Source organism: Stenotrophomonas sp. YJH_SMC_25, from assembly GCF_059369595.1.
On sequence record NZ_JCAFSV010000010.1, the window covers coordinates 1 to 55,456 of the forward strand.

Here is a 55,456-nt window from a genome sequence, read left to right on the forward strand (position 1 = left end):
CCGACGTCATGGGGTTGCCGGCCAGCGGCCGGCACTACCGTGTGGGGAATTGCCGAAGCCGGTGGTTGGTAGTGCCGGCCGCTGGCCGGCAGATACGGAAACGTTCCGACGTCATGGGGGTGCCGGCCAGCGGCCGGCACTACCCGTGTGGGGAATTGCCGAAGCCGGTGGTTGGTAGTGCCGGCCGCTGGCCGGCAGATACGGAATCGTTCCGACGTCGTGGGGTTGCCGGCCAGCGGCCGGCACTACCGGGTGGGGATTACCCAAGCCGGTGGTTGGTAGTGCCGGCCGCTGGCCGGCAGATACGGAAACGTTCCGACGTCGTGGAGTTGCCGGCCAGCGGCCGGCACTACCGGTGCGCGGTGTCGGCGCGCGGCGGTGGGCGAGGGGGCCTGAATCAGGGACAATAGCGTCCCCACCGCCCCACGCCCGCTCCCGATGACCGATTCCGCCCCCCAGCTTCCTGCCCGCATCCTTGATGGCCGCCGTATCGCCGAGGACCTGCTCGACAGCCTGAAGGTGCGCGTCGACGCTCGCGTGGCCGCCGGTGGTAGCCGCCCGGGCCTGGCCGTGGTGCTGGTCGGTGGCGACCCGGCCTCGACGGTGTACGTGCGCAACAAGCGTCGTGCCGCCGAGAAGGTCGGCATCGAGGCGCACGACTACGACCTGCCGGCCGGTACCACCGAGGCCGAGCTGCTCGACCTGATCGACCAGCTCAACGCGGATCCGAAGATCAACGGCATCCTGATCCAGCTGCCCCTGCCGGGCATCCCCGATGCGCGCCGGCTGATCCAGCGCATCGACCCGCGCAAGGACGTGGACGGTTTCCACCCGGAAAACGTCGGCCACCTGGCCCTGCGCGAGTTCGGCCTGCGCCCGTGCACCCCGCGCGGCATCACCACGCTGCTGGGCCACACCGACCAGCCGGTGCGCGGCCGCAACGCCACCATCGTGGGCGTGAGCAACCACGTCGGCCGCCCGATGGGCCTGGAACTTCTGATTGCCGGCTGCACCGTCACCAGCTGCCACAAGTTCACCCCGAAGGACGTGCTGGAACAGGCCGTGCGCAACGCCGACATCCTGGTGGTGGCCGTGGGCCGCCCGGGCATCGTGCCGGGCGAGTGGGTGAAGCCGGGCGCGGTGGTGATCGACGTGGGCATCAACCGCTTGGATGACGGTCGCCTGGTGGGCGATGTCGGGTTTGAGGCGGCTGCCCAGCGGGCGAGCTGGATCACCCCGGTGCCGGGTGGCGTGGGCCCGATGACTGTGGCCACGCTGATGCAGAACACCCTGGAAGCCGCGGAAGCGCTGAGCTGACCTGCGATTGGGGAGATCTGCTGTTGGTGGGTGCCGACCGTTGGTCGGCACAATGCTGGGGCAGGGTGATGCCCCGCTCCTGGTGCGTGCCAACCTTGGTTGGCACAAACAGGCAGAGGCTTTGGCCCCATCTGGGGGCTTGGTGCCGGATGGATCTTGCCAACCAAGGTTGGCACCTACCCAAGGCAATCCAAGGTGGCTTGGGCCCCCGGCATGACCCGCTCCTGGTGGGTGCCAACCTTGGTTGGCACAAACAGGCAGAGGCCTTGGCCCCATCTGGGGTCCAGGTGCCGGACGGGTTGTGCCAACCAAGGTTGGCACCCACCCAAGCCGCCCTGAACCGATCACCGCCCGCGCGACACTGCGTCGCATCTACCCCCTGCCACGCGGCGCGAAAAAGGGGTAAAATGTCGCGCTTCCCCACATCTCGGGTATGCCGATGCTGCGCATCCAGGCTGAAGCACTCACTTACGACGACGTCTCGCTCGTCCCCGCCCATTCGACCATCCTGCCCAAGGACGTCAACCTCGAAACGCGGTTGACCCGAGACCTGAAGCTGAAGCTTCCGATCCTGTCCGCCGCCATGGATACCGTCACCGAAGCCCGCCTGGCCATCGCCATGGCCCAGCTCGGCGGCATGGGCATCATCCACAAGAATCTCAGCCTGGAACAGCAGGCCGCGGAAGTGGCCAAGGTCAAGAAGTTCGAGGCCGGTGTCATCCGCGACCCGATCACCGTCGGCCCGGAAACCACCATCCGCGACGTGCTGGCCCTGACCCAGGCGCACAACATCTCCGGCGTGCCGGTGGTGGGCAGCGACGGCCTGCTGGCCGGTATCGTGACCCACCGCGATATGCGCTTTGAAACCGAGCTGGACGATCCGGTCCGCCACATCATGACCAAGAAGGATCGCCTGATCACGGTCAAGGAAGGCGCCGCGTCTGACGAAGTGCTGCAGCTGCTGCACCGCAACCGCATCGAAAAGGTGCTGGTGGTCAATGATTCGTTCGAACTGCGTGGCCTGATCACCGTCAAGGACATCCAGAAGAACACCGACTTCCCGAACGCTGCCAAGGATCTGTCGACCCGCCTGCTGGTTGGCGCAGCCGTCGGCGTGGGTGGCGATACCGATCGCCGCGTGGAAGCGCTGGTCGCCGCCGGCGTGGACGTGATCGTGGTCGATACCGCGCACGGCCACTCGCAGGGCGTGCTGGACCGCGTCAGCTGGGTCAAGAAGAACTTCCCGAACGTGCAGGTCATCGGTGGCAACATCTGCACCGGCGAAGCCGCACTGGCGCTGCTGGACAGCGGCGCGGACGCCGTCAAGGTCGGCATCGGCCCGGGCTCGATCTGCACCACCCGCGTCGTCGCCGGCGTCGGCGTGCCGCAGGTCACCGCGATTGACCTGGTGGCCGAAGCCCTGCAGGACCGCATCCCGCTGATCGCCGACGGTGGCATCCGCTACTCGGGCGACATCGGCAAGGCGCTGGCCGCCGGTGCCTCGACCATCATGGTCGGTGGCCTGCTGGCCGGTACCGAGGAATCGCCGGGCGAGACCGAGCTGTACCAGGGCCGTTCGTACAAGAGCTACCGCGGCATGGGTTCGCTGGCTGCCATGGAGAAGGGGTCGAAGGACCGCTACTTCCAGGACGCCGCCACCGCCGACAAGCTGGTGCCGGAAGGCATCGAAGGCCGCGTGCCGTACCGCGGCCCGGTGGGCGGCATCATCCACCAGCTGATGGGCGGCCTGCGCGCCACCATGGGCTACGTGGGCTGCGCCACCATCGAAGACATGCGCAGCAAGCCCAAGTTCGTGAAGATCAGCGGCGCCGGCCAGCGTGAGAGCCACGTCCACGACGTGACGATCACCAAAGAGCCGCCGAACTACCGCGCCTGACGCGGGCCGAGCAAAGAGGAACGAGGAAGCACTTCCCGTTCCTCTTTCTCTATCTGCCGCCGCATTTTCTCTTTCAGATTTTCGTTTTCCCTACTGCATTGCCGGGGCGCCATGACCAACATCCATAACGACAAGATCCTCATCCTCGATTTCGGCGCGCAGTACACGCAGCTGATCGCCCGCCGCATCCGCGAGCTGGGCGTCTACTGCGAAATCTGGGCGTGGGACCACGACCCGGCCGAGATCGCCGCGTTCGGCGCCAAGGGCATCATCCTGTCCGGTGGCCCGGAATCGACCACGCTGCCGGGTGCGCCGGCCGCGCCGCAGGAAGTGTTCGACAGCGGCCTGCCGATCTTCGGCATCTGCTACGGCATGCAGACCCTGGCGGCCCAGCTGGGCGGTGCCACCGAAGCGGCGGACCAGCGCGAGTTCGGCCACGCCGAAGTGAACGTGATCAATCCGGATGCGCTGTTCACGGGCCTGAGCGACCACGGCGGCGAGCCGAAGCTGAATGTCTGGATGAGCCACGGCGACCACGTCTCCGTTGCGCCGCCGGGCTTCACCATCACCGCCACCACCGACCGCATTCCGGTGGCCGCCATGGCCAACGAAGAAAAGCGCTGGTACGGCGTGCAGTTCCACCCGGAAGTGACCCACACCCTGCAGGGCCAGGCGCTGCTGCGCCGCTTCGTGGTGGATGTGTGCGGCTGCCAGACCCTGTGGACCGCCGCCAACATCATCGACGACCAGATCGCCCGCGTGCGCGAACAGGTGGGCGATGACGAAGTGATCCTGGGCCTGTCCGGTGGCGTCGATTCGTCCGTGGTGGCCGCGCTGCTGCACAAGGCCATCGGCGAGAAGCTGACCTGCGTGTTCGTGGATACCGGCCTGCTGCGCTGGCAGGAAGGCGACCAGGTGATGGCGATGTTTGCCGAGCACATGGGCGTGAAGGTCGTGCGTGTGAATGCCGCCGACCGTTACTTCGCCGCCCTGGAAGGCGTGAGCGACCCGGAAGCCAAGCGCAAGATCATCGGCAACCTGTTCGTTGAGATCTTCGACGAAGAGTCGAACAAGCTGAAGAACGCCAAGTGGCTGGCGCAGGGCACCATCTACCCGGACGTGATCGAGTCGGCCGGCAGCAAGACCGGCAAGGCGCATGTGATCAAGAGTCACCACAACGTGGGCGGCCTGCCGGAGCACATGAAGCTGGGCCTGGTGGAGCCGCTGCGCGAGCTGTTCAAGGACGAAGTGCGCCGCCTGGGCGTCGAGCTGGGCCTGCCGCGCGCCATGGTCTATCGCCACCCGTTCCCGGGCCCGGGCCTGGGCGTGCGTATCCTGGGCGAAGTGAAGCGCGAATACGCCGAACTGCTGGCCAAGGCCGATGCCATCTTCATCGATGAGCTGCGCAAGGCGGACCTGTACGACAAGACCAGCCAGGCGTTTGCCGTGTTCCTGCCGGTGAAGTCGGTGGGCGTGGTGGGCGATGCGCGCGCTTATGAGTGGGTGATTGCGCTGCGTGCGGTGGAGACGATCGACTTCATGACGGCGCATTGGGCGCATCTGCCGTATGAGTTCCTGGGGACGGTGAGCAACCGGATCATCAATGAGTTGCGGGGGGTGTCACGGGTTGTTTACGACATCTCGGGGAAGCCGCCGGCTACTATTGAGTGGGAATGAGTTGAAAGAACGAGGGCGCCGAGAGGCGCCCTTGTTGTTTGGAGCATCTATCATCTTCTGTGCGGGATCAGCGTGGTGCTTGCTGGAATGTATTACTTGGCAAGCTTTTGGCGTTGTAGCCCGAAACTACGAGGGGGGGCTTAGATTAGGGGGAGAATTATCTTCTGACAGGCCGGTCGGTGAGTGGGTGATCGGTATGGCGTAATCATGGCGTGTTGCCTCCGCGTTCCTTCATACCGTTGACGAATTGAAAGGCCTGACGCAACACTGAACAAATGCTGCGCTGTCGGTGGTGTTCCGCGCTGGAGTTATTAGGGAGGAAGAAGGATGAATTCGACTCCACGGCATTCAGGCCGAGGCCAAGCCTTCACAAGGTGCGTAAGGGTGCATGCGCTAGGAGGAACGCTGTGGGCCCTGTTTGGCGTCAGTGCGCTGTTGATGTTTAAAGCCAGCGAGGAACCATTGATCGGTCCATTGCAGGGCACTTGGATCGAGGTCGTCTTGACGTCGTTTCCTGTTGGAAATCAGATTGTTTTCAACATGGCGATTGGCGTTCTCGTCAGTCAGATTATGTATATGCTCGTGGTTTGGTTGCCGGCAAATGCCAAACGAAAGCGAATCCGAAAGAACCTTCAGCACCACTATGCTCTATTCAAAGAGCAGTGTATTTACCAACTGCTGTTCGCGAGCGATGGGGCTGCTGACCCTAAGGTGGTTGAAGATCTTGCGGACATCAAGAAATTTAGGGCCTACTTCGCTGCCATCGGGCCGTCCGGTGGAGAGAAGTGGTACGACGTTATGAATGGTCTGGAGGCAGGGCACGTCAGCTCCATCGTCGTAGAATTGGGAATCTTGGCTGAGGAGCTGAAGTACACGCTCGCCGCGATAGATGTTGGCGAAGACGAAGTCTATGCTTTTCTCAAAAGGCTGAACCGCGCGATTGTAGTTCTTCGAGATGGATCCGAAAACTCGGACGTCGAGTATCTGGCCAACTTCCTTTGGGAATTGTTTGCCGGTTGGTCCGTGGTCACTGGCTACCAGGACGGAGATTTTGTTATGGATCGGATAGATAAATTATGAATTGATCCTTCGCTGCTGTGAATTCACTGGATATCATATAAGGAGGTTGTTTCTTGCGATTGGCGGTTCCGGGGGGGGATACTTCGTCGTAATCGCTGCGGTCGGTTAGCCGGGCTTAGTCGTTATGTGGTTACCCTTGCAAATCCATATGGAGTGGTATTGTGAGTGAATCTTCGGAGATTCCAGAAGAACTAATTGCAATTGCCTGCAGTCGCTGCTTCAAGAATCGTGGCCTGATACTCGATGCCATGCAATATGGCAGAGAGGAGGTGGGATTATGTCCCAATTGCGGACGGGGGGATGGCATCAAACTTGGCAGAGCGCCTCTGGCCTACCTGGCCGAACGCTTCTTCGTCGACGGATCCTTCCACAAGTATGACTTTGGAGGAGCTCCTGCCATTCAGTTGAACGAACACCAGAAAACCAGCATCGATATTGATGCTGTGCTGACGGATGACATAGGAGTTTTCGAGAGGCTGCTGGGAGTGGGGTTCTTCTATTATGGCCCTCGGCTGTGGATGATTGGCGAGGTTGAGCCACTGAAAGCCCTACTAGATGACGGGAAGCGTACAGCCGTCATTGAGCGGATCATGGCCGAGTACCCGACAAGGACGGTCGGGACGGATGAGACGTTCTATCGAGTGCGGAAGAGTCCCGGCTCAGTTATCAATCCCCTCGAATACGACACGCCACCCTCAAACGTCCCGCAGGATGGACGACTAAGTTCCGATGGATTGCCGGTCATGTATGCCTCTCCTTTGATCGACTTGTGCGTGCATGAGTGCCGTTACACCATAGAGGACGACTTGTTCGTCGCCTCCCTTAATCCACGACGTCAACTGCGCCTCCTAGACCTGACGGTAGTTCTGGAGGAGGATGCGACAGAGTTCGAAAGTCTCGACATGGCGGTCCATATGCTCTTTCTTGGCGGCAGGGGGGCCTACGACGCAGCGCGGGCGATTGCGCGTGCAGCCAAGGACGGTGGCTACGATGGTCTGGTGTATCCCTCGTACTTTAGTAGTCACTATCACGGTGAGAGACCATTCCAGACCGTCTATGGAATAACTCGCCGTCGGTTCAGCGGCGCCGAGGCTTATGAGCGGTCATTGAGCGTCCCCAATCTGGCTCTGTTTGGCTATCCAATCGCAGAGGGAATGGTGGAGGTCGATAGTATTAATCGTTTAGTGATCAACCGTGTGGCTTATGAATTCCATCATGGGCCAGCAATCGCCTAGTCTCACATGGAAATTCACGTGCACAATAAACTATTCTGCCTCGAAGTATCCGACGAAGCACTCGGAGACTTTCGACGCTGAGGGGGTGATGGTGCCCTGATGTATGCTGACCGAGGCGCGCAAGGCTGGGCTCGGCTGGCTGTAAACTCTTTCCAGTGTTGCAATCACAGCTTCGTTGCGAAGAGTAGATGCCATGGTGCCGCTATTGCCATGTCGGAAGGGCATCATGGACGGCAATGGATGCTCGGTGAGGTGCAGGGCCTGGGGGCAGCTACGAAGCTTGACGTTGGCTTCTGGCATGGAATGGAATGATCAAGGAGGGATTGTGGATACGACGATCAAAGACGTTCTGGAGGTAGGGGCCGCCATAGCGGGAATTCTTGGATTTGCCGCAGGCGTATTCTTGTACATCGTGAAGATGGTGCGGCGAATGCGAAGCAAGGCGCGAGTGATTTCTCCGGTAGGTCGCGAGCAAGAGAGGCCGGCCCAAGTGCAGCGGGCCTCCAAGGGCGGGGTCGCGATTCAGGCGGGACGCGATATCAAGGTGAGCGGTGAGTTGAATTCAGGCCATGCGAGGGAAAATCATGACCAGTAACGATCAGAGTCAGACGTCGACTGAAAATTCGACTGCCCTTCAGGCGGGAAGGGATATCAATTTTCAGCAGGGAATGACATATCAAGACGTTAGGCAGGTGGCGCACGACCTTTTTGAGGCTAACTTCTATCGACTCTCAGCTGTCGCCCGGGAGGAGGCTACCCGTCGGGCAGAATACATAACAGAGAAATTCATAAGTAGACTTATGAATGAGAATCCGTCTGGCTTCAGTCAAGCTAATGATCCTTCTTTCCAGCATGCTCTCTACACGGTACAAAAGGAGCACGCTAGAGCCGGGGATGAAAATTTGGCTGATTTGCTTGTTGATCTATTGGTTGATCGATCAAAGCAGGAGCAGAGAGATCTCCTTCAGCTGGTTTTGGACGAATCGTTGGCAACTGCCCCCAAGCTGACCGAAGGTCAGTTGGCAAATCTTGCAGTGGTCTTCGTGCTTCGATACACAGAAAGTGTCGGAATTAAGTCTGATAATGCACTGGGGGCATATCTAGATAGATATATACTTCCATTTGTGGAGGCGCTGGCGGTAAGCGATTCCTCGTTCACATATCTGGAATTTGCCGGGTGTGGATCAACATCTTTGCTAATGGAGATTTCCGTGGAGGGCATCCTCCTGAAGGACTACCCTGCATTGTTTGTTGCAGGTCTTTCTCGCGATGAAATTGAAGAGATGGGTTTCTCTGGTGGTGTGGATTCGCGAATCTTCATTCCTTGCCTGAATGATGCAAGTAAGTATCAGGTTGGTGTAATGCGATACGCGGATATCGAGCCCGATCTTTCTCGTCAGGGTATTCCGCTGGATGTTATTGATCGGGTAAAATCAATCTATCAGCGGAATCTAATGACTGAAGAGGAAGTTCGGGCCAAGGTGTTGAGAATTCGTCCGGCGACTGAGGTGCTATTCCAAAAGTGGTCAAATTCAGCAATGAAGTCTCTTTCACTCACTAGTGTTGGGAGTGCCATCGGACATGCAAATGTAAAGCGTTTGGTTGGTAGTTTTGGTGGGCTCGAGAATTGGGTTAACTAGTTGTATTTAAGTTCGACCGAGTGTTGTGCCCGGCATCTGCATTTGAATTGGTGTGCATTTTGAGTTTTTCTCTTGGTTACTAAAGTGCTTGCGTTGCATCTGGCTTGATGTGCGTATGTGAGGTCTGCCGGCGCTTAGAAGTCGAACTTGGAGCAAATTCAGTGTTTGCGCATCGCATTTTGAAGCCTTCGCTTGTTGTTCTATCCGCGAGTGAGTTGATCTTGAAGGACTATTGGCCTCACTCCGGCCTAACCTCATGACATGCCCACTCAACCAACCCCCGGCAAGCCAGAAACAACCCATCAACCACCCCCTCATCCAAATGCCGCTCCGGCTCCGCTGCCACCCGGCAGCGGTCCGCCGCGTGCAGCAGCTCCAGCACCGTCAGCGCTCCCACCATCGCGCGCTCGCTCCTCGCCAGGCTCACGCGGCGGCCGGGTGACACGTCGTTCTCCGGCCAGGGCAGTCCATCGGCGCCCTCGCAGCCGCGCATGCGCTCGAGGATGCCGAGCAGGGAGTTCAGGTCGGGTCGTGAGGTGTCGTCGTTGATGGGTTCAACAACGGTGTACGAGGAGAAGGTGTCGGATTCGTTCATGGCGTCGGCTTCCGTGGCTGTGCTTAACAGCGCCACCGTGAAGAGGTGGCGGACGATGCGTGGCTGCAAACCGGTTGATGCAGCGCTATTGGCCGGTGAGTCCGAAGACTCCCACGCACCGCCCGCCAGAAAGGCCGACGGATTGCCCGCCGGCACCGGTTAAGGACGGTGCCGACGGGCAAGCGTAAACAACTTGCGCGTGCATCAAACGGGTTTGCAGACCCGGGGCCACCCGTTGTCGGTGGCGCGCCATGGTGTTTACGCAGCCGCCTCGAATGCCAATAGAAATTCGCGAAGGAAACGCGGAATCCGAAAGCGAAGAACTATTGTTGCACGCACCTCTCGTGCAGCACACGACGCCAGCAGACGCATTCGCGCAGCCGCTCTGCTGATGGCGAATCAAAGTGGCGCAATCGCCCATGCCACAAGCGAATAGCGCGACAGCCTTCTTTGCAACAGTTCTTAATCCGCACCGAGTGGCAACGGCGCGTGATCAGCCACACACCCCGAAAAGCGGTTCAAACCCGACATCGCCAGCGAACCTCGCGGCCTCAGCCAGCGCCATCCTCAGCATGCCCCGCATTCCCCACCAGCAACTCAATCATCGCCCGTGCCGCTGCCGACTGCCGCCGATGCGGCGCATAGATCACCGAGAACGGCCTGGACCGCCCGCGCAACTGTGGCAGCACTTCCACCAGTTGCCCACGCTGCAACCGCTCGCGCACGATGAACGCATAGCTCTGGCAGATGCCGATGCCCTGTTCGGCCAGCGACACCACGCCCAGCACATCGTCGGAGGTCTCGATGGACGAACGCGGCAGCCAGTCCACGTCGCGCCCGCCGTCGCGGAACACCCACGGCGCCAGCCGCCCGGTACGCGGCATCACAAACGGCAGGCACAGGTGCTGCTGCAGGTCGTCCAGCGTCTGCGGCGTACCCCGGCGCAGCAGGTAGTCCGGCGAAGCCACCAGCACCAAAGGCGCGTCTTCCAGCTTCCGCCCCACCAGCCCGCTGTCCGGCAGCTGGCCCAGGCGGATGGCGAGGTCGAAGCCTTCGGCCACCAGGTCCACGTTGCGGTTGGTGATGTTCAGTTCCACCTGCACCTGGGGGTACTGCTGCGCAAAGCGCGCCAGCACGGGCGGCAGCCGGTAGTGGCCATAGGTGGTGGGCACGCTCAGGCGCACGCGGCCGGCCAGCGCACCGTCCTGGGCCAGTAGGTCGCGCTCGGCGTCGTCGAGCAGGCCGAAGGCGGTGCGCACCTGTTCCAGATAGAGCCGCCCGGCGTCGGTCAGGCCCACGCGGCGGGTGGTCCGCTGCAGCAGCTGCCGGCCCAGCCGCGCTTCCAAGCGGGTGACCGCACGGCTCAGCACCGAGGGCGTGGTGGACAGCGCCACCGCGCCGGCGGTGAACGAGCCGTGCTCGACCACCGCCAGAAACACCTCCACATCGCCCAGGTAGTCGAACTTGCGGCTCATTTGGCTCTCCGGGGAACAGATGTTTTGCGATGGGGCCAATTTATCGCCGCTGGGGCGATGAATAAAGTGGCCGCCATTCCCCGATTAGGAGCTCCCCCATGAACCTGATGACCCGGCTGGCCGCAGCGCTGGCCCTGACCCTGGCTGCCAGCGGCGCGCAGGCCGCCAACGTGCTGGTGGTGCTGTCCGACGAAAACCACCTGGACCTGAAGGACGGCAAGGTGCTGTCCACCGGCTTCTATCTCAACGAGCTGATGCAGCCGGTCAAGCTGCTGCTGGACGCGGGCCACGAGGTGACCTTCGCCACGCCGCAGGGGCGGGCGCCGACGGTGGATGCGTCTTCGGTGACGCCGGCGTACTTCGGCAACGATGCCGCGCAGCTGACGCTGCACAAGGAACTGCTGGAGAAACTGGCGCTGACCTCGGCGACGGCCTCGCCGGTGGTCAGCCTGGCACGCATCGAGCAGCAGGGCTACGCGCGTTTCGATGCGGTCTACATTCCGGGTGGCCACGCGCCGATGCAGGACCTGCTGAAGAGCCCGGCGCTGGGCCGGCTGCTGGCCGACTTCCACCAGCGCAACAAAACCACCGCGCTGGTCTGCCACGGGCCGATCGCGCTGCTGTCCACGCTGCCGGATGCTGCGGGTTTCGTGGCGAAGCTGGAAACGGGTGCGATGCCGGCCATGCCGAAGTGGATCTACAGCGGCTACCAGATGACGGTGATCAGCAACCAGGAAGAAGAGCAGGCCAAGCCGTTGCTGGGTGGCGGTGAGATGAAGTTCTACCCGCAGACCGCGTTGCAGCGGGCGGGTGCGCGGTTCAGCAGCAATGCCACGCCGTGGATGGGGCATGTGGTGGTGGACCGTGAGCTGATTACCGGGCAGAACCCGGCTTCGGCGCTGGAGGTGGGGCAGCGGTTGGTGGAGCGGTTGAAGTAAGGCGGGGTCTGCATCGCGTGCCGTGTCGTGGCAACATGGTGGGCTGGCCTCGTCCTTCTGGGCGGGGCCGGTTTTCCAGGCAAGCCCTCGAACACGACATGCGAACGTCTTTTTTCATTCTCTCCGCCCTGTGCCTTGGCCTACTGTCTGGCTGTGCCAGTGGCCCGGAGGAGCACGCTTCCAGCCGCGAGATAACCAGTGCGTTCGTGGCCGACGACGGCCAGCTGTACCTGTTGCCGCGCTATGACGAGCCGATGCGCTTCAATGCCGCGCCGTTCCGCGAGTACCGCGCGCTGATGGACAGCCCGCTGCGCGAGGCGGTGGCCTGCGCGCAGATGTACTTCCATGAGGACTGGCGCGACCCGGCCAACAAGGCCAAGGTGCACGGCAGCTATGCGCTGCTGCTGCTGCCGGAGCAGGTGACGGCAGAGCTGGCCGGACAGTTCAAGCTGGAGCGGATTGAGGTGCTCCCGCGTGAGGCCAAGGCCGTGGAGGAGCGGGCGCGCTACTACCTGCCGATGGACCGGACCCGTTACGCGCTGGCGTTTGACCGCGCCTGCAATCTTTCAAGGAAGGGCGGCAGCTATTACAGCGCGCTGTTCGAGGGCGACGGCGAGCGGGTGCAGTTGCCGGATGCTGCGGCACTGGCGGAGAAGGGGAAGCTGGCACAGCCGATTAATGCGCGGGCGCAGCGGATCCTGCCGGAGAGGGAGGGCAAGCCGGGTGCGGGTTCGGCGGCGGGCAAGGTGCTCGGCGCGGCGCTGATCCCTGTGGCCGTGCCGGTGTTTGTGCTAAGCCTGCCGTTCCTGGGGCCGGATCATTGGAAGTGAAAAGGCGTTGAAGCCAGAGCATCCACGCGTGGCGTGGATCTACTTGGGTATCGCCTGAAAGTTCATCTTGGAGATCTGTGTGCCTAGCACGCTGGAAACTGTTTTGAAGACTGTAGGTTTCATTGTCCTCGCGGCCCTTCCGTTGGTGATCCTCTGGTTCACCCTTCGGCGGATGTCAGCAACTGCTCGCTCGTCCGTGAAATCGGGGCTGCATTTGCATGCTCCGCGCCGGATTTCCGGCAGGTCCATGACCTTGGTGATGGTGGATGGAAAAGAGGATCGGGAGCACTACTTCTTTGATGCGGCGTCCTTTTACCTACGGCGTGGGCCGGTGCCCACGGCGGTTCCGCTTTCGCAGATCAACTCAGTCACTCGCACCTCCGACAAGATCTACGGACGTTATGTCTGGCAGGTGTGCTTCAGCAAAGCATCGGGCAGAAAGTGCGTGACGTTCACCAACAACCTGACGCTGTTCAATCGCGATTTCCTGCTGTTCCTGGAGGCGGTGCGGAAGGCCAATCCACTGGCGACTGTGGATCAGGCGGGTCTGTTCTTCTGATTGCGCGGGGACATCAGCGGCGCTGATTGGCAAATGGAGGGGCCAGGGGGCGGGTTGCCTTGGACACGGAGCTGGGCGATTCAGTTGTGCGGGCGTTGAGGGAGTGAATCCACGCGTGGCGTGGATCTACCGGCACCTCGGTGTGCCACCTGCCACACAGCTGGCCCGCCAACGCTCCCAGGCCTTGGCGTCGATGCCGGCCTTCAGCGCAATGCCCTGCAGCTCGGCCCAGTTCCTCGGCGACGGCGCGGCCAGCAGCCCGCGCATGAAGGCCTGCATCTTCGCTTCGCCCATCTGTTTCTCCAGCGAGAGCAACAGCAAGGGGGCATAGACGTAGCGATACATCTCGCCCAGATCGGAGTTGCCGTCGATGGCATCGAATGCTGGCAACGGCTTGTCCTGCGTGTCGATGGCCGATTGCAGTCGCGCAATATAGCGATCGGCCGCGGCATCGCCACTGATCTCGCGCAGCGCCTTGATCGACAGGAACTCGGCGCTGGACTCCAGCAGCACCCAGAAATACGGCCCCTGCGGACGGTTCAGTGTGCCGAAATAGTAATGGCCCATTTCGTGTGCGATGTACTGCACGCGCCGTTCGGCCTGCTCGCCCCCGGCCAGCAGCGAGTCGGCCACGTTGCCGATGCTGCCGCTCATGGCGATGGTGGGCCAGGTGGCAAAGCCCCATTCGCTGCCTTCGCGATCGCGCTCGATCTGGTTGAGCGTGACCATGCGCAGGAAGGTAGGGCGGTCGGCCAGCGGCATGCCCATGTAGCGGCTGTGCACGTCGGCTACCTTCTGCACCGTGCTGGACAGTGCATCGACCTTGGCCGTGGGCAGGGTCTCGTTGAGGATCGTGACCTGCGCGGTGCGGGTGATCGGGCCGCTGCCGCCGAACAACAGGATCGGCCGCGCGTTGTCGCTGCGGAATCGCCCCTGCGCGCCTTCGATGGCCGGGCTGCCGTTGAGATACAGGAAGCGGCAGCCGGCGCAGTCCACCTGCAGGTCGTAGCGGCTTTCGTTGCTGCGCACGCGGGCCTTGGGGTCGAATGCCTGCGGCAGCCACGCGGACTGTTCGGTGAAACGGGCGCTGTCGCCGTTGAAGGCCATCATGCCCTTGAAGTCGCCCAGGGCATCGTGCTTCGGGTACAGCGGGAACGCGCCCACGTAATGCACGCAGAGCGTGGCGGTGGGCCCGGCCAGGGTGTAGACGCGCGCCTCGCCATCCACGCCCGGGTCGTACCAGCCATCAAACCCTACCGGCTTACCGTCACCGTCGAAGACCCGTGCGACGTTCAGGCCGGCGTTGAGTACGAACGCGCCCCATGATTCGGCTGGGAGGTTGGACATGCAGACATCGCCCTCGACACGGCCGCTGGCAATGTCCAGCCACACGCTGCCGGTGGTGAGCGGTGTGGCCGGTTGTGCGGTCGCTGCGGCCACGCTGGTGGCGGGGGCGAGCAGTGCGATCAGGGCGGCGGGCAGCAGGGCGTTGCAGGGGTTCATCGGGCCATCCTTGGGTGGATGGCGTTGACTATAGGGCCAACATCGATGGACGCGGAGAGTCTTCTGGTCACCCGGCCTTGTGGGGCTGGTGCAATGCCCTGGCCTGGTGCAGGCATAATGCCAGCGGGGCGAACGGATGCCCGCGAACAGGACGGACGCCTGCGCCATGACGAACATGCCAACCCAGCTCACGACCGACTTCGATGCGATGCTCGACGGTGGTGACATTGCCGAGGCGCGGCGGCTGTTGGCCCCGCAGCTTGCACGCGGCTGTGCTGAAGCGTTGTTCCTCTCTTCTTCGATGCCTGTGGGGGAGGACGACGCACATGCCGAGGCGGACAGCTTCGCGACCCTCAAGCAGGCCGCAGAGAAGGGTTATATCCCGGCAATCCATGCGATAGGGCTGTGCCTGCTGACCGGTGACCGCGTCGAGCAGGACGTCATGCGTGCGGCCGCGCATTTTGAGCGGGCATCGGAGGCCGGCTATCCGTCGGCCATGTACGAGTTTGGCCTGGCGTTGTTCCATGGCAAGGGTGTCGCCAGCGACGTGCCACGTGCGGTGTACCTGATCCGCGCTTCGGCGCAGGCTGGGAATGAGTACGCCAGGGAATTCCTGCTGGCGTATTCATTGAACGTGGACGCGTAGGAAGTGGGTGCGGCGGCCGGTGGCGCTACACTGGCCGCCTGTGCCCGATGGAAGCTCGCCCATGTTCAGTGGAAAGGTTGCGGTGGTCACCGGCTCCACCAGTGGTATCGGTCTTGGCATTGCCATAGCCCTGGCGCGGCAAGGTGCCGATATCGTGCTGAATGGCTTCGGCGATGCGGCGGAGATCGAACGCATCCGTTCCAAGCTGGAAACCGAGTTCGGCGTGCGCGTGGCGCATGACGGCGCCGATCTTTCCCGTGGCGAGGCAGTGCGCCGGATGATTGAGCATGCCGTCGCGACGATGGGCCGCATCGACATCCTGGTAAACAACGCGGGCATCCAGCACACCGCGCCGATCGAGGAATTTCCGGTCGACAAGTGGGATGCGATCCTCGCGCTGAATCTCTCGGCGGTGTTCCATGCAACGGCGGCGGCCTTGCCGCACATGAAGCTGCATGGCGCCGGCCGTATCATCAACATCGCGTCGGTGCACGGCCTGGTGGGTTCGGTGAACAAGTCGGCCTATGTGGCGGCCAAGCATGGCGTGGTGGGGTTCACCAAGGTGACCGCGCTGGAGAATGCGGGGACCGGCATTACCGCCAATGCGATCTGCCCGGGCTGGGTGCGGACGGCGCTGGTCGAGCAGCAGATCACCGCGTTGGCCGAGCGCGAAGGCACGGATCAGGAGTCCGCCGCGCGTGCGCTGCTGGCTGAAAAGCAGCCGTCGTTGCAGTTCGTGACGCCTGAGCAGCTGGGAGAAATGGTGGTGTTCCTGGCCTCGGACGCCGCTGCGCAGATTACCGGCACGGCGCTGCCGGTGGATGGGGGCTGGACGGCGCGCTAGCTGGCTGGCTGTGCTTTACGCTGCAGCATGGGCAATGCCACCAGCGTGGCGAGAATGGTGAACAGCACCAGCGACGAGCCTACCGTGCCGAAGCCCAGGCCGCCCTTTTCCAGCGGCTTGGTGAGCAGGTCGCCGAAAGTGGCGCCAAACGGGCGGGTGAGTACGAAGGCGATCCAGAACAGGATGACCCGGTCGATGCCCTTGATGCGGCTGGCCAGTGCGGTGAGCGCGATGAGGCTGCCGATCAGCAGCGCGCCACCGGTGAAGCCGAGCCCGGAGTCGTCGGCGAGGAAGTCGCCCAGCGCGGTGCCGAGCGTGTTGGAGAACAGCACGGCGGTCCAGTAGAAGCCTTCGGCGCGGCGCGACGCGATGTTGCTGACCGAGATCGACTTTTCCGACATGCGCCAGGCCAGCAGCACCAGCGCCAGGCAGCCGGCCAGCAGACTGGCGCCGGTGGCGTAGCCCAGGCCGAGCGTGCGGTCGATCAGGTCGGACATGGTGGTGCCGGCGGTGCTGGTCGCCAGCACCACCGACCAGAACAGCACCGGGTGGAAGCGCCGCGCCGACAACTGCATGCCCAGCAGGCCGGCAAAGATCGCCAGCAGGATGGCCGAGCTGGCCACGTAGCCCAGGTTGAGCGTCATCGACAGCAGGTCGCCCGCGGTCTCGCCGAGCGTGGTGGCGGCGATCTTCATCACCCAGAAGCCGAGGGTGACCGCCGCCACTTTGCTGAGCAGGGAATCTGCGTCTGAAGCACGCATCGAACGTCGCCCGGGGAGCCTTCCGGTGATGCTGTGGCAGGCGGCGTCGGAGTGCAGTCGGAACCGGATTTGGCGAGGGTGAGCGTGGGGGCGGCGTTCAGCCGGCGCTGGCGGGGGCCGGCAGGCGTGCCAGCAGGGCGTCCCAGTCGGCCACGAAGCAGCCGTTGTGCCCACGGTTGCACTCGGTGATCCACGCGTCCAGCGATTCGCTCTGCGCGCGGTAGGCGCTGACATCGCCCAGTACGGCGAAGTGCAGGCGGTAGTTCACCAGCATCTGCAGCCACTGCCCGGCCATGCCGGAGCGCAGCTCGAAGAAGTCCGGAGAGAGGCGTTGCACCGGAATGGCGATCCACTCGGCCTGATGCCCGAGGGCATCGCCGACCAGATCGCGCAAGGCGTTGCCATCCAGCAGCGAGCCTGTATCGGCGCTGCGCAGGACGCGGGTGCTGTCGATCTGTTCTACATGTGTGTGCATCGTGCGCTCTGAAGTTCGTATCGTCCGCCCAGTATGGTCATGGGAGAGGCCGACAGTAAGCAGATGCAGCATGAATCTGGCAAGCGAACGCGCTAGGCTGCGCCGGGCGGCCGCACGAGGCGGGTTCACGATACCGGGGAAGGGCATGGCAGGGTGGAGGAGTCGTTCGTTGTTGAGCGCGGCGCTGGTGTGTTCTGGCCTGCCGGTTGCAGCCGCCGAGCTGTGCACGGTCAGTGCCTACGGTGACGGGCAGGGCAACCTGGCGGTGCTGGGCGCACCCGCTGCGGTGCCGGCCACGGGCCAGCGCTATCTGATGCTGGACGGGCGACGTGGCGCCACCGGCGATGCCAACGCACCGGTGAGCTGCAGCGGCGACGTGGTCAGCTTCAGGACGCCTGCGGGAGCCACGCAGCGCTGGCGGCGACTGCCGACCCGCGATACCGATGCAACGTTCATCAGCGCGGGAACCACGCTGGTTGGGCAGTTGATCGAGCCGGCAGGGCCGGCCGACCCGACGCGGCCGCTGGTGGTGCTGGTGCACGGCTCGGAACGCACGATGGCGGTGGCGGCGATCTACCAGCGCATGCTGGTGGCCCAGGGCATTTCGGTGTTCGCCTACCAGAAGCGTGGCACCGGCGATTCGGAAGGCGAGTACACCCAGAACTTTGAGCTGCTGGCTGACGATGCAGCGGCGGCGCTTGCCAAGGCACGTGAGCTGGCGGCGGGGCGTTTCGGTCGGGCCGGCTACTTCGGTGGCAGCCAGGGCGGGTGGATCGCGCCGCTGGCGGCGACGCGCTCGCAGGCGGATTTCGTGGCGATCGGTTTCGGCCTGGTGGTGTCACCCATCGAGGAGGACCGCGAGCAGCTGTTCGACGAGGCACGCCGCATGCAGCTGGATGCAACGGCGATGAAGCAGGTCGGCCAGCTTTCAGACGCGACCGCGCAGTTGATGCGCACGCATTTCAATGAAGGGTTCGAGGCGCTGGCGAAGGTGCGTACGCAGATCGGTGCCGCACCGTGGGCAAAGAACATCAGCGGCGAATACAGCGGCGACATGCTGCGCATGAGTGAAGCCGACCTGCGCCGGATCGGCCGCGCGCGATTCGACAACCTGGAGCTGATCTGGGACTACGACGCCGAGGCCGCGCTGCGCCGCCTGAAGGTGCCGTTGCTGTGGGTGCTGGCCGAGCAGGACCGCGCCGCGCCGATTGCCGCCACGCGTTCGATCCTGTCGCGCCTGCGCGCGTCGGGGCAACCGATCGACACCTACCTGTTCCCGGATACCGACCACGGCATGGTCGAGTTCCGCACCGATGCCGAGGGCAACCGGGTGTCGACGCGGATCACCGACGGCTATCTTCGCCTGCTGGCCGATTGGATCAAGCAGGATGTGCACGGGGGCTATGGGCGCGCGCGCAGAGAGAGCGAATAGCGGGTAGGGTGTACGCCTGCAGAGCGCCACGGTGAATGAAGGAAGGGAATGGAAGATAGGCCCGAGCCGCTTGCTTCATTGCACACATGGATGGCGGTGGCCCCTTGGCGCCGCTGGCTGGTTGCCGGCGTGCTGTTGGTGACCGGGTTGGGTGTGTTCTTCGCCGGTTGGTTCGGCTTGGCAATGCTGCTGGGCGACAACGAGGATGGCGCTGCGATGGCGTTGAATGCCGCCTTCGTGCTGCTGCTGTCGTTGGTACTGCTGCCGGCGCTGCACTATGGCTTCCTGCGCGGCTTCCGAAGTAGCGCGCAGGGGCGCGATCGGTTGGCCTTCCGGTTCGGAGCGGAGGATGCAGCGCCGGTACCGGCCATCAAGTGGCTATGGTCCTGGCGGCTGCGGCATGCGGTGCTGTACGTGCTGGGTATTGCGACGTTGCTGCTCGTCTTCCTGCCGCACGACAACCAGGCGGCTTTCAGTGCCTTCATCGGCCGTTACAGTGCGGGCCGCGCGTCTGCGGGCAGTTTGACCATGCTGGTATTCGCGTGGCTGCCGCTGCTCACGCTGATGGGGGTGTGCATGCTGCTGCTTCGCCGCCAGTTCCGGCTCCGCGATGCCGGGTTGCTGGACGTGGTGGGCAAGCGGCTGCTTTCAGCGGAGAGCCACTGGCTGTTTTCGTTTGCGGCCGCGTTTGCCGCGACGGCGTTCCTGTGCCGCTTGATTGGCAGCGTGGCGCTGTAGGCGCGTGGGTGGCCACGCGCCAGCACCGCGTCAACTCGGCTTCGCGAACACATCCAACCCCTTGCCCGTCTCCAGCAGCGACTTCAGGCTCGACAGCACGATCGGCCAGCCCTGGCGGATGCCGGTATCCATGCCACTGCCCGGTTCCAGCTCCTCATGGGTAACCGTCAGCCGCACCATGTCCTGGTAGGGCACGACGTCGAAGGTGACGCGGCTGTAAGCATCCGGGTTGTCGGCCTGCGAGGCGGCGGCCCAGGTGATGACCAGGCGCGAGGGCGGGGTGCTTTCCACCACTTCACCGATCAGCTCGACCGAGCGCGTTTCGTTGGCACGCACGTGCTGCCAGCGCGAGCCGGGCTTCCAGTCCGAGACGTTCTCGTGGCCCCAGTAGCGACTGGCGATCTCGGGGCGTGTGATGGCCTCGAACACCTTCTGTGGCGTGGACGCGATGTAGATCACGTGGATGAAGCGGGTTGACTCTGCAGACATCGTCATTCTCCTTCCAGTTCGCGTTTCAGGTCATGCAGCAGGCTCAGGCGCTGCTGCTCGAACTTGCGTACCCAGCGCTCGTAGACTTCATGCAGCGGCACCGGGTTGATGAAGTGCAGCTTCTCGCGGCCACGGCGCACAGTGCTGATCAGGTTGGCGTCTTCCAGAAGACCCAGGTGCTGAGTGACCGATTGCCGGGCCATATCCAGGTGCTCGCACAGCTGGCCCAGGGTCTGGCCGTTGTCCTCGCAGAGCAGGTCGAGCAGCGTCCTGCGCGTGGGGTCGGCCAAGGCCTTGAACACCTTGTCTGCATTCATGCGGGGTGTCTTCAGTTCCAGTTGTCGATCCTGACGTCGTGTGGGTTGGGCTGGCTCTTGCCGGTCTCCAGCAGTGCCTTCAGGCTCATCAGGAACACCGCCCACTTGGTGCTGCAGTGGGAGGTGAACTCGACACGTTCCTTCCAGCCTTCGTGGGTGAACAGCACGATGCAGTGGTCGCCTTCCTGCTTCAGTGCGAAGCGCGCGTGGGTGCCGATCCATTCGGCGGGGCCGGCGAGGAACTTCCAGAGCACCAACTCGCCTGGAATGAGCTGTTCCAGCTGCATTTCCATGGCGCCGATTTCCTGGCCGTTGTTGGTGAAACGGACCTTGACCGTGCCGCCGGTCTCGCGGTCGCCGTGGGTGTCTTCGGCCCACCAGGCGGCGACGCCTTCGGGGGTGGCCAGGGCTTGGTACACCTGGCTTGCGGGGGCCTTGATGCCGACCCTGTGTGCGATATCCACCATTGCAGGTTCCTCGCGATGGGCCGGCAGGCGCCGCCCTTGGGATGGACTATATGCAGGTAAATGCCTGCATGTCAAATCCGGCCCAGGGACTTCCGACCCTGGTAGTGCTGGCCGCTGGCCGGCATCCTCGTGACAGCTGATTGACGCGTTGACAGGAGTACGTGCATGACTGAAACAGGAAAGGACACCTTGACCATCCGCCGCGCCAGTGCGGCAGATGCCCCTGCGGTGCTGGCGCTGTTCGACGAGGTGATCGAATGGTTCGTGTCGATCGGCAATCTGCAGCAATGGGGCAGCGAGCCATGGTCCACGGTGCCACGCCGGATCACCCAGGTGACCGATGCGTGCGCGCTGCCTGGCGCATGGGTGGCCCAGAACGAGCAGGGTGAGGTGCGTGCGTTCCTGGCGCTGGGCGAGTCGATGCCCTATGTGCCGGCGCCCGATGGGCCCGAGCTGTACGTGCGGGTATTGGTGGCCTCGCGTGATGCGCGCGTGCGCGGCATCGGTCGTCGCTTGATGGCGTTTGCCGACGAGCAGGCGCGCGCTGCCGGCCTCGACCATCTGCGCGTGGACTGCTATGGCGGAGGCAGCGGTGATCTGGTGCGCTTCTACGAGTCCTGCGGCTACACGCGAATTGCGCCGTTCAACGTGGACGGCTGGCCAGGCATGCTGCTAGGCCGCCAGCTCTGACGCCGCTGCGTCATTCGGTCGCAGCATGCATGCAGGAATCGGTACATCGGTTCGGCGCTAGAGTGGGGGAAGATCCCTCCAGGAAGGAGCAGCGCATGTACTACAGCAGTGGCAACTACGAAGCCTTCGCGCGCCCGCGCAAGCCCGCCGGTGTCGATGGCAAGCGCGCCTGGTTTGTGGGGTCGGGGCTGGCCTCGCTGGCCGGCGCCGCGTTCCTGGTGCGCGATGGGCGCATGGCCGGTGAACGCATCACCATTCTTGAACAGCAGCAGATTCCTGGCGGTGCGCTGGATGGCCTGAAGGTGCCGGAAAAGGGTTTCGTGATCCGTGGTGGCCGCGAGATGGAAGATCATTTCGAGTGCCTGTGGGATCTGTTCCGCTCGATTCCGTCGCTGGAGATCGAGGATGCCAGCGTGCTGGATGAGTTCTACTGGTTGAACAAGGACGACCCGAACTATTCGCTGCAGCGCGCCACGATCAATCGCGGCGAAGATGCGCACACCGACGGTCTGTTCACACTCACCGAGCAGGCACAGAAGGACATCATCGCGCTGTTCCTGGCCACCCGTCAGGAGATGGAGAACAAGCGCATCAACGAAGTACTGGGCCGTGATTTCCTGGACAGCAACTTCTGGCTGTACTGGCGAACCATGTTCGCGTTCGAAGAGTGGCATTCGGCGCTGGAGATGAAGCTGTACCTGCATCGCTTCATCCACCATATCGGCGGCCTGCCGGATTTCTCGGCGCTGAAGTTCACGAAGTACAACCAGTACGAATCGCTGGTGCTGCCGCTGGTGAAGTGGTTGCAGGACCAGGGCGTGGTGTTCCAGTACGGTACCGAGGTGACCGACGTCGACTTTGATCTGCAGCCGGACCGCAAGCAGGCCACGCGCATCCATTGGATGCATGACGGTGTAGCCGGTGGCGTGGATCTCGGCGCGGATGATCTGCTGTTCATGACCATCGGTTCGCTGACCGAGAACTCGGATAATGGCGACCACCACACTGCGGCACGCCTGAACGAAGGCCCGGCGCCTGCCTGGGACCTGTGGCGCCGCATTGCCGCGAAGGATGACGCGTTCGGGCGTCCGGATGTGTTCGGCGCGCACATTCCAGAAACCAAGTGGGAATCGGCAACGGTGACCACGCTGGATGCGCGCATTCCGGCCTACATCCAGAAGATCGCCAAGCGCGATCCCTTCAGCGGCAAAGTGGTGACCGGCGGCATCGTCAGCGTGCGCGACTCGCGCTGGCTGATGAGCTGGACGGTGAATCGCCAGCCACATTTCAAGAACCAGCCCAAGGACCAGATCGTGGTCTGGGTGTATTCATTGTTCGTGGATACGCCCGGCGACTACGTGAAGAAGCCGATGCAGGACTGCACCGGCGAGGAGATCACCCGCGAGTGGCTGTATCACCTGGGCGTGCCGGTGGAAGAGATCGATGAGCTGGCCGCGACCGGCGCGAAGACAGTGCCGGTGATGATGCCGTACATCACGGCGTTCTTCATGCCACGCCAGGCAGGTGACCGCCCGGACGTGGTGCCGGAAGGTGCGGTGAACTTCGCTTTCATCGGCCAGTTCGCCGAATCGAAGCAGCGCGACTGCATCTTCACCACCGAGTACTCGGTGCGCACGCCGATGGAGGCGGTGTACACCTTGCTGGGGATCGAGCGTGGCGTGCCGGAGGTGTTCAATTCCACGTATGACGTGCGCTCGCTGCTGGCCGCGACCGGGCGCCTGCGTGATGGCAAGGAACTGGACATTCCCGGGCCAGCGTTCCTGCGCAACCTGCTGATGAACAAGCTGGACAAGACCCAGATCGGTGGTCTGCTGCGCGAGTTCAAGCTGGTGCAGGAGGACTGAGCGGGGCGTGGGTAGCGCCGGGCCATGCCCGGCGAGCCCGGCAGCGGGTAGTTGACAGCGTTTCAACCTACTAGTAGGTTGGCGACATGAAAGAGTCGCTCTCGCCCAAGGCCCAGGAGATCCTGGCCCATGCCCGTTCGCTGCTGGAGGCCGGTGGCTACAACGGCTTCAGCTACGCCGACGTGTCCGCGCGGGTGAACATCAGCAAGGCCAGCATCCATCACCACTTCCCCAGCAAGGCCGACCTGGTGCGCACGGTGGTTGAACTGTACCGGGCCGAGGCGCGCGAAGGCCTGGCGCTGCTGGACCGGCAGCTGGACGACCCGCTGCAGGAGCTCAACGCCTATGTGGAGTACTGGTCCAGCTGCATTGCAGGGGGGACGTCGTCGTTCTGCATCTGCGCGATGCTGGCAGCGGAGGCGCCGATGATCCCTGCGGAGATTGCCGATGAAGTGCGCGGGCATTTCGAGGATCTGAGCGGGTGGCTGACGGTGACGCTGGAGAAGGGCGCGGCGCTGGGCCAGTTGCGCCTGCAGGGTTCCCCTGCGGACGAGGCCAGGGCGTTCATGTCCTCGGTGCACGGCGCGATGCTGGCCGCGCGCGGTTTTGGTGACGCGGCGACCTTCGCGGCACTGGCACGGTTGGCGATCGCGCGGGTGAGCGCGGCGTCCTGAGAGATGTGTGGTGGGCCTGCGGCGACGCGGGCCTTCTTTTTGAGTCCAATGCCTACCTACTAGTAGGTTCATTCTATCCCTGGAGATGTCCCATGTCCCACCCTCTGTCCACGCTTGGCGTGATCCATACCGCTGTCAGCCTGATCCCGGTGTTGAGTGGCCTGTATGCCTTCATTCGCCATCGCGCAATCGATCCCGCCACGCGCGCGGGCAAGCTGTACCTGGTGGGGCTGGTGCTGTCGGTGGTCACCTCGTTCACCGTGTCCAGCACGGGCGGGATCAACCCCGGCCACGCATTCGGGGTGATCGTGCTGCTGGTGGCATTCGGCGGCGTGCTGGCCGCGCGGCTGCGCTGGCTGGGGCGCGCAGCACCTTATGCATCGACGTTTGCGCTGTCTTTCAGCTTCCTGCTGTCGTTGGTGCCCGGCGTCAACGAAACGCTGACCCGCGTGCCGGCAGCGCATCCGATTGCTGCCGCGCCGATGGCCCCGGTGGTGCTGCACACGCTGCTGGTCTGCCTGGTGGTGTTCGTGATCGGCGTGGCCGCGCAGTGCTGGAGGCTGCGAAACCGTGCCTTGGCAGGACGATCCTGAGACGCCGCCGGTCACTCCGGCGCGGCAAGTGCGCCCAGCAGTGCCACCGGTTCGATCAGTGCAGCCGAGCGCGCCGGGTCAAGTTGAATGTGCCGGCTGCAGAAGCTGAACGATCGGCCTGCGGCACGCTCGGGGACGCGTGCGCTCGCGTCCGGTGTCTCGATCTCCAGCACCTCATCCACGGCCAGCGCCAGCGTTGCGGTACCGGCATTGATCAACAGCATGGCCGGGCTGCCACCGTCGAATGCCGCTTGGCCGCTCATGCGGCGCAGGTCGACCACGGGTAATGGCTGCCCACGGACTTCCAGGGTCGGCCTGCCGTTGCGGTCTGCAGGGCCGAATGCCTCCAGGCCGCGAATTTCGACGGCAGCCTGGATGTCGATCGCGAACAGGGCGGTGCCTGCACGCACGATCACGATCTCGAACAGGTCGGCGGGCGATGCGCGTTTTTCCATTGCAGGTGGGGCGGGTACTGGCATGCGATGGGCGTGGCGAAGACAGCGGGAAGGAGGATCCTGATGATGACGCCCGAACGTAGCGCACGGCCGCGTCGGCAGGCGCACGCAAGGCGTCGGTTCAGTCTGTATCAGGCGGGGGCGCGTGGCGGCTCGACGGTGCCGATGCGTGGGAAATGCGGACGCAGCAGGCCAACGAGCTGATCCATGCCTGGAACGGAATGGCCAAATTCGTCCCATCGCGCATTGACCAGCCCGGACACGACGATCTGCCCGGTCTCGATGCGGGTCATCGCCCAGTAGGGTACGGCGCGTGCGCCGATTGCCATGTCCAGTACCGGGGCGACGGCGGCGTGCGAACGACTGTCCTGGATACGGCGCCTGACCGCCTCCAGGCCGTCGGGCGGGCCTTCGATGTACTGGAAAAACCGCTGCCCGTCGACGAGCAGCGCTCCGGTAACGTCCACCCGGCGATTGAACGCGGCAGAGCCCGAGACGATCTGGCGGAGGGTTTCATCGGAAAGCCCAGCCGACATGTGGCTGGAGTAAGCAAATGCGTGGAGCATGGAAGGGGCTTCGTGTGACGCCCATCACTATACGTGGGTCTCCACCGTCCGCCGTGAGCCTTTTCTCACGTGGCGCTGGAGAGCGCTGAGCTGGATCAGCAGCCCACCAACCGATCCGCGCCAACACCGCCGCGATGCTGGCTGCGGTACTCGGTAGGGCTCGCATCGACCTGGCCCCGGAAGTGCCGACGGAACGATTCCTGCGAACCGAATCCAGCCTGCTCGGCAATCCACTGCAGCGGCCGATCGGTGGTTTCCAGCAGCTCGCGGGCGTAGGCGACGCGCTCGCGGATCAGCCAGTCGATGGGCGACAGGCCGGTGGCCTCCAGGAACTGCCGCTGCAGAGTGCGTTGGCTGAGTGCGGCCTGCTCGGCGAGGCTGCCCAGCGAGTGCGGCTCGCGCAGGTTGCGGCGCATCCATTCCATCAGCCTTGCCAGGCGCGTGGGCTCGCCATGGGGAATGGCGCGGCTGACACGCTGGCTGCGTTCGGCATCACGCCACGGCGCCAGTACCAGCCGTTCGGCCACCAGGTTGGCCACGCGCGCACCGTAATCCTTGCGCACCATGTGCAACATCATGTCCATGCCGGTCGCCGAGCCGGCCGAGGTGATGATGCTGCCGGTGTCTACATACAGTGCATCTTCGCGCACATCGATGCGCGGGAACTCGCGCGCCAGCGCTTCGGTGAGGCGCCAGTGGGTGGTGGCCTGGCGGCCATCGAGCAGCCCGGCCCACGCCAGCACGAAGGCACCGGAGCAGATCGAAGCGATGCGCGCGCCACGGCCGTGGGCACGGATGAGTGCATCAAGCAGCGCCTGTGGCGGGCGCTCGCTGGGCTCGCGCCAACCGGGAATGACGATGATGTCGGCGTCATCAACTGTGCTGAGGTCGTAGGGAAGCTGCACCTGCGTTCCGCCAAGCATGCGCAGCGCACCAGGTTCACCCGCGCACAGCTGGGTGCGATACCAGGCCACGCCGAGTTCCGGCCGCACCGGCGCGAACAGGCCAACCGCACAGCCGAACTCGAACAGCCCTTGGCCGTGGCAGGCAACGATGGCGACGAGCGGTGCGCTGGGATCGGCGGGTGGGCTGGGCATGGCTTGATGCTACGGGTGGTGATGTGCGCCGCAGAATGCTGCGCGGGCATGAGGTGATGCCTGTGGAGCATGTGTACGGGGGGGGCATTCGTCTGGCTTGGGCACCCGACGGGGTAGAGTCGACTGTTAGTCGACTGCTGTTGGCGATACCGCCTGGAAGCCCGCGCTGCGCGCGATAGTCGACTGACAGTCGACTCTACCCCCGTAGGTTGCCGCCCGCCGCCCGCCGCCCGCCGCCCGCCACCCATCACCCATCACCCATCACCCATCACCCATCACCCATCACCCATCACCCATCACCCACCACCTGCCACCCGCCGCTCGCCGTCCCATGGGCGTGGTGCGCAGGGCTGCCTAACGTCATTACCAGCAGTCATGTGGGTGGCCGGATGTTACGGCTGGGTGACGCGATCGCGCCTGTCGCGGTGGGCGGACAGGCCCTTGAATGGAAGCGTGTTTCCGGCCCACCCCCACGAGCCCCCATGCCTGCCGCCCACGCCCCTGTCCTGAGCACTCTCGCTGTTCTGATCACAGCCATCCTCGCCGCTTCGCCCAGCCATGCGGCTGAAGCCGATGCGGATCCTGCTGCCGCCGCTGCGACGGCCAACGTGGCCGCGTCCACGCTGGATGCCGTGGTGGTGACCGGCTCGCGCACCAGTACGCGTACGGTGAAGAACAGTTCCACGCCGATCGACGTGATCTCCGCCGAAGACCTCACCGCCACCGGCCAGGCCAACCTGCTGGAAGCACTGCAGCGCGCACTGCCGTCGCTCAGCCAGATTGGTGGCTACCAGAGCGACCAGGAGAGCCTGATTCGTGGCTACCAGCTGCGCAACCTGTCGCCCGGCTACACGCTGGTGCTGGTGAACGGCAAGCGCCGCAATGCCAGTGCCTATGTAAGCGGTGCCAATGGGGGCGGCTTCCCAGGCCATGCGTGGGCGGACCTGGCGTTGATTCCGGTGTCGGCCATCGACCACGTGGAAGTGCTGCGTGATGGTGCGTCGGCCATCTATGGCTCCGATGCGATTACCGGTGTGGTCAACGTGATCCTGAAGTCGCAGGCGCACGGTGGCGAGTTCGCCGTGGAAAGCGGGCAGAGTATTGATGGCGATGGCTCGCGAACCAGCGTGCGTGCCAACGTTGGCCTGCCGTGGGGTGCCGATGGCTTCGTCAACCTCTCCGGCGAGACCACCCGCCAGCATCATGCGATCCGCACCCGCCGCTACATCGATGGCTATCTGAGCTACCCGGCGGTGGATGGTAGCGGCAATCTGGTGGCGCTGCGGCCGAATAATCGATTGCCGGCCGGCGCATCGCCGAACCCGGCCGAAGCCAGCCGCAATGCCGAGGCCAACACCATCCTCAGCTCCCCGTCGTATGCGCTGAAGGCGTTCGCGGTGAACGTGGGCCATGGCCTGGGCGAGAGCGCGCAGTTCTACGCCAATGCCACCGCCAGCGATCGCACCGCGCAGGCGATCCAGAACTTCCGCCTGCCGGCGACCATCTTCACCACCTACAAGGCTCCAGGCGTGCTGAACGTGTTTCCCGATGGCTTCCTGCCGGTGCTGGAAACAAAGGAGAAGCAATACACCGGCACCGCGGGCGTGAAAGGCCAGATCGCAGGCTGGGACTACGACGCCAGCCTGACCGGCAACCGCAGCACGGTGCGTACCTATACGCGCAACTCGTTGAACTACTCGCTGCCGTACCCCCGTTCGCCCACTGACTTCTATGACGGCAAGCTGGACTACCAGCAGGGCATCGCCAACCTGGACCTGCGCCGTGGCTTCGAGGTGGCGGCGTTTGCGTCGCCGCTGGAGGTGAGCGCGGGCGCCGAGTACCAGCACGAACGATACGAGCGTGGGGCAGGGCAGTGGGAGTCATACACCGGCTTTGGTGCTGCGGCCTTCGTCGGCTATTCCACTGCGGACGCGGTGAAGGCGACCCGCAACAGCAAGGCGGTGTACGTGGGTGCGGCCACCAACATCACCTCGCGCTGGTATCTGGATGCGGCGGCGCGCTGGGAAGACCATTCCGACTTCGGCAGTGTCTCCACCGGCCGCCTGACCACGCGCTTCGACTTCACCGACGCGTTGGGTGTACGTGCGACGGTCAGCAATGGTTTCCATGCGCCCAGCCTGGGCGCGCAGTTCTACCAGGCCACTGGCAGCTGCCCGTGCGGTACCACGCTGGTGGCGCAGGTGTCTTCGCCGGCAGCGGTTGCGCTGGGTGCTACGCCGCTGAAGCCCGAGAAGGCCACCAACTACAGCCTGGGCGTGACCTGGGACCCGAGCCCGGCGTTCCACTTGGCCGTGGATGCCTACCAGATCGACATCCGCGGCCAGCTCGGCCAGTCCAGCCAGATCGGCTACAACGCGCAGGATCCTGCACGCGTCACCGACAACAGCGGCACGGTGCTGAGCGCGGCGCAGAAGAACACCATCGATGCGCTGCTCGGGTCGGCCGGCATCAGCATCCTGCCGGGTGATGCGTTCTACGCCAGCTACTTCACCAACGTGGGCAATACCCGTACGCGCGGCGTCGAGCTGACCGTGGAAGCGAACCAGGAAACGGCCTGGGGCAAGCTGCGCTGGAGCTACGCGGCCAACGTGGGGCGCACCACCATCCAGAAGATCAGCGACATTCCGGCGGCGCTGCAGGGGCTGCCGAACATCAACCTGTTGACCAAGAGCAGCGAGTACGCGCTGCGCTTCCGTACGCCCAGCTACACGCAGGTGGCGGGGTTGGGCTGGCAGAACGGGCGCTGGCGCTCGAACGTCGACTTCACCTACTACGGCCCGATCAAGCGCCTGAACAACGGCGTGGAGTACAAGCAGCCGCCGGTGCTGGTGACCAATCTCTCCGGTGCCGTGGAACTGGGCGCAGGCTGGAGTGCGGCGCTGGGCATCAACAACGTGTTCGACAAGCGCACGCGCAAGGTGCCGGAGTACGCGCGCAGTGCCACCGATGTGGCGAGCATCGAGACGACCTGGGACAACGGCGATGTGCTGGGCAACGTCGGCGCGTACTGGTACGGGCGGGTCAGTTACCGGTTTTGAGGTTCACGCCAAAGGCGGCCGGACGTAGTTCGGCATCATCGAGGAGCATTTCATGTCTTCTGCATTGAAGGTGGTGGCAGTGGTGGGGTCACCGACCAGCTCGGCGACGTCGCGCACGTTGCTGCTGGTGCGGCACTTGTTGGCGTCGTTGCAGCAGCGGGTGCATGCCAGCGTGGAGCTGGTGGAGCTGGCGCCGATCGCGCGTTCGCTGGGGCAGTCGCTGTCGCGCGATGAAGCGGAGCCAGCCGTAGAGCAGGCACTGCAGGCAATCGAGGCGGCCGGTCTGCTGGTGGTGGCGACGCCGGTGTATCGCGGTTCCTATCCCGGGCTGTTCAAGCACCTGGTCGATTTCATCGGGCTGGAAGCGCTGGTGGATACGCCGGTGCTGCTGGCGGCGACCGGTGGCAGCGAGCGCCATGCGTTGGTGATCGACCACCAGTTGCGGCCGTTGTTCAGTTTCCTGCAGGCGCACACGCTGCCGATCGGGGTGTATGCCACGCCTGCCGACTTCGATGGCGAGCACATCAACAGTGCAGCCTTGCAGGCGCGCATCGCACTGGCGGCCGAGCGCGCGGCAGGGCATCTGGCTCCGCAGGCGCTGGCGGTACCGGCGCCGCTGCGAAGGATCGCCTGACGGCATAACCGGCGGCGCTTTGCTTATGGCCAAGGCGCATCTGTATGGCCGGATCTGACCGCCGATTGTCGCCTGGCATCGCCGTGCCGACCGCCGTCATCTCTAGCATCGATATCGAAGCGGCATCGCATTGCCGCCCCCCCGATGAGGACGACCCCGTGAGTCTGGACGCAACCGACAAGCCCATCCTGTTCCTGCTCGACCGTGAGTTCGAGGACGGACAGATTCCCGGCCAGCGCTTCTTCTGCCGGCACAGCCTGTTGCTGGAAGGTGCGCTGTCGAGCATCGACGGCCTGGACGCGCAGCTGGACGTGCGCCGCATCGGTTTCGCACGGCCGCGCCGGGAGGTGATCGCCGAAATCGGCGAGCAGGACCAGTCGCTGCCGAAGCTGGTGCTGCCGCAGGGCGTGCGCAGTGACCTCGCGAGTGGCGTGCACCAGGACCGCCAGTACATCTCCGGTGCCGAACCGATCCTGGCCGCGCTGAACGGGTTGCTCGGCATCCCCGTGGCCCATCCCTGAGCGAGGACGCGACCATGAGCTATCAGATCAGCGTGTTGGACAAGAGCCCGGTGGCCGAAGGCGCCTCGCCGGAGCAGGCGCTGCGCAACAGCCTGCAGCTGGCGCAGCGCGCCGAACAGCTGGGCTATCACCGCTACTGGTTTGCCGAGCACCACGCCGCGCCGACGTTGGCCAGCCCCGCACCGGAAGTTCTGGCGGCCTGGGTGCTGGCGCAGACCCGGCGCATCCGCATCGGCAGTGGTGGGGTCATGCTGCGCCACTACGCGCCGTACAAGGTGGCGGAGAACTTCAACCTGCTGGCGGCGCTGGCGCCAGGTCGTGTTGACCTGGGCGTGGGCAAGGCGCCCGGCGGCCTGCCGGCCTCTACCGCTGCATTGGCAGCGGGGCGCCCGGCGTTCGCCGACTTCGACCAGCAACTGCGCGATCTTGAGGGCTATCTGTCCGGCGCCGACGCCGATGTGCTGGCGCGGCCGATTCCGCAGCGGGCGCCGGAGCGCTTTCTGCTCGGTGCCAGCCCGCAGAGTGCACGGCAGGCGGCCGAGCTGGGCTGGCGTTTCGTCTACGCCGCGCACTTCGACGGCGACCCTAAGCACATCGAGGCCGCGTTCGACGCCTACCGCAACGTCTCCTCGCAGCCACCGCTGCTGGCTACGGTGGCCTTCGCCGCGCCGACTGCCGAAGCCGCAGCGCGTCATATCGGTGCGCTACGCGTCTACAAGCTGCACCTTGGTCCCGGGCAGACGGTGAACCTGCCCAGCCCCGAAGCGGCTGCCGAGTACGCACGCCAAGTGGGCGTGGCCGACTTCCGCATCGAGGAAACACGCCCGAGCGTGTTGTCTGGCGATGCGCAGCACGTGCGCGGCGAACTGGACGCGCTGCATCGGCGCTTCGGCGTGGGTGAATTCATCCTCGATGCGCCGGTGGCCGACCTCGACGCACGCCTGACATCCCTTGAACTGCTGTCGCCCGCGCCGCGCGCGGCGGTGGCCTGACCTGCAGGAGCGATTCCATGAGCACCACTCCGCGCCACATTCCGTTCGGCATCATGTTGCAGGGCCCCGGCAGCCATATGCATGCCTGGAAGCATCCGTCCAACCCGGCCGATGCCAGCGTCAACCTGCAGTTCTACATCGACATTGCGCGGACCGCCGAGGACAACGGCATCGCGTTCGGCTTCGTGGCCGACGGCCTGTACATCAACGAAAAGTCGATTCCGCACTTCCTCAACCGCTTCGAGCCGATCTCGCTGCTGTCGGCACTGGCCACGGCGACGAAGAAGATCGGCCTGGCCGGTACGCTGTCCACCTCCTACAGCGACCCGTTCACGGTGGCCCGCCAGTTCGCCTCGCTGGATCTGCTCAGCGGCGGCCGTGCTGGCTGGAACGTGGTGACCTCACCGTTGGAAGGTTCGGGTCGCAACTATGGCCGGCCGCACCCGGAGCATGCGCTGCGCTACCAGATCGCCGACGAGTACCTGGAGGTGGTGCAGGGGCTGTGGGATTCGTGGGATGACGATGCCTTCGTGCGCGAGCGCGACAGCGGCACGTTCTTTGCGCCGGAGAAGTTCCGCCGGCTCGACCACAAAGGCCGCTTCTTCCAGGTGGAAGGCCCGCTCAACATCCAGCGCTCGCCACAGGGCCAGCCCGTGATCTTCCAGGCCGGTTCGTCCGATGACGGCATTGCGCTGGCCGGCAAGTACGCCGATGCGGTGTTCACCCATTCGCCATCGCTGGAAGAAACCCGCGCGTTCACCCAAAAAGTGAAGAACTCGGCGATCGCGCACGGCCGCAGCGGCAATGACGTGAAGATCTTCCCGGGTATCGGTCCCATCGTCGGCCGCACGGCCGAGGAGGCCGAAGCCAAGTATCAGGCGATCGCCGCACTGGCTACGCTGGAGGATGCACTGGCGTACCTGGGGCGCTTCTTCGATCACCACGATTTCAGCCAGTACGATCCGGATGCACCTTTCCCGGAGCTGGGTGACATCGGCAGTAACTCATTCCGTTCCACCACCGACCGCATCAAGCAGGATGCGCGTGAGAAGGGGCTGAGCCTGCGCCAGGTGGCGCTTGAAGCGGTGAGCCCGCGACCAAACTTCATCGGCACGCCGGAGCACGTGGCCGATGAGCTGATCCGTTGGTTCGACGCCGGTGCCAGCGACGGCTTCATTCTCGGCTTTGCCGCACAGCGCGAAGGCCTGGATGATTTCGTGACCCAGGTGCTGCCGATCCTGCAGGCCCGCGGCTACCACCAGCGTGAGCTGCAGGGGCAGACCCTGCGTGAGCATCTGGGACTGCCGTACAAGGCCAGCCGGTATGCGGCCGATGCCGAACCGGCGCGGAAGGCGGGGTAGGGCGATGAGCGGAGAGAATTCGGTAGCGCCCGGCCATGCCCGGCGAGACCCCGCGTCCATCGGCGTGCTGCCCGAAATCGCGGCACGCGCCGAGGCGGCCATCGCGATCCGCCATGACCTGCACCGGCATCCGGAGCTGGCCTTCGATGAGCACCGCACCAGCGCCCGTGTGGCCGAGTTGCTGCAGCAGTGGGGCTATGAGGTGACCACCGGCCTCGGTGGCACCGGCGTGGTCGGTACGCTGCAGCGCGGGCAGGGCAGCCGTCGCCTCGGCTTGCGCGCCGACATCGATGCACTGCCGATCCACGAGGACTCGGGGCTGGCCTACGCCAGCCAGAACGAAGGGCTGATGCATGCCTGTGGCCACGATGGGCACACCGCCATCCTGCTGTCCGCCGCGCATTACCTGGCCCATCACGGCAATATCGACGGCACCCTGCAGCTGGTGTTCCAGCCGGCCGAGGAGACCGGTTCGGGCGCGTCGAAGATGATTGCCGACGGCCTGTTCGAGCGCTTCCCGGTGGACGCGATCTATGGCCTGCACAACTGGCCGGGCGTGCCGGTGGGCCACTTCGGCTTTGTCGATGGCCCGGCGATGGCGTCGGTGGACTGGGCACGGCTGAAGGTGATCGGAAAGGGTGGCCACGGTGCCGAGCCGCAGGGCAGCGTGGATCCGATCCTGGTCGCCGCGCACATCATCACTGCGCTGCAGAGCGTGGTGTCGCGCAATGTCGATCCGCGGCAGATGGGCGTGGTCACCGTCGGCTCGATCCACGGCGGCCAGGCCGCCAATGTGATTCCGGACGTGGTGGAGCTGAAACTGACCGTGCGCGCCTACCTGCCGGAGGTACGCGACACCCTGCGGCGCCGGGTCACCGGGATTGCCGAGCAGACCGCTGCCGCGTTCGGTGCGCGCGCCGAGATCGAGTTCCCGCGCGGTTTCCCCAGCGTGATCAACCACCCGCAGCAGACTGCCTACATCCGCGAGGTCGCTGTGCGGGGATTCGGTGCAGAACACGTGGTGCCCGAATTCGCGCCACGCACCGCCAGCGAGGATTTCGCCTTCCTGCTGCAGGCGCGGCCGGGCAGTTTCGTGTTCGTCGGCAACGGCGACAGCGCGCCGCTGCACAGCCCGCGCTACGTGTTCAACGACGCCGCAATCGCACCCGCCGCCAGCCTGTGGGCACGGCTGGCCGAAGACTATCTGGTGAAGGACGTGGCATGAGCAGCAACGAACGCTTCTTCTACACCTCGGTGGATGATCCGCTGGCACGGCCTCTGTTCGATGGCCTGGAACAGGAGTACGACAGCCGCTACGCCGACGTGCGCCGACGCATCGGCGGCAGCGCCCGCGAGGAGCTGCAGCGCTACCCGGCGCAGGCCTTTGCGGCCCCGGTCGGTGCCTTCGTGCTGCTGCTGCGCGACGGGGTGGCGATCTCCGGCGGCGCGTTCATGCCGCACCGCGATCCGGATACCGCCGAGTTCAAGCGGATCTGGACGTTGCCCGGGCTGCGTCGCCAGGGCATCGCGCGGCGCGTGCTGCAGGAGCTGGAAGACCAGGCGGCGCGGCAAGGATACCGGCGGGTGTTCCTGACCACCGGCTTCCGCCAGCCTGAAGCGGTTGGCCTGTACCTCAGCCATGGTTACACCGCGCTGTTCGATCTGGATGCGGATCCCGAAACCATTGCGCACCTGCCGTTCGAAAAGCACCTGCGGGCAGCGACGCCCGTCATCGTGCCTGCGCAGACCCAGCTGCAAGGAGCCCACGCGTGAGCACGCCTTCGACCGCGCTGGATGGCATTGCAACCCGGCCCGCGCCAGCGCCCGCGTTGAAGATCGTGCCGGCCCGGCATCCGCTGCAGGTGTTCGGCACAGTACTGGCACTGGCGCTGATCCTGATCGGGCTGCAGTCCGTACTGGGTAATCCGCGCTGGGGCTGGGGCACCTTCGCTGAGTGGTTCTTCGCACGCCCGGTGCTCGAGGGCCTGGGCCGCACGCTGCTGCTGACCGCGCTCGGTACCGGTCTCGGTTTCGCACTGGGCACCTTGCTTGCGCTGGCCCGCGTCTCTGGTTCGCCGCTGCTGTCGGCGGTGTCGTGGGGCTACGTGTGGTTGTTCCGCTCGATCCCGCTGCTGGTGCTGTTGCTGCTGCTGAACAACCTGGGCTACCTGTACAGCACCATCGAGCTGGGCGTGCCGTTCACCGGCATCAGCCTGTTCTCGTACCCGACCACGCAGCTGATCGGTGTGTTCACCGCCGCGGTGCTGGGCCTGACCCTGAACCAGGCCGCGTTCTCGGCCGAGGTGATCCGCGGTGGCATCCTCTCGGTCGACCACGGCCAGTACGAGGCCGCGGCCGCACTCGGCCTGCCGCGCGGTCGCCAGGTGCGCCGCATCATCCTGCCGCAGGCGATGCGTTCGATCCTGCCGGCCGCGTTCAACGATGTGATTGGCCTGGCCAAGAGCACCTCGGTGGTCTACGTGCTGGCGCTGCCTGAGCTGTTCTACACCGTGCAGGTGATCTACCGCCGCAACCTGGAAGTGGTGCCGCTGCTGATGGTGGCCACGGTCTGGTACCTGGTGATCCTGACCGTGTTGTCGCTGCTGCAGCGGCGCGTGGAACAGCGCTTCGCGCGCGGCCAACTGCAGCGCGAGCGTTCGGTGTCGCGAGTGTCATCGCCCCCGCGTGTGCAGAGCGATGCCGCGCCGCGCGTGGCCAACCGCCCGCGCATCGCCACCCAGGTTGAAGCGGGCGAGGGCGCTGCGGTGTCGCTGCATGGTGTGGGCAAGGTGTTCGGCGAGCAGCCGGTGCTGGAAGACGTGAACCTGGACCTGCGCGCTGGAAGCGTGACGGTTCTGATCGGCCCGTCCGGCGCCGGCAAATCCACGCTGCTGCGGCTGATCAACCACTTGGAGCGTGCCGACAGCGGCTATGTGACCGTGGGCGGCCAGCTGATCGGCTACCGCCGCGAGGGTGACACCTTGTACGAACTGCCCGAGCGTGAGATCCGCCGCCGTCGTGCGGAAGTGGGCATGGTGTTCCAGGGCTTCAACCTGTTCCCGCACCTGACCGCGCTGGAGAACATCATCGAAGCGCCGATCGCAGTACGCGGTGTGCCGCGCGCGCAGGCCGAGCAGCAGGCGCGCACGCTGCTGGAGCGGGTCGGCCTGGCCGACAAGGCCGATGCGTTCCCGCGCCAGCTGTCCGGTGGCCAGCAGCAGCGCATCGCGATCGCCCGCGCGCTGGCGCTGCAGCCGAAGGTGCTGCTGTTCGACGAACCCACGTCGGCGCTGGATCCGGAACTGGTGGCCGAGGTGCTGAGCGTGATCGAAGAACTGGCCCGTTCGGGTACCACGCTGGTGATCGTCACCCATGAGCTGAGCTTCGCCCGCCGCGTGGCCGACCACGTGGTGATGATGGACCAGGGCCGGGTGATCGAGCAGGGCACGCCCGAGGCCCTGTTCGAGCGCCCGCGCCAGCAACGCACCGCCGATTTCCTGGCCAAGACCCTGTAACCCTCAAGGAATGCCATGAGCCCTGCAGCACCCCGTCGCCCCTCACGCAGCACCTTGTTGATCGCAGGCGTGCTGGTCATCGGCATCGCCGGCATCGTCTACTCGCGCGTGCGCCAGGCCCCGGATGCCGGCGCCGTGGCCGCGACCAGCCTGGCCGGCGCGAACACCGCCATCCTGAAGGGCACGCTCGACCCGAAGGCGCAGGCCTTGATTCCGGCTGGCTACCGCTTCGTCACGCCGGGCGCATTCACCGTGGCGACCCACCCGGGGCAGCTGCCGCTGGCCGATTACGGCGCCGACAGCAAGGACGTGGTCGGTATCGAGCCCGACATCGCACGGCTGATCGCCGATGCGTTGGGCCTGAAGCTGGTGATCGTGCCGGTGGCGTGGGCCGACTGGCCGCTGGGGCTGGAATCGGGCAAGTACGATGCGGTGCTGTCGAACGTGACGGTCACCGAGGAGCGAAAGAAGAAGTTCGATTTCTCCAGCTACCGTTACGACCTGCTGGGCATCTACACGCGCACTGATGGGCCGATCCAGAAGATCGAAAAGCCGGCCGACGTTGCCGGGCTGAAGGTGGTGGTCGGTGCCAGCACCAACCAGGACCAGATCCTGCGGCAGTGGGACCAGCAGAACATCGCTGCCGGCTTGAAGCCGGTGGAGTACCAGTACTTCGATGACGCGGTGGTCGGCCGGTTGGCGGTGATCACCGGGCGGGCCGATGTCTCGTTCGAGCCCAATGCCACCGGCGCGTACTCGGCACGCGACGGCAAGGTGCGGCGCGTGGGCCTGTTCCCCGGCGGATGGCCGAACGCTGCGGCGATCTCGGTGACCACCCGCAAGGGCAGCGGCCTGGCTGATGCGGTGACGCAGGCGCTGAACACGCAGATTGCCAGTGGTACCTATGCGCAGGCGCTGAAGCGATGGAACGTGGCCGAGGAAGCCGTGCCGCAGTCGCAGACCAATCCGCCGGGGTTGCCAACGTTGCAATGACACCGGGCGTGGCCCGGGTGACCCCCCGCTTTGTAGAGCCAAGCCTTGCTCGGCTGCTTTACCAGCGCGCCTCCAGCGTTTTGAACGGTTTCGCCAGCCGCACACCCTCGGCATCGAAGTCGGAAACGCTATGCCCATCCACACGCACCGTCTTCGGCATGGTGCGCGCCGGCCACCAGACTTTCACTGCCGTCCCGCTGCGCAACCCCTTGCCCAGCGTGACCGTCAGCGTGCCGTCGCGCTGCCGCGCCTGCATCTGCAACGTGCCATACGCGGTCGGCAGCCGCTCCACCGCCAACCCATCGCCCGCCACCCACGACAGCGGCGTGCCCGGCAGCAATGACAATGCATCATCGTCTTCGCGCATCAGCATGCCGAACAGCGTGCGGCCATACTCGGCACCAATCCAGGTATGCGGCATGTCGCCCAGGTAGCGGGGGAAACGCAGCCGCGAGTGCACGACCTCGGCCAGTACCTGCCACTCAAGCGGGCGCCGATCATGCAGCAGTCCCTGCAGCAGCTCATCGGCAACCTGCGGTTGGCCCAGGTGCACATAGCTCAGCACGTTGCGGATCTCATACGGCGTATAGGCGTACAGCGCTTCGGGCTGGCTGCGCTTGCGCACATCCTCCAGATAACGCGCGAAGGTGGTCCGCAGTGCCTCGGCGGGCAGCACGCTCTGCGCACCGGTGGGGTCCAGTGCGATCGATACGCCGGTTGGATCGCCATCGCCCAGGTCGGCCGAGGAGGGGATGAAGTCGATGCCCTTCCACGCCATCGTCGCCTGGATAGAGGCGTGCAGCGCGCCGTAGAGCAGCTTGTATTGCTCGCGCGCCCAGACAGCAGTCTCGTGGTCGCCCAGTGCCTCGGCCAGCCACGCGCCGTCGTGCCAGCCCTTCAGTCCCCAGTAGTCATCCCAGTAGCTGTGGGTGGGCGAGGGGTAGCCCTCGTGGCTGATCGACGGCGCAATGATGCCCGCGAAGCGTTCCGGTGCCGGCTGGTCGGCCTTGTAGCCGGGCACCAGCGTGCGCTCGCGCAGTTCCTGCAGAAAGCGCAGCGCCGCTTTCACTTTCGGCAGATAGGCGCGCACTGTTTCTGGCCCGCCATCGAGGCGCGCGACATCGGCCACCAGCGTCACGTACTGGCCCTGGCTGTCGTACTCGATGTCCGAACCAAAGCCGGTGTTGACACTGCCATCGTCGTTGAGGATCGGCGAGACCAGGCCGTTGGCATGCACGCCGTGTTCGCTGTACCAGGCCAGGTAGTCGCGCGCGACGCGTGCTTCGCCCATGCGCAGCAGCACCGCCGAGGTGGCCATGCCGTCGCGGATGAAGGAGCGGTTGTAGTTGCGGGGCCCGGGCTGCATGGCCGGGCCGGTCTGGTTGATCAGCATGTAGGCGGCCTGCGCGCGCAGCATGTCGACCAGTGAGGGATCGGGCAGGCGCAGCCCGACCTGGCCCAGCCGTGCCTGCCAGTCCGCAGAGGCCTGCGTGGCCAGGGAATCGAACGCCGTATTGGCATCGCGGGGCAGCGTGGCCAGATCAAGCGCAGGCGCCTCGGGCAGTGCGCCCTTGCTATCGGCGGCGGCAGTACCCAGCGGGAACGCGACCACGATGGCATCGCTGGCGCCCGGTGCCAGTGATACACGGTAGTTGAGCGCGGCGGCGGCAAGACCCTGGTCATCACGCGCCTGTTGCGTGGAGGGCAGCTGGCCGGCAGCCAGGGTCGCGGTGATTTCCGTTGCGCCTTCCCTGCCAAACGGCGCCGCGCCGGACGCAGCCACCGGCGTGAGCGACTGCAGCAGCGTGCGTCCATTGATGCGCACGGCCTGTCCATCGATCGCCACATCGCGGATGGGTGACAGCCCGCCGTTCTGCCACGGTGGATTCATCTGCATCGGGCGCACGACCAGGCTGAGCGTGCCGTCGATCCTGGTGCCGCCGGTGTTGTGCAGGCGATGACGCAGGAAGGTCACCGGCTGGCCATTGCGCTCGATGGCGAACGCTTCACTGCGCAGCTCCAGGCCAGGTTGCGGTGACCAGGTAGCGGAGGGCATCGGCTTCCAGCCGTCCCGCAATGCATGCTGCACGTTCTGCCCGGCCGCACCCGCAGTGCTCCCATCGGCGCTGCGCCAGATCGGCTGCACCAACGGCGCGCCCTTGAAGGCTTCCAGGTTTCCGTACTCGTCGAAGATCGATTTCTGTCGTCCTGCGTGCACGCCGACGGCCGTCCAATAGGTCTGCTGCATCTGCAGTGAGGCTGGGAACAACGGGCGCTCCGCGCCGCTGGCGGCGATCTGATACTGCTTCATCGGTGTCATCACGGCTTTTGGGCCGAGCAGGCGCAGGCGTGCCACCTTTGGTGCAGATCCATCCACGCTCAGGCGGAATGCACGCACGGCCTGTGCGGCATTGGCGGCCAGCCAGCTCTGGCGGTGGCTGGCCGCCTGCGCATCGTGCGCGAGGTCCTGCCACCGGCCCTGTGCATCCTGAACCTGCAATCGGGCAGGGCCGCGGCTGCCATCAGCCCAGTCGACCACCAGACCAGCCGTCGATTGAGCCTGCGGCAGCGTGATCTCTAACGCATGGGATCCATTTGTCCCGGCCGGAATCGGGACGGTGCCGCCGCCTTGCCAGAGCGCTGCTGCCTGCGTTGCATCGATACCGCTGATGCGTGCGCTGAGCGTGCTGTCCAGCGGCTCCATCTCGAAGATCGACACGCCCCAGTCGGAAGTGCGCTGCGGACTGGCCAGCCGCAGATAGCGCGCCTGCCGCGGCGCGAAGTACAGCGTTTCCACATCGCCCAGTGAATCGGCCATCGTGTACGCGGTCTGCCACTGCGTGCCATCCAGTGAGGTCTGTAGCGAATAGCCTTCCGGATTGGAGACATCCCAGGTGAGGCGCGCGCCGGACAGCAGGGTGGGCGCGCCCAGGTCGATCTGGAACCAGTGGCCGGGGCTGAAGGCGCCGCCGGTCACGGTCTTCGGGTCGCCGTCGATCAGGTGGCCGATCGCCATCGCCGGTACCTGTTGCGATGAACTGCTGGCCTGCCATTGGCTGCGCGGGGTGAGGGTCTGTGCCTGTGCGCTGGAGACCAGGGCGGCCAACAGCAGGGCCGCGGCAAGGCGCAACGGGAAAAGCGGGGTGGAGACCTTGGAGCGTTCGGCGCGCAACGTCATTACGGACAGCCTCGCAGGTTCGACCGGAATCGGGCGAGCGCTACGCTAGCAAGGGATGTAATCGGTTACATGACGCACTGCAGCGCCGCTGGACGCTGGCCCCGCCATCACGGGAGGGCTGACGGATGTGGCTCTGGACGTGTAGCGCGGATTGGCTAGGGTCACATCGCAAGTCTTTTAGTTTGGTTGTCATTTGACAACTTACGTGAGCCGTGTGCAGACTATGGAGAACAAGGAATGTCTCGAGCGCGTCATCCAGACAAGGACATCGAAGCGGCGTTGCAGTTCGCGGAGGACCGTGGGTGGAGGCTCCGTATGGCGTGCGGCCATGCGTGGGGCCGGATGTATTGCCCTTACAACGACACCGATTGCCGATGCGGGGAGTTCTGCATCGTGAGCGTCTGGAGCACGCCGCGAAGCGGCAGCCATCATGCAAGGGCCTTGCGGCGTGTGGTCGAGAACTGCAGTCGTGAGCAATGAGATCAGGCTTCGTCAGAAGCGAAGGGGTCAATCATGGAATTCAACTTCACCCTGAAGTACCGCTTGCCGGACACAGGCAATGAAATCGGCGTCCTCGAGCAGCGCCTGGCCGAAGGCGGCTGTGACGACGCGCTTGTGGGCCTTGGGCTGCCGGGACGGCTGGCCCTGGCGTTCTGCCGCGAAGCAGACAGCGCAGGGGCTGCCCTGCGTTCGGCGCTGGACGATGTGCAGCGGGCCGTGCCCGGTGCCGAACTGGTTGAAGTGAGCCCCGATCTGGTGGGGCTCACTGACGTCGCAGACCTGCTCGGAATGTCGCGCCAGAACATGCGGAAGCTCATGCTGGCCAACCCGCAGTCGTTTCCGTCCCCCGTGCATGACGGCTCGACCTCGATCTGGCATCTGGTCGACATTCTCGGTTGGCTGCGAGCGCGCGGCAGCGGGAAAGTCACGACGGAAATGACCGAGCTCGCCGCCGCTGCGCTGCAGATCAATCTGGCCCGGGAAGGGCGCAGGCTTCACCCGAAGACGTAGCAGCGGCCAGAATCGGAGCCCATCGCATTACAGCTCCACCGTCTCCCACCATCGCGTACCCGCCTGCGGCGCCTGCATGTCCAGTGCTTCGCCCATCATCGGCGTGGCCACCGGCACATTCTTTGCGGCCGCCAATGCCGTGATGCGTTCGAACGGCTGCTGCCATGCGTGCAGGGCCAGATCGAAGGTGCCATTGTGGATCGGCAGCAGCCACTTGCCGCGCAGGTCCAGGTGCGCCTGCAGCGTCTGTTCCGGCTGCATGTGCACGAACGCCCAGCGCGGATCGTAGGCACCGGTCTCGATCATGGTCAGGTCGAACGGACCGTATTTTTCGCCGATGGCCTTGAAGCCATCGAAGTAGCCGGTGTCACCGCTGAAGAAAATGCGGAAATCATCGTCCTGGATCACCCATGACGCCCACAGGCTGCGATCACTGTCGCCCAGTCCGCGGCCGGAGAAATGCTGGCCGGGGGTGGCGGTCAGGCGCAGGCCATTGGCCTCGGTCGATTGCCACCAGTCCAGCTGTTCGACCTTGCTGGCGTCCACGCCCCAGGCGATCAGCTGGTCGCCGACGCCGAGCGGTGCAATGAAGCGCGCGGTCTTGCCGGCCAGCTGCATCACCGCTGCGTGGTCGAGGTGGTCGTAGTGGTTGTGCGAGAGGATCACGCCGGCGATCGGCGGCAGATCGTCGATGCTGATCGGCGGCGCATGGAAGCGGGCCGGGCCCATCCACTGCACCGGCGAGGCGCGCTCGGAGAACACCGGGTCGGTCAGCCAGTACTGGCCGCGCAGCTTCAGCAGGATCGTAGAGTGCCCCAGCCGGAACAGGCTGCGGTCCGGCGCGGCGTCCAGTGTGGCGCGGTCCAGCGGCTGCACTGGAATCGGGTGCGCGGGCACGGTGCCCTTGGGTTTGTTGAAGAGGAACGTCCACCAGATCTCCAGGCCGTCGCGCAGGCCCATCGCTGGACGGGGCAGGGCATTGCGGAACTTGCCATCACGGTACTGCGGCGACTCGGGGAAGTCGGGGAGGGACCAGGACTTGCAGAAGGTGTAGGCGGTCACGGCGAGGATTCCAAGCAGGAGGACAAGGAGCAGGCGCTTCATGGGTGACGTCCGCTGAGTACACTGCACAGTGTAGTTTCGGGTTTTCCAAAAGTACACTGCCGAGTGTAAAATGGAAGCATCCGTTCAGTTATCCGGTTCCCGCCATGCCCCGTGCCCCGCAACGCCTGACCGACCGCAAACGCGAAGCCATCGTGCGCGCGGCGGTGGAGGAGTTCCGTGCCGCGGGCTACGAGGCGACCAGCATGGACCGCATTGCCGAGGCGGCCGGGGTCTCCAAGCGCACCGTCTACAACCACTTCCCGAGCAAGGAAGCGCTGTTCTCGATGATCCTGGAGGAGCTGTGGGAGCGCAGCGTGGCCAGCGACGCATTGCCGTACCGCGCCGACCAGCCGCTGCAGACGCAGCTGCTGCAGTTGCTGGGCCAGAAGCTGGAACTGCTCAGCGATGCCAACTTCATCGACCTGGCGCGGGTGGCGATGGCCGAGATCATCCACTCACCGGAGCGTGCGCAGGCCATCGTCTGCCGCATGGGCGAGAAGGAAAGTGGCGAAAGTGCGTGGATCCGCGCGGCCATCGCTGATGGCCGGTTGCGTGAGGTTGATCCGGAGTTCGCTGGCCACCAGCTGCACGGGCTGGTGAAGAGCTTTGCGTTCTGGCCCCAGGTGACGATGGGGCAGGCGCCGTTGAACGCAGAGGAGCGTGCACGCGTGGCCGAATCGGCGGTGGCGATGTTCCTCGGTTTCTACGCGGTCTAGCTGGCGGCGAAGCGGCGGAACTCGTCGGCCGGCAGCGCCGCCGAGTACAGATAGCCTTGGCCGACATCCACGCCCAGGGCCCGCAGCTTCTGCTCCTGCGCCAGGGTTTCGGTACCTTCGGCCACCACGATCGCGCCGCAGCGGTGCGCAACCTCGACGATGAAGCGCACGATCGACTGCGACTTGGCGTCGGACAGTGTGGCGATCAGCGCCTGTTCGATCTTGACCTCGGCGATGGCCAGCTGCGAGAGCAGGATCAGGGTTGAATAGCCAGCGCCGAAATCATCCAGCGACAGGGTGACCTCTGCCGCCAGCAGCTGTGCGATGTTGGCATCGACCGCGTCGCGCTCGACGATCTCGGTCCATTCGACAATCTCAAGGCGCAGCATCGCACCGGGCACATCATGCAGCTGCAGCAGTTCCTGCAGGCGCAGGCCGAAGTCGGGCAGGCGCAGTGACTCGGCCGAAACGTTCACTGCGATCTTCAGCTGCCAGCCATCGCGTCGGCACTGCTGCAGGAAGTGGATGGCCGATTGCAGCGTGGCCCATTCCAGTTCAGCCAATCGCCCCTGCCGGCGCAGCAGGGAGATCACCCGCATCGGCGCGATCAGCCGGCCCTCGCCGTCGCGCATGCGCAGCAGTGCTTCGGCGCCGACCAGTTGGCGATCCTGCAGGCGATGCTTGGGCTGGTAGCACAGCGGTGCGTCGCCCTGCTGCAGCCAACGTTCGAGAGCGACTTCGATCAGGGCGTCGATTTCGCTGTCGCGCTGGATCGGGTCGTCGAAGAACACGACGCCGGATTCGATCGCACTCAGTGCCACGGTGATCGCACGGAACGGAAGATGTCCCTCGTCGGCATCTACGGGGGGCTTCAATTCGACTACTGCACAGCGGAACAGCGGCCGGAAACCGGGCCAATCGCGGCCGACCTGCTCGGCCAGGTTGCTGGCCAGCTCGGTGATCTGCGGTTGCGTGCGCAGTTCGGACAAGGCCAGGTCGCGCACCAGGATCGCCAGCGCGGCATCGCCGAACTGGTAGATCTCCAGTTGCGCGGCCGGCAGCGAGGGCAGCAGCCGATGTACTTCTTCGGTGCTGTCGCGCTGCCAGATACCGTTGTCCTGCAGCGGACCATAGCGCAGGCGCAGATCGCGCAGGTTGCCCATCTCGGCCACGATCAGGCAGGCCTTGCCGATGCCGTCGTTGTCGCGCCAGAAGTGCTGCAGGCGTTCGCCGAGCGCGCGCATGTTGGGCAGGCCACTGATCGGATCGATGCGCAGCCAGGCCTGTTCGCGTTGGCGCTGCACGTCGATCTGCGCATCGTTGTAGACCAGTGCGAACACCGCGCCCAGCATCAGCAGTGACAGCGGCAGCGCCAGCAGGCGCTGGATCGCCAGCTCTTCCACCGGCAGCAGCTCGGCGCCGATGATCGCCACGCCCAGGGCCAAGCCGAACGCGGTGACGGCGATGCGTACGCCCCAGGCCTGCAGGATCATGCGCAGCGAGAGTTCATTGAGCATGCGCGGGTGCAGGCGCCTGCGCAGCCAGACGCCTGCCAACATCTGCAGTGCGGCCTCAAGGCCAGCAGGCAGGAAGTACAGCGTGCCTGCGAACTGGTAGCGGGCCAGCAGGCTGGCGCCGAGGCAGGCCAGGCCGCCGCGCCAGCCGCCGAGCATGCCACTGACCAGCAGGATGTCGAAGCCCAGATGGAGCTTGACCACCCCTTGCGTATAGCGGGCCACGAACCACGAGTTGAACAGGTAGATCAGGCCCAGCGCTACGCCTACGTACAGGCGGCGGCCTTCGATGGCGTGGCCGGCGCGACGGGTGGCGATCAGCAGCACGCCGACCATGCCGATGACCGCCGTGGCCTGCAGCAGGTACAGCGGCAGGCTGGGCAGGGCGCTGTCCAGGACCTGGGCCGAGACCCGTGAAAGCGCATCCATAGCAGGTTCCCGCCTGTGACCGACGGCCAGTGACGAGCAGCGTAGTCGCAGCAGCGCGCAGGTTCAATTGCGCTGGCTGCGTTCGGGCAGGAGGTGTTCTGCCATGAAATCCACGAACGCGCGTACACGCGGCTGCTGATGGCGATGGCTTGGCCAGAGGGCCCAGAAGGTGCTTCGCTCAGTGCTCCATGGGTCCAGAACGCTGACGAGCGAACCGCGGTCCAGCGCATCACGCGTGGCGAAGTCGGGCAGGCACGCAATGCCATGGCCATCGATGGCCATGTGCAGGATCGTCTCAAGATGATTGGCGGTCATTGCGGCAGTCAGCCGGGTTTCAGCGCCTCCCTCACGTGCGGGCAGTGGCCAGCGTTCGATCAGGCCGGTGCCGGGAAAGCGATGGAGAAGGCATGCGTGGCCGCTCAGCTCGTCCGGGTGCTGCGGCGTGCCGCGCTGGGCGAAGTACGCAGGGGCGCCCACGCACAGCAGGCGGGTACTGCCGAGGTTGCGGCCGTGCAGCCGGGAGTCGGCGGGGCCGCCTGTGCGGACGACGGCATCGAAGCCTTCCTCGATGACATCGACCAGGCGGTCGCTGAAGTGCAGGTCGAGTTCGATGGCGGGGAAGCGCTGCGCAAACGCCGAAAGCACCGGCAGCATCAGACCGCTGGCGAGTGGAAGACTGACCTTCAGGCGACCGCTGGGCGCGGCCTGGGCATCGGTCAGTTCGCGTTCTGCCGCAGCGACCTCGATCATGATGCGGCGGCAGCGTTCAAGGAACTGCTCGCCTTCGGCAGTCAGGCTGACGCTGCGGGTATTGCGATTCAGCAGGCGGGCGCCCAGGCGCTCTTCCAGCCGGGCGATGGTCTTGCTTGCGGCCGAAGGGGTGATGCCACGCTGTCGTGCTGCGGCCGCGAAGCTGCGTGCCTCGGCGACCAGAACGAAGAGGCTGAGACCGGCAAAGCTGTCCATGACGTGGCCATTGATGACGTTTGTGTCATTAAAGCATGGAGCGAATGACGGATTCTTACGCAATAGCGTCGTCGATAGCATCAATGCGGTGGCGCTTGGCCACGCTCGAGTTTCATCGACATGTCTGTTGCCTCTGCTGAGACGGCCGGATCATCACGCTTTGGCGTGGTGCTGGCAGGCTGTCTGACGGCGCTCACCATTCCCTTGAGCATTGCCAGCCCTGCCGTGGGCATTCCTGCCATCCGGGACGCGCTGGGCGGTTCCCCTGCGGCGTTGTCCTGGATCATCAACGCCTATCTGTTGACCTACGGCTGCACCACGCTGGTGGCCGGTGGACTGGCCGATCTGCATGGCAGGCGCCGGATCTGGATTCTGGGCGGCGCGTTGTTTGCACTCGTCACCGGCCTGATTCCCTTGATGCCCGATGTGGCGTGGATCAATGTCCTGAGACTGCTTCAGGGGATGGCGGCGTCGGCAGCGTTTGCCGGCGCGATGGCGTCGCTGGCGCAGGTGTTCGACGGCCAGGCGCGGGCAAGGGTGTTCAGCCTGATCGGCACCACTTTTGGTGCAGGGGCCGCAGGCGGTCCGCTGCTGGCGGGCGGGTTGATCGATGCGCTGGGCTGGGAATGGGTGTTCTTCCTGCCTGCGTTGCTGGCGGCCCTGACCGTACCGCTGGTCGCCCTGTCATCCGCCGAATCGAGAAACGCCGGTTCGCCACGCCTGGATTGGCTGGGGGCCATCACCTTCATGCTGGCGCTGGGCTCACTCACCTACGCCATGATCGTGGTGCCGGAACGTGGCCTGCTGCATCCGCAGACGCTGGTACTGCTGGCGCTCTCGGTGGTGCTGCTGGGCGTGTTCATTGCCGTTGAGCGCTCCCATCGAACACCGCTGCTGGATCTCGGGCTGTTCCGCAACCGGCGTTTTGTTGGCGTGCAGATTCTGGCCGCTGCCCCTGCGTTCTCCTACGTCGTCCTTCTGGTCGTGCTGCCGGCTGGCTTCATCGGTGTTGAAGGACTGCGACCCACCGAGGCTGGACTGGCGATGGCAGCGCTGTCTGCACCCTTGCTGGTTGTTCCCCTGGTTGCCGGCTACCTGCTGCGCTGGATTCCGGCGCGGACGCTGTGCTGTGCGGGCCTGCTGATCGGTGCGCTTGGGCTGGCATGGCTGGCGCAGGTGTTCCAGTTCCCGTCGGTGCGCTGGATGCCGATGCTGGTCATCGGAATCGGCATCGGCCTTCCCTGGGGGATCATGGATGGCCTGGCGGTCAGCGTGGTCGGCAAGGAGCAGGCCGGCATGGCCGCTGGCATCTTCAATGCGATGCGACTGGCAGGCGATTCCATTGCCCTCGCGCTTGTCGGCATCATGCTCTCGGCCCGGATTGGCGGGGACATGATGCTGGAGGCCGGCGTCGTGGCCCGTGCCGCCATGCACAGGCTGTCCATGGGCGACCTTGGCGGAGCGGTGGAGGCATTGCCCGGCGTTTCGAGAACGGCGCTTGCCCAGGCATACGTGGAGGCCGTCCGTGGCCAGCTGTTTGCCCTGGCGATGGCGACCGTGCTGGCCGCCATCGTGCTTGGGTACCTGTTGCGCGAAGAGGTCGAGCCTGGCCTGAGCAGGGGTAGTCAGTAGCGCGGGTCGGCAATGGCCGGCAGCACCAGTTCGCGCACGAAGCCGGACGGTGACAACTGCAGCAGCGCACGCACCATCGCAACGACGTCGTGCACCGGCACCAGCTCACCGTCGCCACGTGCTGCGGCCTCTGCCACCGGCACCGACAGTGCATCGTCGGCGTTGAGGTAGCCCAGCTGCAGGCTGGTCACCGCCAGGCGCCGATCGCGGAAGCCCTCGCGCAGTGCATCGGCGATGCCGTTGAGTGCGAACTTGGATGCACCGAACGCCACTTCCGGGCGGCCGCTGCGCGGCAGTGCCGAGGTCGAGCCGGTCAGCACCAGCTGCGGGCGTGGCGCGCCCAGCACCCGCGGCAGCAGGCGCTGCAGCAGCACCAGGGTCGCGGTGATGTTGACGTCGACCAGCTGGGTGAGCGCGGCATCGCTCTCGTCGAGGAAGGCGTACTCGTCGCTGAAGGCGGTCTCTTCCCAGATGCCCAGGTTGTGGATCAGCACATCCAGATCGGCCGGTGCCTGCGCTGCGATGTGATTGGCAGCCAGGGTGGGTTGGGACAGATCGGCCTCGATCCACTGCAGGGTGACACCCTCGGGGCATTCAAGGTCGCGCGGACGGCTGCGCGAAACGCCGATGACGGTGTCGCCCGCACTGCACAGGCCTTCCACGAACGCCCGACCCAGGCCCCTGCTGGCGCCGATGACCATCAATTTCATGTTGCTTCCTTGTTGTACTGCGGCGGCCTCAGTCGGCAGCCAGAATGGTGTCCCAGTCGGCGAACGCGCGCAGGCCGCTGCGCTCGGCGGTAATGATCGAGGCAGTGTTGTCGAGCTGGCAACGGTACTGAGGCTGCAGCCCGGCCGCCTGCGCGGACACGGCCATGGCGTGTACCAGCTGGCGTGCGTGCCCGCGACCGCGGGCCTCGGGCAGGGTCAGCACGCCCATGTCGGCCAGGGCTGGATCCACGCTCCACGGGTACATGCTTCCCGCGGCAACCAGCCGCTCGCCATCGAAGGCGCCGAACACCTGCCAGTGGTCCAGCTCGACCCAGGCGGCATCGAGATCCTCTTCGCTGGCGTTGGCCTGGAACACCTCGAACGCGGCTGCGTCGGCCGGGTCGAGACGGCGGATATGTGGTGGTGCAGGGCGCGCGGCCAGGGCCGCAAGTTCTGCGGCAGGGAAGTAGAAGACACGATCCGCACCATGCGTGCGCTGGCCGAGCTGCTGCAGGCGCTGTTGCAGCTGTGCCAGCGTCCAGTGCGGTTGCGCATGCAGGTGCAGGCGAGCCGCCAGGGCAGGGCGCAACAGTGCGCGAGCGGGGCCCACGACCGGCTGCAGCAGCATGCCGTCCTCGCCCTCATCGAAATCATCGCTGCATGCCAACTGCAGCTGTGGATCGTCCCGCAGCGTGCGCTGCCCGGAGAACACGCCGCGCCAGGTCGCATCGATCAACGGGGCAAACACATCATCCATGACCGGTGTCTCGCTCAGTGCCGGGGCAGGTCCACCTGCAGGCCGGCGGCCTTCCATTCGGGGTAACCGGCGGCGAGCCGCTGCGCGGTCAGTCCGGCCTCGCGCAGCATCGCCACCGCATCATTGGACAGCACGCAGTAGGGACCGCGGCAGTACGCGACAATGTGGACGGCACGCGGCAGTTCGTCCATCCGTGCACGCAGTTCTGTAACGGGAATGTTCAGCGCGCCTGGCAGGTGGCCCAGATCGAATTCCTCGCGCGGCCGCACATCCAGCAGCACCACGCTGCTGCGTTGTTCCAGCAGCTGCTCCACGGTCAGTCCTTCCAGCGCATCGCGGCGCTGCAGGCTGTCGTGGATCACGCCGTGCATTTCGCTGCGCTGGTGGTCGGCATAGTCGCGCAGTGCGGCCAGCAGGTTGCCCAGCGGGCCATCACCGCTGCGGTAGAGGATGCGCTTGCCGTCACGGCGGGTCTGTACCAGGCCGGCACGGCGCAGCTGCTGCAGGTGCTGGGAGGTATTGGCCACCGACAGGCCGGTCAGTTCAGCCAGGCGTTCCACGGCGCGCTCGCCCTGGGCGATGTGCTCCAGCAGGGCCAGGCGATGGGCATGGCCGAGCGTGCGGGCGATCTCGGCCAAGGCCTCAAGCGGCGAGGGTGGTGGCTCTGTTGCAGCGTTCATGCGGGGCACGCTAGCATCGCTCTATCATTCAAGCAAATAATTGAAGGTGTGCGATATGCCTGGCCAGGCGACATTTGTGATGGATGCGGTGGTAGTCGGCGTGGGAGCAACCGCAGTAATGGACCTGTGGGCGGTGGTGCAGCGGCGGCTGTTCGGCATTCCCTCGCTGGATTTCGCGATGGTGGGCCGTTGGCTGGGGCACCTGCCGCGCGGGCGCTTCCGCCACAACGGCATCGGCCGCGCGGCAGCGGTCGGTGGCGAGCGCGCGCTGGGCTGGACCGCGCATTACGTGATCGGGGTGGTTTTCGCCGCGTTGTTGCTGGCCGTGGCAGGAAGCGATTGGGCGCAGGCACCCACCCTGTGGCCGGCACTGGCCTTCGGCATCCTCAGCGTTGCCGCGCCGTTCTTCATCCTGCAGCCGGGCATGGGTGCCGGCATTGCCGCTTCGAAGACCCCGGCGCCGGGCAAGGCACGCCTGCGCAGCCTGGTGGCGCACAGCGTGTTTGGCGTGGGCATGTACCTTTCCGCGCTGCTGTTGGCCGCGGTTCGTGCAGGGTGAGCGAAAATCGGTGGGGTCACCGGCAACAGGAACACCCCGGCATGGAAGCACCTGATCCCTTCGCTGATGGCATGCCGCTACCGTGGGCATGGCAGGAAACGTTGGCCGATGCGCGCATCGAGCGGCAGTCGATCGGCGTGTCGCGCGCGGATGTAGCCCGTGTGCAACGGCCGGGGCAGGCCGATGCCTTCGTGAAGTCGGAAGTGATCGACGCCTTCAGTGAGCTCGGTGATGAGATCGCGCGCCTGCGCTGGCTGCAGGAACAGGGACAACCGGTACCAACGGTAATTGCCACCGCCGAAGAAGCGGGCCGGCGCTGGTTGCTGATGAGCGCGCTGCCCGGCCGCGACCTGGCTTCGTCGCCGGAACTCGCGCCGCAGCAGCTGGTGGAACTGCTGGCCGACGCGCTGCGCGGGCTGCATGCGTTGCCGCTGGCAGCCTGTCCGTTTGACCAGCGACTGCACTTGCGACTGCAAGCCGCGCAGGCACGGGTCGAGGCGGGGTTGGTGGATGCAGATGACTTCGATGACGAACGCCTGGGCCAGAGTCCGCAGCAGGTCTTCGCTGAACTGTGCAGCACCCGGCCCGATCATGAAGACCTGGTGGTCAGCCATGGCGATGCCTGCCTGCCGAACCTGATGGTGGTCGAGGGGCGTTTCAGCGGTTTCATCGACTGTGGGCGACTGGGTGTTGCCGACCGCTACCAGGACCTGGCGCTGGCCGCGCGCAGCCTGGTCCACAACTTCGGCGACACGCGTTGGGTGGCGCCGTTGTTCCAGCGCTACGGCATGGTTGCCGACGAACGACGGCTGGCGTTCTACCGGTTGCTTGACGAATTCTTCTGAGCCCGCGCCTGGCTGGCGATGGCCGCGCAGATCAGGCCACCCACCACGCTCAGATGTTCCAGCGCGAAGAACAGGGCCAGCTGCTGTTCCGCGCCGTGCTTGGTCCAGAAGGTATGCACGACGACGATGGTCAGCAGCATGAACACTGCCAGCGCGCCGCTGCCCAGCCAGAGCAGGCGATCAAGCAGCAGGCACAGTGCGCCGCCCAGCAGCACCACGGCGCTGGCGAGGTTGAACAGCACAGGCGGTTGCAGCCCGGCCGCCTGCATTTCGGCCACGCTGTTATCCCACGCCAGCAGCTTGGCCAGACCCGAGGACAGGAACACCACGGCCAGCAGCAGTCGGGCGAGGAACCACAGCACGCGGCTGTCGAGCAGGGTGGCGATCATCCGTGGCATGCAGGAACTCCGGGAGAGGATGGGGCAGGGCGCGCAGCATCGGGCCTCAACCGCAGTTGAGGTCAAGGTTGGCTGAACGAAGCCCGGCGATGATCTGGGACCTATCTTTTAAATGGACGAACGTTCGTTCACTATCTGCACCATGAGCCGAACCGACCGCAACGAGCAACGCATCGCGCAGATCCTGCAGGCCGCCCTGCAGTGCTTCCTCGTCAGGGGATTCCACCAGACCAGCATGCGTGACATCGCGCAGGCGGCCGGCGTCAGCCTGGGCAATCTCTACAACCACTTCCCGGGCAAGGAAGCGATCATCCTTGCCGTGGCGGTGGCAGAGAGCGAAGAACTGGCACCTTTGCTGCAGCGACTGGCCGCGTCCGATGGCGAGCGTGCACAGGTACTGGTTTTCCTTCAGGACTTCCACGCACTGTGCCGCCAGCCGGAATGGGCGACGCTTGCCGTCGAAGTGCTGGCCGAGAGCGCACGCAATCCGGCCGTGGCCGAGGCCTTCGCGGCCAATCGCAGGCAATTGCAGGCGACGCTGGCCGAAGCCCTGCAGCAGTTGGCTCAGCGCGAGCGGCGGCGTCCCGTGCTGGCAGCGGCACTGCAGGCGCAGGTGCTGCTGGATGCCATCGAAAGCGATGCACTGCGTCGGGGGCTGGGCGAAGCCGATGGCACCGATGGGGCATCGCTGGATCTTGGCCTGCTCGCGCTGCTGCTCGGGGCACGCGCATGAGCGCCGTTGACCGGCGCTTGCACGGCCTTGATCTGGCCCGCTACCTCGCCTTGGCCGGCATGGTGCTGGTCAACTTCCGCCTGGCGATGGCCGTGCCGGCAGAGGGTGAGGGTTGGTTGGCAGGATTCTTCCATCTGCTGGAAGGCAAGGCGTCGGCGACCTTCGTCACCCTGGCCGGTCTTGGCCTGGTGCTGGCTACGCAGCGGCAGCAATGGTGGCCGGCCAGTGTGCAGACCTGGCGGCGCGCGCTGTTCCTGCTGGTGCTGGGCCTGCTCAATCTGACCGTGTTCCCCGCCGACATCCTGCATTACTACGCGGTGTACTTCGCGCTGGCCGTGGTGTGGCTGCGTGCCTCGCCGCGCGTGCTGCTGGCCAGCATCGTGGGCCTGGCGGCCTGTTCGTTCTGGGCGTTGCTGCATTGGGATTACAGCCAGGGATGGAACTGGCAGACGCTGGAATATGCCGGCCTGTGGCAATGGCCGGGCGCGGCCCGCAACCTGCTGTTCAATGGCTTCCACCCGTTGATGCCGTGGCTGTGCTTCTTCCTGCTGGGGATGCTGCTGGCACGGCTTCAGTTGTCGCAGCCGCGGGTGCAGCATGCATTGCTGGTGCTGGGGCTGCTGTTGATCGGGGCTGGACATGGCGTGCAGCAGCTCGCGCAGGGAACGTCCTGGCAGGTGTGGCTGGGAACGCAGCCGATGCCGCCGGGACCGGCTTATATGCTTACGGGCGCGGGTGCGGCCTGCAGTGTCATCGCCGCCTGCCTGTGGCTGGCGCGTGTGCGACCGGGTGACTGGTTGGAGCCGTTCACCGCGGCCGGACGCATGACCCTGACCCTGTATGTGGGCCACATCCTGCTGGGCATGGGCACGCTGGAAAGCCTGGGCCTGCTCGATGGCAGCGCGTCGCTCGCATCGGTGCTGCTGTGGGCGCTGCTGTTCCTGATGCTGGCGACGGGCGCGGCCTGGCTATGGTCGTGGCAGTTCGCACGCGGCCCGCTGGAGACGGTGATGCGGCGCATCGCAGGCTAGTTCCCTGGTCGTGCTCAAGTGATGTTGTGACGGACATGTCTGTGCCGCGGCGAACGCATCTGCGATAGTGGTGGCAGGTAACACTTTCCGCTTGCATCCATGTCATTCGCTTCGGCGCAGCATCTCGGCGAAGTCCTGCAACAATCCTATGGCATCACCCCCACCGCCGTGGTGCCACGCCCGGTGGGCGCCGACGCCAATGCCAGCGTGTATCGCGTCGATGCGCGGCACGGGCAGTGGTGGTTGAAATGCCGTACCTACCAGGTCGCCCCAGCGGTGTGGGACAGCCTGCATTGGATGCGCGGCACGCTGGGTATCGATGAGATCGTCGCGCCGTGGCCGGCGTTGACCGGTGGTGCGTCTGTGCAGCGCTGGGGATTGCAGTTCACCCTGTTCCCGTATGTGGAAGGCCAGTCCGGATTCGAGGCGGCGTTGAGCCGCACGCAGTGGAAACGGCTGGGGGAGGTGCTGCGGCGCCTGCATGGCGCGCAGTTGCCAGCGGAACTGCAGCAGGCACTGCCGATCGTACGGCTGGAAACCGCGGCGCTGGAGACCGTCGGGCAATGGTTGGCCGGCGAGGGCCTGGCGGCCGCGAAGGACGGGCTGGGTCGCGCATTCGTTTCGGTATGGGATCAGCAGCATGCGCGCATCGCGGCGCTGCATGCGCAGGCACGGGAGCTGCTCGCGGCGTTGCAGGACGCGCCGGTAGACCTGCATCTGTGCCACACCGATCTGCATGCCGGCAACCTGCTGATGGGCAATGACGGGGGCCTGCACCTGATCGATTGGGATGGTCTGTCGCTGGCCCCACGCGAGCGTGACCTGATGTTCATCGGTGCCGCTGTTGGCGGGCGCTGGGGTCGCGAGAATCCACTGGGGTTCGAGGAGGGCTACGGCAGCGACCGCGGTGACCCACGCTGGATCGCCTGGTACCGGCACTGGCGCATTCTGCAGGACCTGATCGAGTTCCAGCAGGTGCTGCTGGGCAGTGACGGAGAGGACCGATCGCCGCAGCTGCGCCGGCAGTCGCTGCACTACCTGGGGGAGCAGTTCGCACCGGGCAATGTGTTCGATGCGGCGGAGCGGGTATATCGCGCGCTGGATCAGGTTCCAGGCCGTTGCCAGGATCTCCCCGGGTAGAGTCGACTGTTAGTCGACTATCGCGCGCAGCGCGGTTTCTGCCCGCTCCGAACGAAAAGCAGTCGACTAACAGTCGACTCTACCCATGGCCTGTCCATGCACGACCCATGGCTTGCCCGTGCA

The 55,456-nt window shown here is 65.1% G+C and carries 54 protein-coding genes; 35 read left to right on the forward strand and 19 right to left on the reverse strand.

Translation table 11 applies throughout. From position 1 onward, the window contains the following. Positions 1-438 precede the first annotated feature (438 nt). From folD to AC5P7E_RS14465, 7 genes are all read left to right on the forward strand, one after another. A complete protein-coding gene (gene folD / locus AC5P7E_RS14435) occupies positions 439-1,317 on the forward strand; it encodes a bifunctional methylenetetrahydrofolate dehydrogenase/methenyltetrahydrofolate cyclohydrolase FolD (RefSeq protein WP_014036908.1) in 879 nt (292 codons plus the stop codon). A 439-nt stretch (positions 1,318-1,756) separates the two neighbouring features. Continuing rightward, entirely contained in the window at positions 1,757-3,214 is a 1,458-nt protein-coding gene (guaB, locus tag AC5P7E_RS14440; RefSeq protein ID WP_005409308.1) for an IMP dehydrogenase, read from the forward strand. Between the two features lie 111 nt (positions 3,215-3,325). Next, complete coding sequence (guaA, locus tag AC5P7E_RS14445; protein WP_329761673.1) at positions 3,326-4,891, forward strand: glutamine-hydrolyzing GMP synthase; 1,566 nt, start codon at positions 3,326-3,328, stop codon at positions 4,889-4,891. Between the two features lie 384 nt (positions 4,892-5,275). Further along, entirely contained in the window at positions 5,276-5,971 is a 696-nt protein-coding gene (locus AC5P7E_RS14450) for a hypothetical protein (RefSeq protein WP_185695494.1), read from the forward strand. Positions 5,972-6,132: 161 nt separating this feature from the next. Then, on the forward strand, positions 6,133-7,206 hold the full coding sequence (locus AC5P7E_RS14455; protein WP_012479960.1) for an RES family NAD+ phosphorylase: 1,074 nt from the start codon (positions 6,133-6,135) through the stop codon (positions 7,204-7,206). A 325-nt stretch (positions 7,207-7,531) separates the two neighbouring features. Continuing rightward, a complete protein-coding gene (locus AC5P7E_RS14460) occupies positions 7,532-7,801 on the forward strand; it encodes a hypothetical protein (protein ID WP_044570001.1) in 270 nt (89 codons plus the stop codon). After that, positions 7,791-8,846 (forward strand): LPO_1073/Vpar_1526 family protein, encoded by a 1,056-nt coding sequence (locus tag AC5P7E_RS14465; protein WP_146264683.1) that lies wholly within the window; start codon positions 7,791-7,793, stop codon positions 8,844-8,846. The genes AC5P7E_RS14460 and AC5P7E_RS14465 overlap by 11 nt, the downstream gene beginning before the upstream one ends. Positions 8,847-9,084: 238 nt before the next feature. Here AC5P7E_RS14465 and AC5P7E_RS14470 read toward each other — a convergent pair whose 3' ends face one another. Together AC5P7E_RS14470 and AC5P7E_RS14475 are read right to left on the reverse strand one after the other, a co-directional pair. Next, the gene (locus AC5P7E_RS14470; protein WP_111105507.1) at positions 9,085-9,441 is read right to left on the reverse strand and encodes a hypothetical protein; all 357 of its coding nucleotides are present in this window, start codon (positions 9,439-9,441) and stop codon (positions 9,085-9,087) included. Positions 9,442-9,992: 551 nt separating this feature from the next. Continuing rightward, the gene (locus AC5P7E_RS14475; protein ID WP_114618674.1) at positions 9,993-10,916 is read right to left on the reverse strand and encodes a LysR family transcriptional regulator; all 924 of its coding nucleotides are present in this window, start codon (positions 10,914-10,916) and stop codon (positions 9,993-9,995) included. Between the two features lie 98 nt (positions 10,917-11,014). On the opposite strand from AC5P7E_RS14475, the gene AC5P7E_RS14480 reads away from it, so the two are divergent. From AC5P7E_RS14480 to AC5P7E_RS14490, 3 genes are all read left to right on the forward strand, one after another. After that, positions 11,015-11,854, forward strand: coding sequence for a type 1 glutamine amidotransferase domain-containing protein (locus AC5P7E_RS14480; RefSeq protein ID WP_076739211.1), 840 nt, complete (start codon positions 11,015-11,017; stop codon positions 11,852-11,854). 98 nt (positions 11,855-11,952) lie between these two features. Next, a complete protein-coding gene (locus tag AC5P7E_RS14485; RefSeq protein WP_114618675.1) occupies positions 11,953-12,684 on the forward strand; it encodes a hypothetical protein in 732 nt (243 codons plus the stop codon). A gap of 103 nt (positions 12,685-12,787) precedes the next feature. Then, positions 12,788-13,243: a hypothetical protein gene (locus tag AC5P7E_RS14490; protein ID WP_239684654.1), complete on the forward strand. Its 456-nt coding sequence runs from the start codon at positions 12,788-12,790 to the stop codon at positions 13,241-13,243. A 126-nt stretch (positions 13,244-13,369) separates the two neighbouring features. Here AC5P7E_RS14490 and AC5P7E_RS14495 read toward each other — a convergent pair whose 3' ends face one another. Then, positions 13,370-14,746 (reverse strand): gluzincin family metallopeptidase, encoded by a 1,377-nt coding sequence (locus AC5P7E_RS14495; protein WP_114618748.1) that lies wholly within the window; start codon positions 14,744-14,746, stop codon positions 13,370-13,372. 166 nt (positions 14,747-14,912) lie between these two features. Here AC5P7E_RS14495 and AC5P7E_RS14500 point away from each other — a divergent pair, with 166 nt between their 5' ends. Further along, the gene (locus AC5P7E_RS14500) at positions 14,913-15,392 is read left to right on the forward strand and encodes a tetratricopeptide repeat protein (RefSeq protein WP_158079765.1); all 480 of its coding nucleotides are present in this window, start codon (positions 14,913-14,915) and stop codon (positions 15,390-15,392) included. A gap of 61 nt (positions 15,393-15,453) precedes the next feature. Further along, positions 15,454-16,236, forward strand: coding sequence for a 3-hydroxybutyrate dehydrogenase (locus tag AC5P7E_RS14505; RefSeq protein WP_060380222.1), 783 nt, complete (start codon positions 15,454-15,456; stop codon positions 16,234-16,236). On the opposite strand, the gene AC5P7E_RS14510 is transcribed toward AC5P7E_RS14505, so the two are convergent. Beyond that, positions 16,233-16,997, reverse strand: a complete 765-nt coding sequence (locus tag AC5P7E_RS14510) for a COG4705 family protein (protein WP_114618749.1) — start codon at positions 16,995-16,997, stop codon at positions 16,233-16,235. The two genes, AC5P7E_RS14505 and AC5P7E_RS14510, sit on opposite strands and share 4 nt — an antisense overlap. A gap of 97 nt (positions 16,998-17,094) precedes the next feature. Continuing rightward, positions 17,095-17,472, reverse strand: a complete 378-nt coding sequence (locus AC5P7E_RS14515) for a DUF4180 domain-containing protein (RefSeq protein WP_049459927.1) — start codon at positions 17,470-17,472, stop codon at positions 17,095-17,097. A gap of 172 nt (positions 17,473-17,644) precedes the next feature. On the opposite strand from AC5P7E_RS14515, the gene AC5P7E_RS14520 reads away from it, so the two are divergent. Both AC5P7E_RS14520 and AC5P7E_RS14525 read left to right on the forward strand, forming a co-directional pair. Further along, complete coding sequence (locus AC5P7E_RS14520) at positions 17,645-18,904, forward strand: alpha/beta hydrolase family protein (protein ID WP_231347479.1); 1,260 nt, start codon at positions 17,645-17,647, stop codon at positions 18,902-18,904. Positions 18,905-19,087: 183 nt separating this feature from the next. Continuing rightward, positions 19,088-19,642 (forward strand): hypothetical protein, encoded by a 555-nt coding sequence (locus AC5P7E_RS14525; RefSeq protein ID WP_495222851.1) that lies wholly within the window; start codon positions 19,088-19,090, stop codon positions 19,640-19,642. A gap of 30 nt (positions 19,643-19,672) precedes the next feature. Here the strand turns inward: AC5P7E_RS14525 and AC5P7E_RS14530 are convergent, their stop codons facing one another. Genes AC5P7E_RS14530 through AC5P7E_RS14540 form a run of 3 tightly spaced genes read right to left on the reverse strand, consistent with a single transcriptional unit; the run spans position 19,673 to position 20,915 of the window. After that, entirely contained in the window at positions 19,673-20,131 is a 459-nt protein-coding gene (locus AC5P7E_RS14530) for an SRPBCC family protein (RefSeq protein WP_065184074.1), read from the reverse strand. Between the two features lie 2 nt (positions 20,132-20,133). Then, entirely contained in the window at positions 20,134-20,448 is a 315-nt protein-coding gene (locus AC5P7E_RS14535; protein WP_005416268.1) for an ArsR/SmtB family transcription factor, read from the reverse strand. A gap of 11 nt (positions 20,449-20,459) precedes the next feature. Continuing rightward, positions 20,460-20,915: an SRPBCC family protein gene (locus AC5P7E_RS14540; protein WP_049459929.1), complete on the reverse strand. Its 456-nt coding sequence runs from the start codon at positions 20,913-20,915 to the stop codon at positions 20,460-20,462. 165 nt (positions 20,916-21,080) lie between these two features. Between AC5P7E_RS14540 and AC5P7E_RS14545 the strand changes: the two genes are divergently transcribed. The 4 genes from AC5P7E_RS14545 to AC5P7E_RS14560 all read left to right on the forward strand — a co-directional run bounded on the left by AC5P7E_RS14545 (position 21,081) and on the right by AC5P7E_RS14560 (position 24,737). Continuing rightward, positions 21,081-21,605, forward strand: a complete 525-nt coding sequence (locus tag AC5P7E_RS14545) for a GNAT family N-acetyltransferase (protein ID WP_005413051.1) — start codon at positions 21,081-21,083, stop codon at positions 21,603-21,605. A 95-nt stretch (positions 21,606-21,700) separates the two neighbouring features. After that, positions 21,701-23,470, forward strand: coding sequence for an oleate hydratase (locus AC5P7E_RS14550; RefSeq protein ID WP_049459930.1), 1,770 nt, complete (start codon positions 21,701-21,703; stop codon positions 23,468-23,470). Between the two features lie 86 nt (positions 23,471-23,556). Next, positions 23,557-24,144 carry a TetR/AcrR family transcriptional regulator gene (locus AC5P7E_RS14555; protein ID WP_012479976.1) on the forward strand — a complete coding sequence of 196 codons (588 nt, stop codon included), beginning with the start codon at positions 23,557-23,559 and terminating at the stop codon, positions 24,142-24,144. A gap of 92 nt (positions 24,145-24,236) precedes the next feature. Next, on the forward strand, positions 24,237-24,737 hold the full coding sequence (locus AC5P7E_RS14560; protein ID WP_111189648.1) for a hypothetical protein: 501 nt from the start codon (positions 24,237-24,239) through the stop codon (positions 24,735-24,737). A gap of 11 nt (positions 24,738-24,748) precedes the next feature. On the opposite strand, the gene AC5P7E_RS14565 is transcribed toward AC5P7E_RS14560, so the two are convergent. From AC5P7E_RS14565 to ftrA, 3 genes are all read right to left on the reverse strand, one after another. Further along, entirely contained in the window at positions 24,749-25,192 is a 444-nt protein-coding gene (locus AC5P7E_RS14565) for a chemotaxis protein CheW (RefSeq protein ID WP_231347478.1), read from the reverse strand. A gap of 131 nt (positions 25,193-25,323) precedes the next feature. Continuing rightward, the gene (locus AC5P7E_RS14570; RefSeq protein ID WP_032966646.1) at positions 25,324-25,758 is read right to left on the reverse strand and encodes a BLUF domain-containing protein; all 435 of its coding nucleotides are present in this window, start codon (positions 25,756-25,758) and stop codon (positions 25,324-25,326) included. Between the two features lie 95 nt (positions 25,759-25,853). Beyond that, the gene (ftrA, locus tag AC5P7E_RS14575) at positions 25,854-26,855 is read right to left on the reverse strand and encodes a transcriptional regulator FtrA (RefSeq protein WP_087803600.1); all 1,002 of its coding nucleotides are present in this window, start codon (positions 26,853-26,855) and stop codon (positions 25,854-25,856) included. Between the two features lie 482 nt (positions 26,856-27,337). Here ftrA and AC5P7E_RS14580 point away from each other — a divergent pair, with 482 nt between their 5' ends. The 9 genes from AC5P7E_RS14580 to AC5P7E_RS14620 all read left to right on the forward strand — a co-directional run bounded on the left by AC5P7E_RS14580 (position 27,338) and on the right by AC5P7E_RS14620 (position 37,930). Next, positions 27,338-29,914, forward strand: a complete 2,577-nt coding sequence (locus tag AC5P7E_RS14580; RefSeq protein ID WP_495222852.1) for a TonB-dependent receptor plug domain-containing protein — start codon at positions 27,338-27,340, stop codon at positions 29,912-29,914. Positions 29,915-29,966: 52 nt separating this feature from the next. Beyond that, positions 29,967-30,548: an FMN reductase gene (gene msuE, locus AC5P7E_RS14585; protein WP_065184096.1), complete on the forward strand. Its 582-nt coding sequence runs from the start codon at positions 29,967-29,969 to the stop codon at positions 30,546-30,548. Positions 30,549-30,706: 158 nt separating this feature from the next. Next, positions 30,707-31,069, forward strand: a complete 363-nt coding sequence (locus AC5P7E_RS14590) for a DUF3088 family protein (RefSeq protein ID WP_005409341.1) — start codon at positions 30,707-30,709, stop codon at positions 31,067-31,069. A gap of 14 nt (positions 31,070-31,083) precedes the next feature. Next, positions 31,084-32,061: an MsnO8 family LLM class oxidoreductase gene (locus AC5P7E_RS14595; protein WP_065184097.1), complete on the forward strand. Its 978-nt coding sequence runs from the start codon at positions 31,084-31,086 to the stop codon at positions 32,059-32,061. Between the two features lie 17 nt (positions 32,062-32,078). Continuing rightward, complete coding sequence (locus AC5P7E_RS14600) at positions 32,079-33,422, forward strand: LLM class flavin-dependent oxidoreductase (RefSeq protein ID WP_005409343.1); 1,344 nt, start codon at positions 32,079-32,081, stop codon at positions 33,420-33,422. A 4-nt stretch (positions 33,423-33,426) separates the two neighbouring features. Continuing rightward, a complete protein-coding gene (locus tag AC5P7E_RS14605; protein ID WP_099473017.1) occupies positions 33,427-34,647 on the forward strand; it encodes a M20 aminoacylase family protein in 1,221 nt (406 codons plus the stop codon). Next, positions 34,644-35,195, forward strand: coding sequence for a GNAT family N-acetyltransferase (locus AC5P7E_RS14610; RefSeq protein WP_043035039.1), 552 nt, complete (start codon positions 34,644-34,646; stop codon positions 35,193-35,195). Before AC5P7E_RS14605 ends, AC5P7E_RS14610 begins: the two co-directional genes overlap by 4 nt. Continuing rightward, entirely contained in the window at positions 35,192-36,937 is a 1,746-nt protein-coding gene (locus AC5P7E_RS14615) for an amino acid ABC transporter permease/ATP-binding protein (protein ID WP_080334809.1), read from the forward strand. The genes AC5P7E_RS14610 and AC5P7E_RS14615 overlap by 4 nt, the downstream gene beginning before the upstream one ends. A 15-nt stretch (positions 36,938-36,952) precedes the next feature. After that, on the forward strand, positions 36,953-37,930 hold the full coding sequence (locus AC5P7E_RS14620; protein WP_024956912.1) for an ABC transporter substrate-binding protein: 978 nt from the start codon (positions 36,953-36,955) through the stop codon (positions 37,928-37,930). A 58-nt stretch (positions 37,931-37,988) separates the two neighbouring features. Here the strand turns inward: AC5P7E_RS14620 and AC5P7E_RS14625 are convergent, their stop codons facing one another. Continuing rightward, entirely contained in the window at positions 37,989-41,108 is a 3,120-nt protein-coding gene (locus AC5P7E_RS14625; RefSeq protein ID WP_099497617.1) for a discoidin domain-containing protein, read from the reverse strand. A 513-nt stretch (positions 41,109-41,621) separates the two neighbouring features. Here AC5P7E_RS14625 and AC5P7E_RS14630 point away from each other — a divergent pair. After that, positions 41,622-42,119, forward strand: a complete 498-nt coding sequence (locus tag AC5P7E_RS14630; protein ID WP_012479990.1) for a helix-turn-helix transcriptional regulator — start codon at positions 41,622-41,624, stop codon at positions 42,117-42,119. Positions 42,120-42,146: 27 nt separating this feature from the next. Here the strand turns inward: AC5P7E_RS14630 and AC5P7E_RS14635 are convergent, their stop codons facing one another. Continuing rightward, entirely contained in the window at positions 42,147-43,223 is a 1,077-nt protein-coding gene (locus tag AC5P7E_RS14635) for an MBL fold metallo-hydrolase (RefSeq protein ID WP_059034253.1), read from the reverse strand. Between the two features lie 104 nt (positions 43,224-43,327). Here AC5P7E_RS14635 and AC5P7E_RS14640 point away from each other — a divergent pair, with 104 nt between their 5' ends. Then, positions 43,328-43,939 (forward strand): TetR/AcrR family transcriptional regulator, encoded by a 612-nt coding sequence (locus AC5P7E_RS14640; protein ID WP_060380552.1) that lies wholly within the window; start codon positions 43,328-43,330, stop codon positions 43,937-43,939. Here the strand turns inward: AC5P7E_RS14640 and AC5P7E_RS14645 are convergent. After that, positions 43,936-45,882 carry an EAL domain-containing protein gene (locus AC5P7E_RS14645; protein ID WP_062606326.1) on the reverse strand — a complete coding sequence of 649 codons (1,947 nt, stop codon included), beginning with the start codon at positions 45,880-45,882 and terminating at the stop codon, positions 43,936-43,938. The genes AC5P7E_RS14640 and AC5P7E_RS14645 overlap by 4 nt on opposite strands. A gap of 63 nt (positions 45,883-45,945) precedes the next feature. Further along, complete coding sequence (locus AC5P7E_RS14650) at positions 45,946-46,929, reverse strand: LysR substrate-binding domain-containing protein (protein ID WP_414490139.1); 984 nt, start codon at positions 46,927-46,929, stop codon at positions 45,946-45,948. A gap of 39 nt (positions 46,930-46,968) precedes the next feature. Here AC5P7E_RS14650 and AC5P7E_RS14655 point away from each other — a divergent pair, with 39 nt between their 5' ends. Beyond that, positions 46,969-48,480 carry an MFS transporter gene (locus AC5P7E_RS14655; protein ID WP_062606328.1) on the forward strand — a complete coding sequence of 504 codons (1,512 nt, stop codon included), beginning with the start codon at positions 46,969-46,971 and terminating at the stop codon, positions 48,478-48,480. Here the strand turns inward: AC5P7E_RS14655 and AC5P7E_RS14660 are convergent. The 3 genes from AC5P7E_RS14660 to AC5P7E_RS14670 are packed head-to-tail and all read right to left on the reverse strand — an operon-like array spanning position 48,474 to position 50,627. Then, on the reverse strand, positions 48,474-49,190 hold the full coding sequence (locus AC5P7E_RS14660) for an SDR family NAD(P)-dependent oxidoreductase (protein ID WP_111117623.1): 717 nt from the start codon (positions 49,188-49,190) through the stop codon (positions 48,474-48,476). The two genes, AC5P7E_RS14655 and AC5P7E_RS14660, sit on opposite strands and share 7 nt — an antisense overlap. Positions 49,191-49,218: 28 nt before the next feature. Then, complete coding sequence (locus AC5P7E_RS14665; RefSeq protein ID WP_005413134.1) at positions 49,219-49,947, reverse strand: GNAT family N-acetyltransferase; 729 nt, start codon at positions 49,945-49,947, stop codon at positions 49,219-49,221. Between the two features lie 14 nt (positions 49,948-49,961). Next, positions 49,962-50,627 (reverse strand): ArsR/SmtB family transcription factor, encoded by a 666-nt coding sequence (locus AC5P7E_RS14670; RefSeq protein WP_005409356.1) that lies wholly within the window; start codon positions 50,625-50,627, stop codon positions 49,962-49,964. A gap of 55 nt (positions 50,628-50,682) precedes the next feature. Between AC5P7E_RS14670 and AC5P7E_RS14675 the strand changes: the two genes are divergently transcribed. Next, complete coding sequence (locus AC5P7E_RS14675) at positions 50,683-51,186, forward strand: DUF2938 domain-containing protein (RefSeq protein WP_062606330.1); 504 nt, start codon at positions 50,683-50,685, stop codon at positions 51,184-51,186. A 41-nt stretch (positions 51,187-51,227) separates the two neighbouring features. Then, on the forward strand, positions 51,228-52,031 hold the full coding sequence (locus AC5P7E_RS14680; RefSeq protein ID WP_062606334.1) for an APH(3')-II family aminoglycoside O-phosphotransferase: 804 nt from the start codon (positions 51,228-51,230) through the stop codon (positions 52,029-52,031). On the opposite strand, the gene AC5P7E_RS14685 is transcribed toward AC5P7E_RS14680, so the two are convergent. Continuing rightward, positions 52,004-52,429, reverse strand: a complete 426-nt coding sequence (locus tag AC5P7E_RS14685; RefSeq protein WP_060380028.1) for a DoxX family protein — start codon at positions 52,427-52,429, stop codon at positions 52,004-52,006. The two genes, AC5P7E_RS14680 and AC5P7E_RS14685, sit on opposite strands and share 28 nt — an antisense overlap. Before the next feature lie 142 nt (positions 52,430-52,571). On the opposite strand from AC5P7E_RS14685, the gene AC5P7E_RS14690 reads away from it, so the two are divergent. From AC5P7E_RS14690 to AC5P7E_RS14700, 3 genes are all read left to right on the forward strand, one after another. Continuing rightward, the gene (locus tag AC5P7E_RS14690) at positions 52,572-53,162 is read left to right on the forward strand and encodes a TetR/AcrR family transcriptional regulator (protein WP_033834488.1); all 591 of its coding nucleotides are present in this window, start codon (positions 52,572-52,574) and stop codon (positions 53,160-53,162) included. Next, on the forward strand, positions 53,159-54,193 hold the full coding sequence (locus AC5P7E_RS14695) for a DUF418 domain-containing protein (protein WP_099473028.1): 1,035 nt from the start codon (positions 53,159-53,161) through the stop codon (positions 54,191-54,193). Before AC5P7E_RS14690 ends, AC5P7E_RS14695 begins: the two co-directional genes overlap by 4 nt. A gap of 99 nt (positions 54,194-54,292) precedes the next feature. Beyond that, positions 54,293-55,333 (forward strand): aminoglycoside phosphotransferase family protein, encoded by a 1,041-nt coding sequence (locus tag AC5P7E_RS14700; protein WP_049396302.1) that lies wholly within the window; start codon positions 54,293-54,295, stop codon positions 55,331-55,333. Positions 55,334-55,456 lie beyond the last annotated feature (123 nt).

What these genes read in the sequence shown, in the direction of transcription:
- AC5P7E_RS14645 (WP_062606326.1), bottom strand. Translation starts at nt 45,882, where the DNA reads ATGGATGCGCTTTCACGGGTCTCGGCCCAGGTCCTGGACAGCGCCCTG.
- AC5P7E_RS14525 (WP_495222851.1), top strand. Translation starts at nt 19,088, where the DNA reads ATGCTGCTGGGCGACAACGAGGATGGCGCTGCGATGGCGTTGAATGCC.
- AC5P7E_RS14515 (WP_049459927.1), bottom strand. Translation starts at nt 17,472, where the DNA reads ATGCACACACATGTAGAACAGATCGACAGCACCCGCGTCCTGCGCAGC.
- AC5P7E_RS14540 (WP_049459929.1), bottom strand. Translation starts at nt 20,915, where the DNA reads ATGGTGGATATCGCACACAGGGTCGGCATCAAGGCCCCCGCAAGCCAG.
- AC5P7E_RS14650 (WP_414490139.1), bottom strand. Translation starts at nt 46,929, where the DNA reads ATGCTATCGACGACGCTATTGCGTAAGAATCCGTCATTCGCTCCATGC.
- AC5P7E_RS14605 (WP_099473017.1), top strand. Translation starts at nt 33,427, where the DNA reads ATGAGCGGAGAGAATTCGGTAGCGCCCGGCCATGCCCGGCGAGACCCC.
- AC5P7E_RS14620 (WP_024956912.1), top strand. Translation starts at nt 36,953, where the DNA reads ATGAGCCCTGCAGCACCCCGTCGCCCCTCACGCAGCACCTTGTTGATC.
- AC5P7E_RS14610 (WP_043035039.1), top strand. Translation starts at nt 34,644, where the DNA reads ATGAGCAGCAACGAACGCTTCTTCTACACCTCGGTGGATGATCCGCTG.
- guaA (WP_329761673.1), top strand. Translation starts at nt 3,326, where the DNA reads ATGACCAACATCCATAACGACAAGATCCTCATCCTCGATTTCGGCGCG.
- AC5P7E_RS14665 (WP_005413134.1), bottom strand. Translation starts at nt 49,947, where the DNA reads ATGGATGATGTGTTTGCCCCGTTGATCGATGCGACCTGGCGCGGCGTG.
- guaB (WP_005409308.1), top strand. Translation starts at nt 1,757, where the DNA reads ATGCTGCGCATCCAGGCTGAAGCACTCACTTACGACGACGTCTCGCTC.
- AC5P7E_RS14690 (WP_033834488.1), top strand. Translation starts at nt 52,572, where the DNA reads ATGAGCCGAACCGACCGCAACGAGCAACGCATCGCGCAGATCCTGCAG.
- AC5P7E_RS14595 (WP_065184097.1), top strand. Translation starts at nt 31,084, where the DNA reads ATGAGCTATCAGATCAGCGTGTTGGACAAGAGCCCGGTGGCCGAAGGC.
- AC5P7E_RS14555 (WP_012479976.1), top strand. Translation starts at nt 23,557, where the DNA reads ATGAAAGAGTCGCTCTCGCCCAAGGCCCAGGAGATCCTGGCCCATGCC.
- AC5P7E_RS14470 (WP_111105507.1), bottom strand. Translation starts at nt 9,441, where the DNA reads ATGAACGAATCCGACACCTTCTCCTCGTACACCGTTGTTGAACCCATC.
- AC5P7E_RS14550 (WP_049459930.1), top strand. Translation starts at nt 21,701, where the DNA reads ATGTACTACAGCAGTGGCAACTACGAAGCCTTCGCGCGCCCGCGCAAG.
- AC5P7E_RS14600 (WP_005409343.1), top strand. Translation starts at nt 32,079, where the DNA reads ATGAGCACCACTCCGCGCCACATTCCGTTCGGCATCATGTTGCAGGGC.
- AC5P7E_RS14695 (WP_099473028.1), top strand. Translation starts at nt 53,159, where the DNA reads ATGAGCGCCGTTGACCGGCGCTTGCACGGCCTTGATCTGGCCCGCTAC.
- AC5P7E_RS14670 (WP_005409356.1), bottom strand. Translation starts at nt 50,627, where the DNA reads ATGAACGCTGCAACAGAGCCACCACCCTCGCCGCTTGAGGCCTTGGCC.
- AC5P7E_RS14530 (WP_065184074.1), bottom strand. Translation starts at nt 20,131, where the DNA reads ATGTCTGCAGAGTCAACCCGCTTCATCCACGTGATCTACATCGCGTCC.
- AC5P7E_RS14630 (WP_012479990.1), top strand. Translation starts at nt 41,622, where the DNA reads ATGGAATTCAACTTCACCCTGAAGTACCGCTTGCCGGACACAGGCAAT.
- AC5P7E_RS14685 (WP_060380028.1), bottom strand. Translation starts at nt 52,429, where the DNA reads ATGCCACGGATGATCGCCACCCTGCTCGACAGCCGCGTGCTGTGGTTC.
- AC5P7E_RS14680 (WP_062606334.1), top strand. Translation starts at nt 51,228, where the DNA reads ATGGAAGCACCTGATCCCTTCGCTGATGGCATGCCGCTACCGTGGGCA.
- AC5P7E_RS14475 (WP_114618674.1), bottom strand. Translation starts at nt 10,916, where the DNA reads ATGAGCCGCAAGTTCGACTACCTGGGCGATGTGGAGGTGTTTCTGGCG.
- AC5P7E_RS14655 (WP_062606328.1), top strand. Translation starts at nt 46,969, where the DNA reads ATGTCTGTTGCCTCTGCTGAGACGGCCGGATCATCACGCTTTGGCGTG.
- AC5P7E_RS14580 (WP_495222852.1), top strand. Translation starts at nt 27,338, where the DNA reads ATGCCTGCCGCCCACGCCCCTGTCCTGAGCACTCTCGCTGTTCTGATC.
- AC5P7E_RS14570 (WP_032966646.1), bottom strand. Translation starts at nt 25,758, where the DNA reads ATGCTCCACGCATTTGCTTACTCCAGCCACATGTCGGCTGGGCTTTCC.
- AC5P7E_RS14635 (WP_059034253.1), bottom strand. Translation starts at nt 43,223, where the DNA reads ATGAAGCGCCTGCTCCTTGTCCTCCTGCTTGGAATCCTCGCCGTGACC.
- AC5P7E_RS14510 (WP_114618749.1), bottom strand. Translation starts at nt 16,997, where the DNA reads ATGCGTGCTTCAGACGCAGATTCCCTGCTCAGCAAAGTGGCGGCGGTC.
- AC5P7E_RS14700 (WP_049396302.1), top strand. Translation starts at nt 54,293, where the DNA reads ATGTCATTCGCTTCGGCGCAGCATCTCGGCGAAGTCCTGCAACAATCC.
- AC5P7E_RS14500 (WP_158079765.1), top strand. Translation starts at nt 14,913, where the DNA reads ATGACGAACATGCCAACCCAGCTCACGACCGACTTCGATGCGATGCTC.
- AC5P7E_RS14545 (WP_005413051.1), top strand. Translation starts at nt 21,081, where the DNA reads ATGACTGAAACAGGAAAGGACACCTTGACCATCCGCCGCGCCAGTGCG.
- AC5P7E_RS14625 (WP_099497617.1), bottom strand. Translation starts at nt 41,108, where the DNA reads ATGACGTTGCGCGCCGAACGCTCCAAGGTCTCCACCCCGCTTTTCCCG.
- AC5P7E_RS14640 (WP_060380552.1), top strand. Translation starts at nt 43,328, where the DNA reads ATGCCCCGTGCCCCGCAACGCCTGACCGACCGCAAACGCGAAGCCATC.
- AC5P7E_RS14675 (WP_062606330.1), top strand. Translation starts at nt 50,683, where the DNA reads ATGCCTGGCCAGGCGACATTTGTGATGGATGCGGTGGTAGTCGGCGTG.
- msuE (WP_065184096.1), top strand. Translation starts at nt 29,967, where the DNA reads ATGTCTTCTGCATTGAAGGTGGTGGCAGTGGTGGGGTCACCGACCAGC.
- folD (WP_014036908.1), top strand. Translation starts at nt 439, where the DNA reads ATGACCGATTCCGCCCCCCAGCTTCCTGCCCGCATCCTTGATGGCCGC.
- AC5P7E_RS14485 (WP_114618675.1), top strand. Translation starts at nt 11,953, where the DNA reads ATGCGAACGTCTTTTTTCATTCTCTCCGCCCTGTGCCTTGGCCTACTG.
- AC5P7E_RS14560 (WP_111189648.1), top strand. Translation starts at nt 24,237, where the DNA reads ATGTCCCACCCTCTGTCCACGCTTGGCGTGATCCATACCGCTGTCAGC.
- AC5P7E_RS14535 (WP_005416268.1), bottom strand. Translation starts at nt 20,448, where the DNA reads ATGAATGCAGACAAGGTGTTCAAGGCCTTGGCCGACCCCACGCGCAGG.
- ftrA (WP_087803600.1), bottom strand. Translation starts at nt 26,855, where the DNA reads ATGCCCAGCCCACCCGCCGATCCCAGCGCACCGCTCGTCGCCATCGTT.
- AC5P7E_RS14505 (WP_060380222.1), top strand. Translation starts at nt 15,454, where the DNA reads ATGTTCAGTGGAAAGGTTGCGGTGGTCACCGGCTCCACCAGTGGTATC.
- AC5P7E_RS14480 (WP_076739211.1), top strand. Translation starts at nt 11,015, where the DNA reads ATGAACCTGATGACCCGGCTGGCCGCAGCGCTGGCCCTGACCCTGGCT.
- AC5P7E_RS14495 (WP_114618748.1), bottom strand. Translation starts at nt 14,746, where the DNA reads ATGAACCCCTGCAACGCCCTGCTGCCCGCCGCCCTGATCGCACTGCTC.
- AC5P7E_RS14660 (WP_111117623.1), bottom strand. Translation starts at nt 49,190, where the DNA reads ATGAAATTGATGGTCATCGGCGCCAGCAGGGGCCTGGGTCGGGCGTTC.
- AC5P7E_RS14565 (WP_231347478.1), bottom strand. Translation starts at nt 25,192, where the DNA reads ATGGAAAAACGCGCATCGCCCGCCGACCTGTTCGAGATCGTGATCGTG.
- AC5P7E_RS14465 (WP_146264683.1), top strand. Translation starts at nt 7,791, where the DNA reads ATGACCAGTAACGATCAGAGTCAGACGTCGACTGAAAATTCGACTGCC.